Genomic DNA, 54,897 nt, shown 5'->3' with positions numbered 1-54,897 from the left:
GGATATGGCCGCTCGACCAGCACCAGGCTGTCGCCCCGCGCCAGGCCGCCCTCTTCCAGCACCCGGTAGTACCAGCCCGTGCGCAGGCTTTGCTGGACCGCGCGCGCCATGCCGGCGTGCCCGAACCGATGGTTCAGCTTCCAGCATGGCTGGCGTGCCTGCGACACCTCGACCAAGGCCCCGCCCAGGCGAAAACGATCGCCAATGCAGACATCGGCCTCGGTCAGGCCAGCGGTGCTCACGTTCTCGCCAAACGCGCCGGGCCGTGCCAGTACCTCGGCCGCCTGCGTGGATAGCGGCGAGAGTTCCTCGCGCCAAGCCGGATAGTGATCGAAGGCGTAGTGGTGAATGGCCTTTTCCGGGCCGCCATGGTGCCTGGGGTCTCCCTGCCCGTCCCCGGCCAAACCCAGCACGGTGACGCGCACCGCCCCGTCCACCGCCTGCTTGTCGATGCCGCTAGGCACACCCTTGGGCCCAAACGGGCGCACGGTGCCCAGCAACACGCAGCCAATGGGAATGGACACCTCGGTCATCGTCATCGTCATCGCCTGCTGGCCGGTTGCAGCACCAGCGTGTCGAAGGCCTCATTGCCCGGCGCGCGGCGGCCCGGCGCCATGGTGATGTACTGCACCGCGGCCCACTTGTCGGTCCAGTCGCGGTAATGGGTCGACGTCACGTTGCCCGATTGCCCGGTCGAATCCATGAAGCGCGACTCGGCCAGGTCTGACAGGTCGTAGATGGCACGCAGGCTGGCCGCGTGCACGCTCTCGAACGGCGCCGCCTCGTCGCGCAGGTTGTGGCGCCCTACGTTGACCGTATAGGTGTCGCCGCCACTGGGTACCTTGACGTTGAACAAACCCGCCAGGTAAGGCTGCTTGCCGAACGGCTTGTGCTCGGAGCGGGCCGCATGCGCCTGGCCCCAGCGCCAGCGCTCAGGCTTGTCGCCGTAGCGCCGGTCCAGGTCGGCAATGGCGAGGCGCCAGGCTTTGGCAACGGCATCGTCGCAGCTCTCCGGCGCCGGGGTCGTGCTGTCGTCGCACCAGAACGCGCCTTGCCCCCGCGGATTGCGCAATACGTTGAGCATGGGCTGCTGCACGTTACGCTGCTCCCACAGGCGGTTGAACAGCGTATCTCCGACCTTGTCCTCGAACAGCACGCGCGACAGCTCGCGCAGCCATGCGGTTGCGACCAGCGGCTCGGACAGACTGGGCTGCATATCGCCATCCCATTTGCGCAGCGATGCGATCAGCGCGCGCTCGCGCTCCGGTAGCGCCGGGTCGCTGGCGATGGGAGATGCCAGCAGCAGCGGCAAGGCATCGCGCACGGCGAGCGAGAGCGTGTCTTTCTGGATCGCGCCAAAACTGTCCATGGTGTGCCGCTCGGTGGCGTCGATCAGCGTGCGGATGCGCTGGTAGCGATACGGCACGGTCCATTCGCTGGTCAGGAAATACGGATAGTCGTCCTCGACGATCTTCTGGTTGGCGGTGGCGATCACGCCCTCGGGCGGATTGAAGCTGCGCGGCAATTGCTCGAAGGGGATGAAGCCGCTCCAGTCGTAGCGCGCGTCCCAGCCGGGGGCCGGCGCCAACCCCTTCAGGTCATTGTCGGCGCGGCGCAGCGGCACGCGGCCCGGCGCGATAAAGCCGATGTTGCCATCGACATCGGCGTAGACGATGTTCTGCTGCGGCGAATGGAAATCGCGCAGCGCCGCCAGGAAGCTGGCCCAGTCGGTGGCGCGGTTCAGCGCCAGCCCGGCCTGCACGGTCCGGTCATCGGCACGCAGCGCGGTCCACTGGAAAGCCACCACGTACTGCGCCCCGAGCGGGGCCGCAGCGGTCGCCACCGGCTCGGCCGCATCCGAGATCACCGGGCCGTGGCGCGTCTCGCGCACGATCAGCGTCACGTCGGACGCGCCCTTGACGTGGATGGTCTCGGTGCGCGTGACGAACTCAGCCCAGCCGTCCGGCGTCTGGTAACGCTGCGTGCTGCCAGGCTGCAAGCGCTCGATATAGAGATCCTGCACGTCCGGCGCGGTATTGGTGAAGCCCCAGGCGATGCGCTGGTTATGCCCGAGCACCACCGCCGGCATGCCGGGCAGCGTGGCGCCCGTGACATCCAGCCCGGGAGCCTGCATCTGGGCGAAGTACCACAGCGCCGGCGCCTGCAGCCCGAGGTGCGGATCATTGGCCAGCAGCGGCTTGCCCGAACGGGTATGGGCGCCCGACACCACCCAGTTGTTCGAGCCCATGCCCTCCACATAGCCTGCCGGCGCCTGCTGCTCGACACGCGCCATGGCCGTGGCCAGCGGCGCCAGGTGCCGGTAGAGATTACCGTAGTCCATGGTGCGCAGCGGCCGTTCGCCAGGATAAGGCGCCAGCAGCTCGTTGATGCGCGACACGGGCAGCACCTGCGCGAGCCGCATGCGCAACGTCTCCTGGGTCCAGTTGCCGCCCAGGTCCCACGCCATCATGGTCTGCCAGGCCAGCGTATCGGCCGGCTCCCAGCGCTCGGGCTGGGTACGCAAGATCAGGAACTCCGGCGGCAACGGCCCCTTTCGGCCATCGATATAGGCATTCACGCCATCGGCATAGGCCTGCAACATGGCCCGGGTCTCGGCGGAGGATTGGGCCAGGATGGCTTCGGCATTGCGCCACACGCCCAGGGTACGCAGGAAACGGTCGGTATCCAGCGCGCTCGGCCCCAGGATTTCCGCCAGCCGGCCGGACACGATGCGCTTGCTCATCTGCAACTGCCACAGCCGATCCTGCGCATGGACGAAGCCGAGCGCAAAGTAGGCATCCTGTGCATTGGCCGCCTTGATATGCGGCACGGCATGGCGGTCCCGGACGATCGATACGCTCTCGCGCAAGCCGGGCAACTTCAGCGTGCCCGCGGTCTGCGGCTGCGATGCCTGCCGATACCAGACATAAGCGCCAAACGCGCAGACCAGCAGCAGCACCGCCAGCGTCAATACCAGCCAGGTCAGCCGTTTCAACCAACGCATCGATCCCTCTCCCCGCGTGGCGTGTCGCGCCCGCGCTTTTATTTATGTTTTTGGTCCCATGCCTCTTGCCCCGTCCGCAGGTCCGCGTTCAGTCCCGCGTTCAGTCCAGCTTGCCAGCCAATGGCACTCGGCATTATCGCCGAATCATGCCTGCAGCCAACGTGAATCGAGCCAGCAAACCCACCCATGAAAAATGCCCGGACCAGCCGGGCATTTTTCCTCGCGAGCCGCCGGCCTCAGGCAGCCGGCTTCTTCATCTGCAGCGACTTGTACTCGAGGAATTCCTCAAGCCCGTACTTGCCGGCCTCGCGCCCGTTGCCGGACTGCTTGTAGCCGCCAAACGGCGCCTGCATGTTGAACGGGCCGCCGTTGATGTCGACCTGGCCGGTGCGGATCCGGCGCGCCACGCGGATGGCGCGCGCCTCGTCGCCCGACCACACGCCGCCGCCCAGCCCGTAGATGCTGTCGTTGGCGATGCGCACGGCATCTTCCTCGGTGTCATAGCAGATGATCGACAGCACCGGGCCGAAGATCTCTTCCTGCGCCACCGTGGCCTTGGGATCGACATTGCCCAGCACCGTCGGCTTGACGAAGAAGCCCTTGTCCAGCCCTTCGGGCGCCTCGGGGCCGCCTGCAACCAGCTCGGCGCCCTCGTTGATGCCGCGCTGGATATAGCCGGTCACGCGGTCCTTCTGCGCGGCTGAAATCAGCGGGCCAAGGCGGCTGGTTTCCAGCAACGGGTCGCCCACGGTATAGCCCTCGACCACCTTCCTGGCAATGGCCTTGACCTCGTCGTAGCGCGCGCGCGGCACCAGCATGCGGGTATGCGCCGAGCAGGTCTGCCCGGAGTTGAGGAAACAGGCGCCCACGGTACCCTTGACCGCGGCAGCCAGGTCCGCGTCGTCCAGAATCACCGAAGCGGACTTGCCGCCCAGCTCCAGCGCCACGCGCTTGACGCTCTGCGCGCCGAGTTCGGACACCCGCTTGCCGGCGCGCGTGGAACCCGTGAACGACACCATGTCGACTTCCGGGTGGCTGGCCAGTACCTCGCCCACCACCGGACCGTAGCCGGTGACCAGATTGAATACGCCCGGCGGCAGCCCGGCGGCTTCGATCACCTCTGCCAGCACGAAGGCATTGAGCGGCGCCACTTCCGACGGCTTAAGCACCACCGTGCAGCCCGCGGCCAGCGCCGGCGCCACTTTCAGCGTGATCTGGTTGAGCGGGTAGTTCCACGGCGTAATGGCCGCGACCACGCCCACCGGCTCCCGAACCACCAGGGAATTGCCGACTTCTTCCTCGAACGCGAAGGTCTCGAGCAGCTTGGCGGCCTGTGCCCAGTTGTAGACCGGGCCGCCCACCTGAATCGCGCGCGCCATCTTGATCGGCATGCCGACTTCGCCGGCGATCAGTTGCGCCAGTTCTTCGCTGCGCGCCTTCAGGCCCTCCGCAATCTTGCGGATATAGTCCGCGCGCACGCTGGGCGGCGTGGCCGACCAGCTGTCGAAGGCGGCTCGCGCTGCCTGGATAGCCTCCTCGGCGTCGCGTGCGTGGCCTTCGGGGATACGGCCCATGACGGCTTCGGTCGTGGAGTGGATGACGTTGATCAGGCCGGTACCGTGCGGGGCAACCCACTTACCGTTGATAAAGAGTTTGTCTCGTTGTTGCATGGCCACAGTTTTCAGTTGGGTGAATAGGCGGGTGCAAATTTTGTTACTTTTATGGTGCATCACATTGTAGTGCGCTTTGGCGACTCGTTTTTTTGCAGCGCGCCAGCAGCCCAAACAACGTGGCGATAATCGGCCGGCGAGCCGCATGACGCAAAGTGCGGTATACCACACTGTGCTGCTCGGCCTATAACAATGGAGCGAGACATGTCCGACCCGGTTTTTCATAAGACCGAGCAAGGCCAGGATGAAATCCGCACGCGCGCGCGCAAACTGGACCATAAGCTGCGCGCCTTGCTGCTGATCGTCAATGGCGAGCGCCGGCGCAGCGCGCTGCTGGCACAGACCGGCGGCATGGGCGTGGGGCCGGAGAGCATTGACGCCCTGCTGGCTGCCGGTCTGATCCGCGCGGAGAATGCGCCACAGCCTGCGGCGGCTACCAGCCCCGCAAACCCGCCCGCCAGCGGGGATCGCCATGGCGACGCCAAGGCCGACAGCCTGCTCTCCATGCACAGCATGCGTGGTGCCAATGTGCCGTCATGGGACGACGCCTTGCCTGCGCCTGCTTCCCCGCAACCCACGGGCGGCACTTACCAGCAGCTTTATCACTTCTATACGGATGTCATCGGCCATCACCTGGGCCTGCGCGGCTACCTGCTGCAAGTCAAGGTGGAAAAGGCCGGCAGCCCGGCGGAACTGGCGGCGCTGCGCGGCCCGCTATACAGCGCCCTGCACAAGGCCAAAGGGGAGATTACGGCCAGCGCCATCATCGACCAGCTCGACAAGATGGTGCGCGACGACGGGCATGCATCGGCCTGAGTGGCCGCAATGGATCCCGGCCACAAAAACAAGAAGGGCCGCACATGGCGGCCCTTCTTGTTGGCTCGGCTGACGCTTGCTGCTTAGCCGTCGATACCCTGCGACTCCAGGTACTCGTCATACGTACCCAGGTAGTCGGTTAGCGTGCCGTCGTTGCGCACTTCGATCACGCGCGTGGCCAGGCCGCTGACGAACACGCGGTCGTGCGAGACGAAGACCAGCGTGCCGGTGAATTTGTCCAGCGCGATCTGCAGCGATTCGATGGATTCCATGTCCATGTGGTTGGTCGGCTCGTCGAGCGCCAGCACATTGTGGCGGCCCAGCATCAGCTTGCCCCAGATCATGCGGCCCTTCTCGCCGCCGGACAGCACCTTGACCGACTTCTTGATGTCGTCGGCCGAGAACAGCAGGCGGCCCATGGTGCCACGCAGCGACTGGTCGTCGTCGCCGGCCTGGGTCCACTGGCTCATCCAGTCGATCAGGTCGCGGTCGACCGGGAATTCCTCGAAGGTGTCCTGCGGCATATAGCCGACATTGGCGTTCTCGGCCCACTTGATGGTGCCGCGATCGACTTCCACGCCGCCCTTGACGGTGCTGCCCAGCAGGCTGCGCAGCAAGGTGGTCTTGCCGGCGCCGTTTTCGCCAATGATGGCCACGCGCTCGCCGGCCTGGATCGCGATCGACAGGTTGTTGATGACCTTGCGATCGTAGGTCTTGGTCACGCCCTCGGCTTCCACGGCCAGGTTGTGCAGCTTCTTGTCGAACTCGAAGCGGATGAACGGGTTCTGGCGCGACGACGGCTTGATGTCCTCTACCTTGATCTTGTCGATCTGCTTCAGGCGCGAGGTAGCCTGGCGGGCCTTGGACTTGTTGGCCGAAAAGCGGCGCACGAAGTCCTGCAACTCGCCAATGCGCTCCTTGGCGCGCGTATTGGCCGCCAGCTGGCGCTCACGCGCCTGCATGGAGGCTTCCATGTAGTCGTCGTAGTTGCCCGGGTAGACCTTGAGCGTGCCGTAGTCCATGTCGGCCATGTGCGTGCACACGGAGTTCAGGAAGTGGCGATCGTGGGAGATGATGATCATGGTGGAATTGCGCTCGTTGAGCACTTCTTCCAGCCAGCGGATCGTATTGATGTCGAGGTTATTGGTCGGCTCGTCGAGCAGCAGCACGTCCGGGTTCGAGAACAGGGCCTGTGCCAGCAGCACGCGCAGCTTCCAGCCCGGCGCCACGTTGCTCATGGTGCCCTGGTGCTGGTCGGTGGGGATGCCCACGCCCAGCAGCAATTCGCCGGCGCGCGCCTCGGCCGTGTAGCCGTCGTACTCGGCATACTTGGCCTCCAGCTCGGCCGCCTTCATGTAGTCTTCGTCGGTGGCTTCGGGGTTGGCATAGATGGCGTCGCGCTCGGCGGCGGCGGCCCACATCTCGGTGTGGCCCATCATGACCACGTCCAGCACGCGCATGTCTTCATAGGCGAACTGGTCCTGGCGCAGCTTGCCCAGGCGCACGCCCGGCTCCAGCATGACGGTGCCGGCGGACTGCTCGAGATCCCCGCCGAGGATCTTCATGAAGGTGGACTTGCCGCAACCGTTCGCGCCGATCAAGCCGTAGCGGTTGCCCTCGCCGAACTTGACCGAGATATTCTCGAACAACGGCTTGGGGCCGAACTGCATGGTGATGTTTGCGGTAGAAAGCACGTCTGGGACCTTGTATGGATGATGAGGCGCGGGACTTGCCGCGCTTGCCTCGGGCTGCCGCCCTGCTGATGGCTATGCAAATGGCTAATCGCTTGATTTGCTTAGCTGCGTGGACGGCGCAAAGCCAGGCATGGCAACCTGGTGGCGCGTTGGCGCGAGGCCCGGGCAGGGAATTCGGGAAACAACCCGCGATTTTACCACTGGCGGGCAAAGGAACGAAGCGATAAGCCTCAGATGTGGGCGCAAGGCGCCGCTTTCAACACCGGGTAACCCGACAGCGACAGCGAAAATCCATCCGCACGTGCACTCAACTGCGCCTGCCCGCCCACCGGCAGGGTCAACTTGCGCGGGCAGTGGCCGAACGGCAGGCCGGTGAGGACCGGCACCGACAGGCGCTCCTGCATGTACGCCACCACGGCAGGCAGGTCATAGCCGTTGTCGTAATCCGTCACGCGGTAATTGGAAAAGTCGCCCAGCAGGATCGCGCGCTGCGCGCCAAGCACGCCAGCCTGGTCCAGCTGCAGCAGCATGCGCTCGACCCGGTAAGGCGGCTCGTTGACGTCTTCCAGGAACAGGATGCCGCCCTGCACCGCCGGCATGAACGGCGTACCCAGCAAGCTGCACAGCATCGCCATGTTGCCGCCCCACAGCGTGCCCGACAACGCGCCCGTGAAAGGCTGACCGCCAGCTTGCGGCGCATCCACGTCGATGGTGTACGCCGGATCGCGCAGCACGCCGTTGAAGTGCTGCCACATGAACGGGTCGACCACGTCCGCGCCAAAATCCGCCAGCAGCATCGGGCCGGCAAAGGTGACGCCGCCGGTGGCCGCCAGGTACGCCAGCTGGAAGGCCGTGAAATCGCTGTGGCCGACGATGGGCGTCTGGCTCGCGCGCGCCTGCTCGGCGATGCGGGCAAAGTCCACCTGCTCCAGCAGCCGTGCAATACCGTAACCGCCGCGCACAGCCAGCGTCAGCTCGTGCGGCGCGCCGGTGCCGATGGCATGCAGGTCGGCCAGCCGTTCGGCATCGCTGCCGCCAAAGCGCAGGTAGCGGCGCGCCAGCACATCCGGGTTGCCAACATGAAAGCCCTGCCCCTTGAGCCAGGCGCAGCCGCGCGCGGCGATGGCGACGTCGTGCGGATAGCCGGAAGACGCGATCAGGCGGACTTCGGTGGCTGGCGTGGGCGTAGGCGTGGGCTGGCTCATGCGTCGGGGTTCTGGCTTGGGTCGGTGTCGGTGTCGGTGGAGGCAACAGGCGCGGCAGCGGCGCAATGCGCGCAGGCAGGCGCATCGCTTGCCCCCACAATCTGCGCCGCTTCTTGTGCGGCTTCTTGTGCGGCTTCTTGCGCCGCTTTCTGCGCGGCCTTCTGGGCCCGGCGCCTGCCGCCGAAGAAGTCCTTCAGCATGCGCGAGCACGCGTCGGCCATCACGCCGCCGGCAATGGTGGTCTGGTGATTGAGCTGCGCCTGCTCGAACAGGTTCAGCACACTGCCCGCGGCGCCGGTCTTGGGATCGGTGGCGCCAAACACCACGTGGCGAATCCGCGCATGCAGGATCGCGCCGCTGCACATCACGCAGGGTTCCAGCGTCACGTACAGCTCGCACTCCGGCATGCGGTAGTTGCCGATCACGCGGGCAGCGGCGCGCAGCGCCTGCATTTCAGCGTGCGCGGAAGGATCGACCGAGCGGATCGGCAGGTTGTGGCCGCGCGCGATGATGGTGTCGTTCCACACCACGACCGCGCCCACCGGGACTTCGCCGGCGGCTTCGGCCAGGCGCGCTTCGTCGAGCGCGGCCTGCATATAGCGGCGGTCGCGCGCAAGCGCCAGATCCATGGACAGATCCGGGCTCGCCAGGCTGGCCTCGGGCGGGAGGGTCGGCTCGGTCATCGCGGCTGCATCGTGCGGCGAGTCAGTCCTGCGCCGGCAGGCTGAAGGCAGCGCTGACCTCGGCCCAGCAGTTCGGGGTCTCGAACAGCACCAGGCGGGTGAGCTGCAACTGGTGCCCGAAGCAATCCTTGAACACCGGGGCAAGCATGTCGAAGGCGATCTGGGCCAGGTTCTCCACGGTCGGGATGGCATCGAGCACCACCGTCTTGTGCCCGTCCATGGTCTGCAGGAAGTTCAGCAGCGCGGTATCGCCGCGATGGATCAGGAAGGCGTGGTCCCACTTGGACACCAGGTGTTCCGTGGCCAGCGCCTTGATATCGCTGAAGTCCAGGATCATGCCCTCATCCGAGGCGCCGGCGCGATGCAGCACCTCGCCCGACAGCGTCAGGTCCAGGCGATAGCGGTGGCCATGGATGTTGCGGCACTGGCCGCCATGGTTGGGAATGCGGTGGCCGGAGTCGAACTCCAGCCGGCGGGTAATGGAAACTTGCTTGTTCATGTGGGCCAATGGGTGCCGAGGTGTGCCGGTGCGTACCGGCGCGATTTGCGCGATTTGCCTACCGGATGCCGAGCAGCTTGTGGGTCTGCAGCGAAAGGCGCCAGAGCGGACGGCGCTGGCAGAACTCCACCGCCAGCGCGGTATTTTGCCGTGCCAGCGGGCCATCCATGGCCTGCACCAGGAAATAGCGGAAATCAAGGTGCTCGTATGCGGCGAAATCCTGGCCATCCTGCGGGATCACCACCTTGAGTTCGTCGCCGCGCCTGACCACCAGTTCGGAACCCATCTTGGGACTCACGCAAACCCAGTCGATGCCCTCGGGCACCGGCAATGTGCCATTGGTCTCGATGGCGATCTCGAAGCCGCGCGCATGCAGCGCGTCGATCAGCGGCGCATCCAGCTGCAGCAGCGGCTCGCCGCCCGTGCAGACCACCAGCGGACGCCCGGCGGCGCTGCTATCCACGGCCTGCGGCCACTGGGCCGCCACCTTGTCGGCGAGCGCCTCGGCGGTGCGGTACTTGCCGCCCTCGGTGCCATCGGTGCCAACGAAGTCGGTGTCGCAGAACTGGCAGACCGCGCTGGCACGGTCTTCTTCGCGCCCGCTCCAGAGATTGCATCCGGAGAAGCGGCAGAACACGGCTGCGCGGCCCGCGTTGGCGCCTTCGCCCTGCAGTGTGTAGAAGATTTCCTTGACGGCGTAAGTCATGCTGGCTGGTAAAGCTCTGGTAGCTTTTATAGGTAGTGCTGTGGGTGGTGCAGTGAGGCAGTCGGTGCACGGCGCGCGGCGAATGCCGGGCGGGCAACTGGCGACGAGTGGCGACTATTGGCCAGGAAACTGCGGCGAACGCGCTATTTTCGCACAGGAGCGCAATCCGCTCCAGCCGCCTCCTCGATTTCCCCTATTGCCAAGGCCATGCTCAGGCGCTGTCCATGGCCCGCGCCGGCCTAAAGTTGCGCCCAAGCCGCCTCACGCAGCTTGCCACCGACAAAATCCAGGAAGCTGGCGATGCGCGCCGAAAGCTGGGTGTTGAGGTAGTAAACCGCGTTGATCGACTGACGCTCGTCAATGGTGTGCGCCATCAGCACCTGCACCAGGTCGCCGCGGCGCCGGTCCGCCTCGGTCATGAAGTCCGACAGGCAGACCAGGCCCTCGCCCGCCAGTGCCAGCTGGCGCAGGGTTTCGCCGCTCGATGCCGACAGATGCGGCGTGATCTGCACCTCTTCGCCCACGGCGCCGCGCAAGGGCCAGCGATTGAGCGATTCGGGCTGGTTGAAGCCAATCAGGCTGTGGCCGGCAAGGTCCGCCACGCTTTCCGGGCGGCCCCGCGCCTTGAGATAGGCTGGGCTGGCCAGCACGCGCACACGGCTGCTGGCCAACGCACGCGCATGCAGGGTGGAGTCGCGCAGCGTGCCGATACGGATCGCCACATCGGTACGATGTTCGAGCAGGTCGATGATCTGGTCGTTGGTATTGAGCTCCAGCTCGATTTCCGGATACGCCCGGCGGAATTCCCCGATCAGCGGCACGATCACGTGCAGCATGAACGGGGATGCCGCGTTGACCCGCAGCCGTCCCGCCGGCCGCTGGCGGCGCACGGCCATCTGTTCCTCCGCCAGGTCCACGGAAGCCAGGATCGCGCGCGCGTGGGCCAGCAGTGCCTCGCCCTCCTCGCTCAGCGCGAGCCGGCGCGTGGTCCGGTGCAGCAGCGTGGTGCCCACCTTGTCTTCCAGGCGGCTCAGCGCACGGCTGATGCCGGAGACGGTTTGCCCCAGTTGCTCGGCCGCAGCCGTGATGGAGCCGCTGTCCACGACGGTGGCAAAGGCCTGCAGTTCTTCGAGTGTGATCTTCATTGTTGAATACTAATCAAATATCTTATCCAGATCACCCACTTAATCAGCAAGAAAGACAGCGGCAAACTGCGTCCATCCTAATTCCGGACGCTCCTGGAGCCCACCATGCCCATTGCCCTGTTCGCGCTGACCATCAGCGCGTTTGCCATCGGGACCACCGAATTCGTCATCGTCGGCCTGATCCCCACCATCGCCGCCGATCTGCACATCACCCTGCCATCGGCCGGCCTGCTGGTCAGCCTCTATGCGCTCGGCGTGGCCATCGGCGCCCCGGTGCTGACCGCCCTCACCGGCCGCCTGCCGCGCAAGGCGCTGCTGCTGTCGCTGATGGCCCTGTTCACGCTGGGCAACCTGCTGGCGTGGAAGGCGCCCGGCTACGAATCGCTGATCCTGGCGCGTATCCTGACCGGCCTGGCCCACGGGGTGTTCTTCTCGATCGGCTCCACCATCGCCACCAGCCTGGTGCCGAAGGAAAAGGCCGCGAGCGCCATCGCCATCATGTTCACCGGCCTGACCGTGGCGCTCGTCACCGGCGTGCCGCTGGGCACCTTTATCGGCCAGCATTTCGGCTGGCGCGAGACCTTTCTCGCGGTGTCGGCGCTCGGCCTGGTCGCCTTTGTCGGCAGCCTGATGTTTGTCCCGGCCAACATCCGCCATGGCGCCCCCGCCTCGCTGCTGCAACAGGCCAAGGTGCTGGCCGAACCGCGCCTGCTGCTGGTCTACGCCAAGACCGCAATCGGCTATGGCGGCTCGTTCATCCCATTCACCTTCCTCGCCCCCATCCTGCAGGACGTATCGGGCTTCAGCGCCGGCGCGGTCGGGCTGGTGATGCTGGTGTACGGCGTATCGGTCGCCGCGGGCAACATCTGGGGCGGCCGCCTGGCCGACCGCCACGGCCCCATTGCCGCGCTCAAGATCGTGTTCCTGCTGCTGTCCATCGTGCTGTTTTCGCTGACCTTCACCGCGCCGCACCGCTGGCTGGTGGTGGTGACCGTGCTGGCCTGGGGCGCCGTCGCCTTCGGCAATGTGCCTGCGCTGCAGGTCTATGTGGTCAAGCAGGCGGAGCGCTATGCGCCGGGTGCCGTCGATGTGGCATCGGGCCTCAATATCGCCGCGTTCAACCTGGGCATTGCCGGCGCGGCCTGGGCGGGCGGACTGATCGTGACCCATATGGGCCTGATGCATACGCCGTGGATTGGCGCGCTGGTGGTACTGGCGGCGCTTGGCCTGACCGTGTTGAGCGGGCGGCTGGACCAATTGGACCGGCTGGAGCAACACCCCAAGAGCGAGCGCAAGCTGGCCGCCACCAGGGCCTGACCCCGGCGCATCACGCCTGTTCCAGCATGGAGGCGCGGCAGGGGCGGCCGGCAAAGGCCGCCCTCGCGATCAGGACAGGCCGAGGTAGTCGCGCTTGCCCACCGGCACGCCCTTGTGGCGCAGGATGTCGTAAGCCGTGGTCACGTGAAAATAAAAGTTCGGCAGCACAAAGCCCAGCAAGTAGGACTTGCCATCGAACGTGACGGGCTCGGGGCGCAGCTTGAGCTCGATGGTGCGCGTTTCGCTGCCCTCGAACTGGGCGGGCTGGATGGTGTTCAGGAAGGCCACCGTTCTGGCGATGCGCTCCTGCAGTTCCGGAAAGGTGGTTTCGGTGTCCGCAAAGGACGGCATCTCGATGCCAGCCAGCCGCGCCGCGCAACCCTTTGCGCTGTCGCTGGCGCGCTGCACCTGTGCCGGCAGCGGGTCCATGTCCGCTACCAGGCGGGTCTGGATCAGGTCGGCCGGGTCCATGCCCTGCGCCTGCGCGAATGCGGCGCCCTTGTCCAGGATGGCCGACAAGCTGCCGAAAGCCCGGATAAAGGCCGGGATCGATACTTCATACATCGAGAGCGACATGGGGGTGTCCTTGGATGGTGATTGCCAGACGCGGCATCCCGCCGGCGCGCGAATTGCGCCGCGGCAGGTTGCGCGACACGGCGAGGATAAACCTTCCGGCGGTTTCTCGCCGGCCGGCCGGTTCTATCCCGGCAAGGGCCAGCGCCCAGCGGGACTCTTGATTTAAGATATCCCCTCCCCTCCGGATGAAGCGCACATCGCCTCGACGACATGAACGTCCCCTTTCCGATTCGCAAGGAGTGTCCGCCAGGCGCCTGCACATGCGGTCGCGAAGCGCTGCTGGACGACCCGCAATCCGACATGCGGATCCTGAGGCTGACCCGGGAAGAGGAAAAGCGACTGATCGCCCGCCTGGAGAGCCTGTCGAGCCTCGCCGAGCTCAAGGACATGGAAAAGCGCATGCATGCGCAACTGGGCATCGTGCTGACGATCACACCCAGCATCCACGAAGTGCGCACGGTGCGCGGCATCAGCATCCAGGTGGAAGAGCAGACCGGGTTGTGCCGCAAGACCAAGCAGGCGATTCCCACAGCGATACGCCGTTGCCTCGAGACAAAGCCGGATATAGCGTACGCGATCCTGAATGCGCACGACTTGCTGGGCGGCGCCTGAGGCCTCTTCCCCACCTGTCATTCCGCCACGATCTTCCTGTCGCTGGCGATGTGCTTCCACTGCGCAAGATCTTGCCTCATGCGCGCGCCGAATTCGGACGGGCTCATTGCCTTGGGCGCCGAGCCGTCCGGTTCAAGCACGACGCGTACATCCGGCGACGCAGCAATCTCATTGATCTCGCGGTTCAGCCTCTGGACCAGCGGCGCAGGCGTGCCGGCAGGTGCGAGGACGCCGACCCAGATCTCGATCCCGTAGCCTGGCACCGATGCCGCCAGTGACGGCAATTCGGGAAACGCCGGGTTCGGCCGCTGCGAGGTCACCGCCAGCGCCCGTACCTTGCCGGACTTCAACTGCGTCACCAGCGAGCTGTAGTTGGACATCATGACGTCGATCTGCCCCGCGGCCAGATCGATCATCGCGTTGGAAGCCCCTTTGTACGGGACATGCATCATCTGGACTTTCGAGATGTCGCACAGCAACTCCGTCGCCAGCTGCGCCAGCGAACCGATCCCCGCCGAGCCGTAGGTCAGCGCGCCGGGCTTCGCGCGCGCTGCCGCGATCAGCTCGGCCGGCGACCTGATCTGGGTCGAGGACGAGACCGCCAGCAACAGCGGCCCCTCGGCGACCATGGACACCGGCGCGAACGCGGCAAGCGGATCGTAGGGCGAGCGAGGCTGGGTGGCGGCAGCAGTCAGGAAGGTCGATGACGTCAGAAGCAGCACGGACCCGTCCCGTGGCGCCTTGGCAACCGAGTCGGCACCAACGACGCCTGCCGCACCCGGCTTGTTTTCCACGATGACCGTAGTCCCCAGGCGCTTTGCCAGCCCCGGCGCGATCGCACGCGCGATCACGTCGTTGCTCGCGCCCGCCGAAAACGGCACGACAATTCTTATCAAAGGCGGCACCTTGGCATCGGTCTGGGCCGCCGCCATGGTTACCGCGGACATCGCGGCAAGCAACAGCGCAATGTGGGCTAACGTCTTTCGCATTCGGCGCTCCTGTCTCAATGGGTAGCAATGGGTAGCAATCGGTAGCAATGGGGAGAGCAGCATGGATGCCAGGATCCGGGAGCCGGGTGTCCACCCGGAGTCCCATGGAATCCGGCGACGTCCTGCCTAGACGGGGATATCAAGGTCCAGCAGCGGCGCGTACTGCTGGGCGCCAAAGATGTCGCCATCGCCAGCGCTGCCGCTGGGCCGGGTGCGATAGATCGTGAACTTGATGGCGTACGCGGGATCGTATTCGACGAAATCGGAGATCCGTTCGACCGGGATCCCATATAGCGCGGCCATGCTTTCCCGGCTCAGCACGCGCGAGCGCTTGACGCGTTCGTACTCGTCCGCCTCGCGAAAGATGATGTCGAAGGTGATCTTGTTGACCCCCGCGTTCTTGCTGCGGATGGTCTTGGCGAGTTGATGCAGTTTTTGCGTTGCCATCGTAGTCGTCATAGTCTTCGTTGTCATATGCGGCACCAGGCTCACACGCCAACTTCAATGAGGTGGGTGGGGAACAGCGCCATGGGGTCTTGCACCTCCACCGTGTGGTTCAGCGTCCAACGGTAGGCCGCGCTGGCGTGCAGGACTTCATCCAGCGGGAACGACACCGAACCGGCCGTGCCTTTGACGTCAGGCAGCCGCGCGTAGAACATCTGGCGCAAGCCGATCATCGTCACCTCCTCGGCCATCTCGCGGGTCGGGGCAACCCCCTGCACCAGCACGCAGAGCTCATGCCCCGGCCGGTCGCGCAGCGGCTCCAGCTCGCCCATCACGCCATCGCGGCCGTACACGTTGTAGTGCAGTTGATAGCCGCTGTCGCCAAAACGCGCGCGCACCTGCTCGCGCGCCCACGCGATCACCCGGTCCACGTTGGCGATGGTGTAGGGGTCGCGGATGCCACACAGGCCGACGAAGCGCTCGCCCACCTTCCCCGCGCCTTCCAGCTTGACCCGGACCGTTTCCGCCTCGATAAAGCGCGAGCCCGTGATGCGCGTGGTGCGATCGTCCACCTGCGCGTAGCGGCAATGCGTCATGTCCAGCCTGCCCCCGGCGACGAACTCCTCGTACGGATTGGAGCGCTCGTACATCGCATGGCCGGATACGGAGGCGACGGTGCAGCGCTGCTCGGGATGCATCGCCGTGACCTGGACGTCCTCGCGGGAGATGACGCCCATCACGGTCTCCTTGCCGCCATAGGGCTCGGCACAGAACGATGCGCACTCGAGCACCTTGCCCAGGTAATAGGCATGATCGGCGGAAAAGCCGTGGTGTAGCGCCGGCGCGGCAAAGACCGCGGCATCCGAGCTGCGCCCGCCGATAATCACGTCGGCGCCCTGGCGCAGCAGCGCCACATAGGGATGGACACCGGCCATGGCGACGATACGGTCGGTTGCATCGAGTTCGCTTTCGGTGAGGTCTGCAAAGCCATCGAGCCCGCTCACCGTCTTTCCGCGCCGCATTGACTCGCGAAGAAACGCCTTGTCCACCTCGGAATAGAAGTAGCCGACCCGGAACGTCTTCAGGCCATGCTTGGCGGCCAGTTCGCCGATGATCCGCACGTACAGGTCCACGCGGCTGTTCGACCCCGTATCGCCGGCCGAGCCGATGATCATCGGCACGCCGAGACGGCGCGACGCCAGCAGCATTTGCTCCAGATCGTGGCGTTGCCAAGCTTCGGGACTCGTCGAGGTGTCCGAGCCCAGCGGCACCGGGCCCACGTCGTCGCTTCCCGAATCGGCCGCGATGTAGTCAGGGCCCGCCTCCACCCCCAACCCAAAGCTCTCGGTGCGCAACGGCGCGAAGCCGAGGTGGCCATTAGGGCAAATGATCTTCAGGGACTGCATGCAATGTTCTCCAGATGGTGTCTTCCCCAAGCCGGGCTTGACGATTCATCTAGAGCAGATTGCGTGCCACAGGGCGAATCATGAAAATATCCTTATATTTCATAGATTTAGCGCTACGCCCCCGCCTTTCGCGTGATTTTCACGCAAAAAAATGCCGCAATTGCGTGAAACTCACGCATCCTCCTCGTCGCTTCCGGCAGTCGGAGCCAGCAGTTCCAGCTTCATCATCTGATGCCGCAAAGCGTGCCGGCTCAACCCCAGCTTCTCGGCCGCCGCACTGTGGTTCTGCCGGCACGACACCAGCGTCTGCTCAATCAGCGCACGCTGGAAGCGAGCCGTGGCCTCGTGATAGTCCTGCCCCTGCTCGGACGCAGCATGCCCGTTCATTGCAGCCGGCTGCGCCACGGCATCGTCCGCCGCGCCCGCGGGCTGCGCCACGTCCCGCAGGATGCGCGCCGGCAAGTGACACGGCCGGATGCAATCGCCCTCCTCCAGCAGGCAGATGCGTTCCAGCAGGTTTTCGAGTTCACGCACATTTCCCGGCCACCGGTACGCGCGGAAAATGCGCGCCACTTCCGGATCCAGCCGCTGGAAGTGACTGCCGTACTGCGCGTTGTACTTCGCCAGCGCGTTGCTCGCGAGCAGGAAGATGTCGTCGCCGCGCTCGCGCAGCGGCGGGATATTGATGGCGATCACCTGCAGCCGGTAATACAGATCCTCGCGAAACTTGCCGGCCTTGACCTCGCTCAGCAGGATCTTGTTGGTCGCTGCGATAAAGCGGGCGTCCACGCTGATGGGACGCACCGCGCCGACCCGCCGGAACCGCCGCGTGTCCAGCAGCGTCAGGATCTTGGACTGCATCACAGGATCGAGCTCGCGGACTTCGTCCAGGAAGACCGTGCCGCCATTCGCCGCCTCGATCAGTCCCTCCTTCCGGCTGACCGCGCCGGTAAACGATCCACGCTCATGGCCAAACAACTCGGATTCGAGCAACTGGGCGGGAATCGCAGCGCAATTGATATCGATGAACTCGCGCCCGGCCCGATTGGACTGCGCGTGGAGCATGCGCGCCACCAGGCTCTTCCCCGTCCCGGTCTCGCCATAGATCAGCACGGTGCTAGCCTGGCTGCGCCCGACGCGGGCGACCAGTTCACGTAGAGCGGCGATGGAGGGATGCTCCCCAACGAGCTGCGGGCGAGAAGGTTCGTTCATCATGGGATACGAGAGCCGGCCGCCCGGGCGGAGGCAGCTCCGGCGGCCGGCATGGAATGACTATCGCGCAAACGCCGTGCGCGACTCAGAATGCCCTCAGACGACAGACAGCGGCGAAGGCGACAGATCGAGCATGATACGAAGTTCGACGTTGTCCGGATTGCGCGGCTGCCAAACGCGACCGATGACCACAAAGATGATTGGCTGTCCTGGGAACTGAATCAGGTCGCCGATCACGGGTGTTATCGCGCCGGTGTGGGGGGTCAGATCCAAGTCGATGTCTCTTGCTGCGGCTTGAGCGGCTGGGGTGAACTCAAGGGTGATCGTGAGTTTCATATGGACCCGTTCGTGGTTGAGAATATTGGATCATTGGATTCTTCCATTCTTCCACATTGCGCTGGCCCGTTCCTGCGCCACCGCGACCTGCTTGCGCGGCGCATGCGCTTTGCCGGCCTAGCTTTTCTGATTGATATGTTCGCCGTAGTAGAACATTGCCGAGCGGGCTGTGTGAGTTAGGAAGGATCGGCAGTCTTCGTTTCCGATGCAGATCTTGGAGCGCTCCGTCGCGGCGCCAAGCAATACCTCCTTCGCCGCGCTGTCGGCCCGATCAAGGGCGACGGCGCGTGCGCGCTGGTCGGTGAGATCGTCATCGACAAGGAAATAGCGCGTTGAGAGCAGATGCGAAAGCATGAAATCGCTCAGTGCCTCCTGTACGGATATCGACAAGCCAAACACTCTCTTCGGCATGTTTGCCGGATTAACGCCTCCCCAGTCATATGTCCCACCCTCTCGGTTTCGACGTGGGTTGACGGTGAATTTCGATGACATGGTACCGACCGCCATCACGTGAATACGATCTGTCGGCTGCCCCATGGACGACTGCGCTTCGTGGACCGCGAGCATGCCCGGCGCGTTGGCGTACAAACCGCCGTCAACATATTGATTGTTGTTGAACGTATATCGTGGAAAGTATGCGGGCGCCGCGCTAGTCGCCATGGCGACATCTACCAGCCGGCATTTATGATCTCGCTTGAAATCCGGATGATGCGGCGTCTTGAAGATCTGCGGCCTGCCCGTCGAGTAATTGATCACCGGTATGATGACCGGATGCCTGCATGCTCCGAGGACTTGATCGCCAAATATCTTCTTGTCACGAAGCAGCGACTGCAAAGGCGCGGAAGAAAATGGTGCGCGCCAGATTCCCGCCAGAGACCAGCGCCGCTTGAAGATCAATCCCCCATGACTGGCGAGAAGTTCAACAATGCGCTGCGCAGGGATTTCCATCGCAATGGCCAATGCCAGGATGCCACCGATCGATGTGCCCGTGACAAGCTCGAACCGAGTGGCGATTGGCGCGCCAATCTCATCTTCGAAGTCAGCTAGCAATTTGGCCGTATAAAGGCCTCGGAAGCCTCCGCCTGACAGCGCCAGGATCTGAAACCGTCCGGAGTCTGCATTTGTCATTCGGGACCTCCTCGCCGGAATTTCGATGACACGCCCCTATCCCGTTGCGTCACTGTGCAGCAAGAAGCATGATAATCATTTGTCGAAGCAGTTGTCAGCATTCAGAAATGCAGCCTGACGCTGGCGCCGCGCGTGCAGCCGGGATCGGCCGGACCGCTCTGGGCGATCTGGAGGCCGGACGCGATGTGCGCGTATCCACACTGGTAAAGGTGATGCGAGCGCTGAGCATGCTCGGCAGCCTGGACGCAGCCTTCCCGGATACATTGCCATCAAGCGAAGCGCTGTCTGCGCGAGGCGAAGTCCGCAAGCGCGCCTACAAGCCCAAGGAGCGATAGCTTGGTGACGCAAAGGAAGCCGCGCTCGCCGCGGCGCGCCCGTCCGGTACAAGGCGTTCCCGCGAGCGACCATGTCCTCATGCGCGGTCAGACCGTTGGCGCCGTACAAGAGTGCCAGCGCGCCAGTAGCCGGGGACTCACGTGCCAGCGGCTTCAAGCTCGCGGCCACGGGTTTCCGGCAGCGTCAGCGCGGCAATGATGAGCACGCCATAGGCCGCCGCGGCGAAGATGCCGATGCTGGCGCCGAGTCCATATTGCTTGGACAGCGCGCCGATCAGGAAGGGAAAGAGTGCGCCGACAGCCCGGCCGAAGTTGTAGCAAAAGCCTTGGCCGGAGCCACGCACCCGCGTCGGGAACAGTTCGGTCAGGAACGCGCCCATGCCGCTGAAAATGCCCGAAGCAAAGAAGCCGAGCGGGAAACCGAGCCAGAACATCGCGCCGTTGCTCAGCGGCAGCATCGTGTAGCCGAAGGCAACCGTCATCGAACCCACCGCGAAGAGAATGAAGTTCGGCTTGCGGCCAAGCTTGTCGGTCAGATAGGAACTGACGAGGTAGCCGATCCACGAGCCGAAGATGATCATGGCCAGGTATCCCCCCGTCCCCATCACCGTCAGGTGACGCTCGGTCTTCAGGTACGTCGGCAGCCAGGTCGTGATCGCGTAGTACCCGCCTTGTGCGCCGGTCGCCAGCAGCGCCGCGCGCACCGTCGTCGACAGCAGCTTCGGGCTGAAGATCTCGGTGAAGCGGGGACGATCGCTCGCGTTGCCTTGCGCCGCCTTCTCTTTTTCGTAGACGTCCGGCTCCTTCACATAGCGGCGGATGACCACCACCAGCAGCGCCGGAAGCAAGCCGATGAGGAACAGCGCGCGCCACGCCAGTTCGGCCGGCAAGACCGAGAACAGCACGGAGTACAGGATGGCCGTCAGCCCCCAGCCAATCGCCCAGCCCGACTGCACCAGGCCGACGGCCTTGCCGCGATCCTTGGCGCGGATCACCTCCCCGATCAGCACGGCGCCGGCGGTCCATTCGCCGCCGAAGCCGAAGCCCATCAGTGCGCGCGCGGCCAGCAGTTGCTCGTAGTTCTGCGCCAGCCCGCACAGGCCGGTAAAGACCGCGAACCACACCACCGTCAATTGCAGCGTCCGCACCCGGCCGATGCGGTCCGACAGGATGCCGGCGGCCCAGCCGCCCAGTGCCGAAGCCAGCAAGGTGAGCGTACCGATGAAGCCGGCGTCGGCCAGGCTGATACCCCAGGTAGCGACCAGCGTCGGAATGACGAAGGAGAGCATCTGCGTATCCATGCCGTCGAGCATGTAGCCGACCTTGCAGCTCCAGAAAGCGCGCTTCTGGCGGGGCGATGCCTCGCCGTACCAGGAGAACAGGTTGCCGCCGCCGTCGACAGACGCCGTTGGTGCAAGGGAGGAAGCCATTGCGGAATTGGCGGCGGCCGCCGCCGCGGGGGTCTTGTTGTCCATGAAACGCTCCTGGGCGCGTGGGTTGAACGGTCTTTCGCGCGGCTACCGGGGCCAGCCCATCGCCCATCGATGGATGAACGCAGCCCTCGGACTCGCGCGGATCTTTCGTTGGCTGCCGGTGGACTAGAACACGGCAAGCGAGGCGTTCTTGATATCGGTCACCAACATGTGGCCGGGCTTGTGCGCGATGGCCAGCGGCAACCTCGCAGCCATGATCGCGGTCTGGGGCGTGACGCCGCAGGCCCAGTAGACCGGCAGCTCTCCCGGCTTGATCGTGACGGGATCGCCGAACTCAGGCTTGGCCAGGTCTTCGATCCCCAACTCGGCCGGGTCGCCGATGTGGATTGGCGCACCATGCACGGCAGGGAAACGGCTGGTGATCTGCACGGCGCGAATCGCCTCGGCGCCGCGCATGGGCCGCATCGACACCACCAGCTCGCCACCGAAAACGCCCGCGCGCCGGTTCGCAATCCTGGTGCGGTACATCGGCACGTTGCGGCCTTGCTCGACATGCCGCAAGGGGATGCCTTCCTGCGCCAGCATGTGCTCGAACGAGAACGAGCAGCCGATGGCGAACACCACGAAGTCGTGCTGCCACAGGTCGGCCAGCGATTCGCTCTCTTCGGCCAGCCGCCCGTCGCGATAGACGTTGTAAGCCGGCACATCGTTGCGGATATCCACCTCGCGCCCGAGTACCGGCACATGCCATTGTCCCGGCTCACCGACGCCCAGCAACGGACACGGCTTCGGATTAGCCTGGCAGAAGCGCAGGAAATCGCCAGCGTGCGCCGACGGCAGGATGGCCAGGTTGGCCTGCGCGTAGTCGCCGCAATAGCCTGCTGTGGGGCCACGGAACTGTCCGCTGCGCACGGCCCGGCGAAAGTCGAAAGGCATCAGGTCTTCGGGCATCTGCGTTCTCATGGCGTTATGACGTTGTCGTGGTTGCCTTGAACGATAGAGAGTAAAATTTTTTATCGCCAACGACTTTTTGTTGGCACCTCCGTATAGATTTTCTTAACAACTTTACGGGTTTCCCCCTACCCGCACCGCGCTGGTGCCAAACCGGAATTGACGCCAACTGTCGGGATGTCCCAAGCAATTTGGCGCCTTCTTCACCGATCCGCTCCACAGCCTGATGAATACGCGATTCCTCGAAACCTTCGTCACGCTGGCCAAATTGCACAGCTTTCGTGCAACGGCAGCCGCCCTGCATGCGACGCCAGCTGCCATTTCCCAACGGATAAAGGCACTGGAAGATGAGCTGCAAACCGCGCTGGTCGATCGGGAGAGTCGCGAATTTCGATTGACACCCAATGGCGAGTACCTGCTCGGATACGCAAAGGGAGTGGTAGAGGCCGCGCGGCGGCTGCAGGCCGCGGCCTCGGGCGACAGCAAGATCCGCGGGCGCCTGCGCCTGGGCGTGATCGAGACCGTGGTGCACAGCTGGCTGCCGAACTACATGCGGCGGCTCGCCGCGGACTACCCGCAGCTGGAAGTCGAACTGACCGCCGACGTGAGCGTGGTGCTCCAGCGCAGGCTGATTGCCGATGAGCTCGATCTCATCATTCGCGTCGAAGGCAGTGACGAAAGCAACGTGGTGTGCAATGCGCTCGCCAACTACCCCGTGCACTGGGTGGCGCGCGCAGGCTTGCTGTCGCACACGCGCGGCTCGCTTGCCAGGCAGGTGCTGCAACATCCCATCCTGACGTTCGGCCGGGGGACCGCGCCGCATCGCGCGCTGGAGGACATCGTGGCCAAACTCGCGGGAGCCCACGGCGTGCCGCTTTCGGAAACCCGCATTACCGGGTCGCCGTCGATTGCCGTGATCGTGCAGCTAGTGCGCGATGGTTTCGGCGTGGCCGCGATTCCGCGCCTGTTCGTCGACAAGCTGATCGAAAGCGGCGAAGTCGTGGAGTTGCCGCTGCAGCCCGCGCCTCCGTCCATCGTGGTGTCGATGTCGCGGCGTGCCGACGCGCCGCTATTCGTGCACGGCGCAGCCAACTCGGCGCGGGCCGCCTGCGCGGAATACTGCCGCAACAGCAACAGGCGGCTGGTTGAGCCGCTGTGACGGCGCGCTGGCCAGCGCCCAGAGGCAGCCGACAGCCTTGCGGCTGGCGGCCTTCCCCGGTGCTTTCGCGCCCCAATACGGCTCAGGGCTTCTTTGGCCGTACTGCGTCCGACGTACCCTGGATGAAAGCCTGAATCTTCACCACGTCCTGCGCGGTCAGCTTGCCGGTGAAATCCGGCATGCCCTGCTGTACGAAGGGACCGTTGAACACGATCTTGCCCAGGTTCTCGATCAGGCCGGACCCGACGTAAGCCAGATTGGGGATATTGCCGCCCTTGTCCACCCCCGGCACGCCATGGCAGAACACGCAGTTGTTGACGTACAGCTTCTGCCCTTCCTGCACATGGGCGGGGTTGTACTTGACGCCGGACAACAACTCGGCCATCGGATACGCTGCCGCTTCGGCGGCCTTGGCCTTGCCGCCCACGGCAAACGTGTAGACCGTGCCGGGTGCCTTGCGGTCGGTGGCGCGTGCGCTCAGGCCGAACACGCCACCCCACCCTACCGCAATCGACACATACTGCTTGCCGTCGACCAGGTAGGTGACCGGCGGGGCCACAACCCCCGTACCGACCGGCGCCTCCCATAGCTTTTCGCCGTTAGCCGCGTGATAGGCGATGAAGCGGCCGTCCGCGGTGCCCTGGAACACCAGGTTGCCGGCCGTGGTCAGCGTGCCGCCGTTCCACGGCCCCGTATAGTCCTGGTGCCAGACCGCCTTCTGCGCGATCGGGTCCCATGCGATCAGCCTGCCGAACGGCTTGCTCGTCGGTGGCTCGGCATTGACCAGCATGCCGAGGTTCCATCCCACCCCGCTGTGCGCCTCCTGGGAGTCCTTCTGGTTGCGCGCCCAAGCCTTGTCGTCCGCCAGGGTCAGGGGCACGTGCTGCGCCGGAATATACGCCAGGCCGGTGCGCGGGTTGAACGACATGGCATGCCAGTTGTGCGCGCCGAACGGGCCGGGCACCATATCGACCGGCTTGAGGCTGGTATTGGCAAGTGGATTCTCGACCGGCCGCCCATCCTTGTCGTAGCCCGTGGCCCAGTTCACGTCGACGAAGTTCTTCGCCGAGATGAACTTGCCGTTGGTGCGGTCGATCACGAAGAAGAAGCCGTTCTTTGGCGCGTGCAGGATTACCTTGCGCGGCTGGCCGTCGATCTTGAGGTCGGCCAGGATGATGTCCTGCGTCGAGGTGTAGTCGGAATTGTCGCCCGGCGTTTCCTGGTAGTGCCAGACGTATTCGCCGGTATCGGGATTGAGCGCCACCACCGAGGCCAGGTAGAGATTGTCGCCGCCGCCGGGGCTGCGCAGCTTGCGGCTCCAGGGCGCTCCGTTGCCGGTGCCGATATACATCAGGTTCAGCTCGGGGTCGAAGGCCATGGTGTTCCACACGGTGCCGCCGCCGCCATTGAGCCAGTATTTTCCGCTCGGGTCCCAGGTGCCGGCCGCGCGGGCCATGGCCTCGTTCTCGAACGGCTTGGCGGGGTCTCCCGGCACCGTGAACCAGCGCCACCGCTGCGCGCCGGTCTCGGCGTCGTAGGCGGTGATGTAGCCGCGCGCGCCGTACTCCGCCCCACCGTTGCCGATGATGACCTTGCCCTTGTACACGCGCGGCGCGCCGGTGATGGTGTAGGAGAACTTGTGATCCACCACGGTGTCCTGCTCCCACGCCTTCTTGCCGGTCGCGGCGTCGATGGCCACCAGCCGGCCGTCGAAGGCGCCGACGAAGACCTTGCCCTTGTAGACCGCCACGCCGCGGTTCACCACGTCGCAGCAACCCTTGTAGCCGAGATTGCGCGGCACCTTGGGATCGTAGGTCCAGAGCCGCTTGCCAGTGCGCGCGTCGATGGCATGGACCACGCTCCACGGCGCGGTCACATACATCACGCCGTCGACCACCAGCGGCGTGGCCTCGACCCCGCGCGTCGATTCCAGGTCATAGGACCAGGCCAGGCCCAGTTTCGCGGCGTTGCCGGTGTTGACCTGATCCAGCTGGCTGAAACGCGTTTCCGCGTAGTCCAGCCCGTAGGAAGGCCAGTTGGGGGTGCCGCGCTCATTGGCGCGGATCGCCGCGCCGTCGATACCCGCGGTGATTGCACGCACCTTTTGCACAGTGAGTGCCCTGGCGGGCGCGGCGTCGGCGCCGAGCGCCGCGCCCGCCGGCGATGCCAGCGCAATCGCCGCGGCCGTTCCCAGCCACAGCGCGGCTGCCCTGTCCTGCTTGCTCCTGCTTCTTCTCATCATGGTCTGCTTTCCTTGTCAGGTCCGGTCAAAATACTTTGAGCACGCGAAGATTGAAACGGCTGCCTTCCATCGGCCCGTTGCGCACTGAGATGTCCTGCCCATAGGTGCCCAGCACCTGCACGGTCGGCGTCGGGAACCACGCCATCCCCAGTGAAAACTTGGAACTATTGGTGTTGTCGTTGCGCGAGACGCCGTTCACCTTGCTTTCACCGCCGGCCGTGTAGGACAGCCCGCCGCGGATATCGAAGGTATCGGTGACGTTGTAGCGCAGCCAGCCCTGGCCCTGGAACAAGGGGGCCTGCTTCAGGGTGGCCGAGGCCGCGCCAAACTTGTTGTTGTCGCCATAGAAGGTCACGTCGGCGATCAGGTCGAGGGTGAACTTGCCGACCAGGGGCGTGATGTAGCCCGCCTGCAAGGCAAACTTCCAGCGGTTCTCGCCAAGGTTGAGTGCCCGTTCCTTGTCGTAGCTGCCAACCGGCACGTAGAGGAACGGCGTCATGCCGAAGTACCGCTTCTGCTGCGGCTGGTTGACCAGCCATACGGTCGCGGCCAGGATCGGATCGCCCATGCCGCCACTGCTGCCGAGCCCGCTCAGCTGGTCGCGCCCGCGCAGGTTGCCGAACGGCAGCAGGATCTGCGGGTCGACGGTGAAACCAGCAATGTCCATGAAATGCACATAGCGCGCGATGCCGATATCCGAGTTCAGGTTGCCGCCGGCCACCTGCCTGCCGCTGGCGTAGACCTTGTCGCGCTCCGCGTGCTGGTAGTAAAGCATGCCCAGGTTGGTGCCCGCCGGCAGCGCGGTATAGTCGCCGGCGTCCACGTCGATGGCGTGCGCAGGCGCAGCCGCCAGCAGCAGGGCCGCGATGGCGCCGCCATGGCGCAGGGACGAACGCATCCTCCGGCGCATGGCCGGTCCTTGTTGTTGCATGTCTCCTCCATTTTTTGTTGTGTGCCCATGCCGCGGCACAGCCAGAGGGCCGTGCCGGGTCTGACGGGCGGGATGCCTCAGGCGCTCAGGCTGCCTGCTGGCGCGCGATATTGATCACGCTCAGTTGCGCATATTCGGCCAGGCCCTCGGCGGCGAACTCCACGCCCACGCCGGACTCCTTGGCGCCCACCAGGGGGATGTGCGGGCCGAAATGCAGGTGATGGTTGACCCACGCAGTGCCCACGTCGAGCCGCTGCGCCACGGCATAGGCACGCGCCTGGTCAGACGACCAGACCGAGCCGCCCAGGCCGTAGGGCGAGCCGTTCACGCGCGCCACGGCATCGTCCAGGTCTTCGTACCTGAGCACCGGCAGGATCGGCGCGAACTGTTCCTCGGCAACCAGCGCATTGGTGTCGGGCAGGTCGCGCACGATGGTGGGCGCGATAAAGTAGCCATCGCCCTTGAGCGCGGCGCCACCGGCCAGCACCTTGCCGTCGCGCCGGGCCGCGGCCAGGAAGCGGCCGGCCTTGTCGAACTGCATGGCGTTCTGCAGCGGCCCGAGGGTCACGCCGGACTCGGCGCCGTTGCCAACCACGGCCTGCCTGGCCAGTTCGGCCAGCGCATCGCAAAGCGCGTCATGGATGGAGGCATGCACGTACAGGCGCTTGAGCGCCAGGCATACCTGCCCGCAGTTGTAGAAGGCGCTGCCGAAGATCCTGGGCGCGATTTGCGCCACGTCGGCGTCGTCGAGCACGATGGCACCATCGTTGCCGCCAAGCTCCAGCGTGATGCGCTTGAGTCTGGGCCCGGCGCTTTCCATCACTTTCTTGCCCGTCGCGGTGGAGCCGGTAAACGAGACCTTGGCCACGTCGGGATGCGACGTCAGCAGGCCGCCCAGATCGTTGAGATCGGTGATCACGTTGAGCACGCCTGCCGGGAAGATGCCGTTGGCGATGGCGCCGAGCTGCAGCGAAGCCAGCGGCGTGGTCGGCGCGGGCTTGAGCACCACGGTATTGCCCATCAGCAGCGCGGGCGCGATCTTGTAGGCGGCGATCAGCACCGGGAAATTCCACGCGGCAATGGCGGCGACCACGCCCAGCGGCTTGTGATGGACTTCGATGCGATGGGTGGCATCGTCCTGCACCACCGCTACCGGCAACTCCATGCCGGCGATATGCCGCACGAACGCCAGCGCGAACTGCAGCTCCTGGCGTGCCTCGGCCAGCGGCTTGCCCTGCTCCAGCACCAGCGACGCGGCAAGGTCTTCCGCGTTGGCCGCCATTTCGTCGGCCAAGCGCAGCAGCAAGGCGCGGCGCGCTGGCAGCCCGAGCGCCGCCCAGCCCGGCTGGGCCGCCTTGGCCGCCGCCACCGCCGCGTGCGCATCGCGCTCGGTAGCGCGGGATACCGTATTGAACACCTTGCCCGTGGCGGGATTGATCACGTCCAGCAGGGCCCCGCCCTCGACCAGCTTGCCGCCGATCACCAGTGCTGCATTGCTTGGCATATTCTCTGTCTCCTTTGTCTGTGCAGGTAGCGCTCATGCGCTCGTACTGCTAATTGCAAAGGCCGTGCCCAGCACACCGTGTGTGCGCTCGCCTGCCGCCGAATCCACGCCATCCCGCGCGTTGCGGCCGTTCCCCAAGCCGGATGGATACAGGTGTGCGTGCAAGCGGCGCCGTAATGCTGTCTCAAACTGCGCCGGTGTCTCGACACAACTGAGACATGCAGGGAAAAGAAAAAGCCCCCGATAACCGCGCACGCGATCGTCGGGGGCCCTGAGGGCGCCAGTCCACCTGCGATCAGCCGGGGTTGTGGCGCGCCAGCTTGCGATACAGGGTGGCGCGCGAGATGCCCAGCGCGCGCGCAGCTTGCGAGCGATTGCCACTGAGCTGAGCCAGGGTCCTGTGGATCAGCTCGTTCTGCACATCCGCCATGACGGTGGAGTGGCCAAGGGCTGGCCGCGCTTCCAGCACCGGTGTGCAGGTCGCCGCCGCCACCCAGCAGTCGTCGAAATGCTCGCACCGCACGATTTCGCTATCGCCGGACAACGCAATGGCTGCGCGCAGCACCTGGTGGAGTTCGCGTACATTGCCGGGCCAGTGGTGCGACATGACCAGGGCCATGGCATCGGCGTCGAGCCGCTTGGACCGCCCGCGCGCGAGCGACTGCAGCACGGACGCCACCAGCTCGGGCATGTCCGTGCGCTCGCGCAGGGCAGGCATGCGCACCGACATGCCGTTCAGTCGGTAAAACAAGTCCTCCCGGAAGGTGCCCTGGCGCACCAGGTCGGGAAGATGGCGGTGGGTCGCGCAGATCACGGAGATATCGACCGGCACCGGCTTGCTGCTGCCGATCCGGGTCAGGCTGCGCTCCTGCAGCACGCTCAGCAGCCGGGTCTGCAGCGCCAGCGGCATATCGCCGATCTCATCCAGGAAGAGCGTGCCATGATTGGCCTGTTCTATCTTGCCCGCGCTGCCGCCCTTGCGGCTGCCGGTAAATGCACCGTCGGCATAGCCGAACAGCTCGGCTTCGGCCAGGCTTTCGGGAATCGCCGAGCAGTTGAGCGAGACGAAGGCTTCGCCCGGCCGGCTGGCCTCGTGCAGGGCGCGCGCCAGCATGCTCTTGCCGGTACCGGTCTCGCCCAGCACGATCACCGGCACCTGCTCGCGGATCACGGTCACGGCCTTCTCGACGGAGCGGGACAGCGCCGCATCGGCAATCACGCATGACCCGTTGTCGGCCGGCTTGGCACCATCGCTGCCATCGCTGCCATGCTGCCGGCGCACGCGCATCGGCGCCGTGGTCTGGTCGAGCGAAACAAAGAAACGCTCGCCGCCAAGCGCCTTCAGCGAGCCATGGCGAGATGCCGCCGTGCCATGCAGACCGCTGGCGAAGACATGGCGCAACTCGGTACCGGCACCGCCAGCACCGCGCAGTTTCAGCATCTGCCGCGCGGCACGGTTGGCGGCCACAATCACGTCATCGCCCGAGATCGCGACAATGCCCTCGGCCGGCGTATGCAGCATGCGATGGTCATGATGCAGATGCAGGATGCGGCAGCCATGCAACCTGGCGTACAGCCGGTTCTCGATCGACATGGCGGCCGACTGCACGAGGCTGAGCGCGTAGCTGGGCAGGTCCACGCCGAAACCGGTGATATCGATCACGCCGATCAGCTGGTCGTGGCAGTCGTAGATCGGCGCCGCCGCGCATACCACGTCGACAAGCTCATTGAGATAATGCTCGCCGCGCCGTATCTCCACCGCCCCGCCGCCTTCGATCAGCACGCAGGCCGGCGCGTTGGTGCCGAGCGAACTCTCGCATACACGCTTGCCGCCCCGGAGCACGGCCGCGGCAGCCGGGCCGATACCGGCGCGGGCACTTGCGTTGGAGCTGACGATCATGCCGTCGGCGTTGGTGCAGAACACGAGCCAGTGCTGGGCGGGAAACGCGCGCGCCAGAATCTCCATGTCCTCGCCGGAGGCCTCGATCAGCACCCGATGTTCATCCTCGATCCATTGCAGCTGCGTGCGCGAGACAGCAGTGCTGAACAGCGCCTGATCCTCGGGCCGCATGCCGGCGTTAGAGGCGCGTTGCCAGCTCCTGGCAATCAGCTCGGATACGGTCCCGGGAGGAATGCGCTTCCCTTCGAAAAAATTCCGTCTCGCAAGCTGCACGTCTGTTGCCGGGCCAATCGATGCATGCCTCATTCAGTCGTCTCCGTACGGTCTTGTTCTGATGGCGGCGGGGGGCGCGCGCTGGAGAGGAACTGTAAGTGAGGCACCCCCCGTTTTCAAGCGCATGACGGTGCGGAACATGGTTTTCACCTAGCGCGCAAGCACAAGGCCGGCTCCCCGCCCACGAAACGCGCGGCACACCGTCTCAATTTGAGACAGTGCCGGCCAATGCCGCCAGGAACGCTACAGGCACGGTCGGCACCACTAGACGCGCTTTGCGCCCGCCGTTGCGCCAGGTAGTCTCCATTTTTGACGTGGCCTCCTGGTTGGCCACGCAGGCCGGATCCACTTCAGGCAGCAAAAATGCAGCCCAGCGCCTAGTCTTTCCTTGTGGCAGCAGCCAGGAGAGCGCAATGAACGAAGAAACCTTCAACCTCAGCATCCGCAAGTTCCTCAAAGTCGTCGGCGTGAGCTCGCAGCGGGAAATCGAGCTGGCGGTGTCCAAGGCGATCGCCGCCGGCACCATCACCGGAACCGAACGCTTCCCGGTCGTGGTCACGCTGGAACTGGCCGCCTTGCAGGTCAAGGTCCAGTTCGACGGCGAGATTCAGCTCGAGTGAAGTCGCTTGCCGATGCACTGGCGCCGCCATCAGTTGGATGAACCCGCTCGACGGGCGAAGCCCATGCGTTGATGTCGATGGCCGTTGAGTGAACGAACTCGGATCCACCACGTAGATCGCGCTCAATGCCGATACTACGGCTGGAGAGCCTTACGGCGTTTGCAGCGACACCCCGTACTGCGCGAAGATCTGCTGCAGCTCGCCGCTGCGGCGGATCGCGTCCAGCGCGTTCTGCAGTGACTCGGCGAGTTCGCTCTCGTCCGCCTTGACCGCCATGCCGATTGCCCAGCCGCGCGCCGGCAGCAGCGGCGAGGCAACGTCCACGGCGGCGAAACGCGCGGCGGACTGGCCGGCCGCCTTGAGCGCGCTTTCGTATTGCGAGCGCGTGACCATTGCCGCGGCAATCTCGCCGGAGAACAGCGCGCGCAGCGTTTCGTCTGGCCCGGCATAGATCTTCACCTTGTCGCGCAGCGCGCCCTGCGCCCCGGACAACAGGGCATTGGCACCGGCGGAGCCCGCTTCCGCGCCGGTAGGCTGCCCGGCCAGGTCCCCTAGCTGCCGGACCTCGGAGACGCGCTCGCGGTCGTGTACCAGCACGAACATCTCGCGGTGATAGGGCGCAAAGATCAGCGCCTTGTCGTTCGCGCGCATGAACGCACGGTCCACCGGCACATGCAGCATCACATCCGCCGGGCCATAGCCCAGGTAATGGCCACGCCAGACCATGTTGCGCAGGTCATCGGACATGTTCTCGTCAGCATCGAACGGCAGCAGCGACACCGCCAGCCCCATCTGCTTGCTCAGGGCCTTCGCCAGCGCCACGTCGATGCCCGGCAACGGGTTGCCCGCTGCCGTGGAGAATGGCGGCAAGCTCTTGTAGACGGCCACCTTCAAGGTCCCGTTCTGGCGGATCTTGGCCATATCGGCCAGCGACGGCTGGGCGCAGGCGAGCGCGGCCACCGCCAGCAATGCGCCGGCCAGGCGACGGGGGCCAACCGGGACTGGCATTGAGGGAGCGAGGCCGCGGAAAGAGCTGGCGCGCATGGGAGGTCTCCTGCTTTTTTGATCTTTGTGGTTGTGAATCCGGGGGTACGGGAATCCGGGGAAGCGCGGGCAGCCCCCTCCTCCCCTTACTCGTGGCGCGATTCGAGGTAAGTCTTGATGGACCAGACGGCTTCCTGGCTCAGCACGCCGTCGAACGGCGGCATGTAGACCCGGCCGTCGCGCGTACGCCCCTTGCGCACGGTGGCGGTGAAGTATTGCGAGACCTCGCCCATGCATTCCTGCTTCTTCTTCGCGTTGGCCAGCGCCGTGCAATCGCCATCGAGCTTGCGCAGATCCGGCGCGATGCCGCCGGACACCGCTTCCAGCCCATGGCAGCGCGCGCAGTTCTGGTTGTAGGCCGAAGAGCCGATGCGCAGTGCTTCCTGCTGCGCATCGCCGGCCCTGTATGGATTATCCGGACGCCATTCTTCGCCGAGTTGCGGTAGCGTCTTGGTGTCCACGGCTTGCGGCGTGACGTCGCCATGAGCCGATGCGGCTTGGGGTAGCGCTGTGGCCAGGAGCGTGCAGATGGCAATCAGGGCAAGAGTGCGGCGTGGTGTTTTCATCAGTGTCACCTCCAGTTGTTGAACGCGTTTTGAAGGTGACTTCCGCAAAAGCCATACCAAGCGCAAAGTGGGCCATAAACCGGGCTGGCCCCCGGCAAATGGTTGGCATGTGACACAGCCGGCCAATGCCAGTGCCCTGGAATGCAACACCCTGGCAAGCGTTTTGCTTCATGACGCAACACTTCCGGGCCCTGTCGATCACGCCAGGACTCGGAGCGACCCGCGCACAGATCGCGGGCGACTTCCACAGGAGACAGAAAAATGACATTCCAAGCGGCCGCTGGCCCGCATGTGCCCGGCGTCTCGCCGGCGGTAACGGGCAACCCGGCGGAGGGCGACCGGCCTGGCCTGATCGCCCAGGCCCACCAGCGTTCCGAATCCTATGGCTTGCGGCCCTATGAATCGCCGGACTTCTGCCCGGTGCTGCAAAACGAGCTGAAAACCCAGATAGAGCGCAGCCAGTCGCTGTTCACCTACGCGCTGCCGGTCATGGAGACACTCTATGACCAGATCGTCAACACGCAGAGCATGGTGATCCTGACGGACGCTGCCGGCCTGATCCTGCACTCCCTGGGCGATGACGATTTCCTGGCCAAGGCCACCAAGGTGGCCTTGCAGCCGGGCGCGCTGTGGTCCGAGGAAAGCCGGGGCACCAACGCCATCGGCACCGCGCTGGCCGAGAACAAGGCCACGCTGGTCCACGGTGCGGAGCATTTCCTGGAGGCCAACCGCTTCCTCACGTGCTCGTGCATGCCCATCCTCGATGCCTACGGCAAGACGGTTGGCGCGCTCGACGTGACGGGTGACCAGCGCGGGTTCCACAAGCACACCATGGCGCTGGTGCGGATGTCGGCGCAAATGATCGAGAACCAGCTGTTCGCCAATGCCTTCCAGGACATGGTGTGTGTCCGGTTCCACTCGCGCGCGGAGTTTATCGGCACCCTGGTCGAGGGCATCGCCTCCTTTACGCCGGGCGGACGCTTCCTGTCGGCCAACCGCAGCGCGCAGTTCCAGCTTGGGATGTCGGTCGGCGCCTTGCACGCGCACACCTTCTCCTCGCTGTTCGGCCTGTCGCTATCGCAGTTGTTCGATGCCGAACGCAAGGCCCCGGGCGGCGTCGTGCACCTGCCACTGCCAAGCGGCGTCAAGGTCAGCGCACGCATCGAGTGGAAAGCGCCCGCCGCTTCGGTTCCGGCGGTGGCCATCGACCGTGGCAGCGCGCAGGCCCAAGGCAGGCCCGAAGCCACCTCCCTGCCCCACCGCGCGGCCACGCAGCCGGCCCAGCCCGGGCTGGACGACCTGGACACCGGCGACGCCCAGATCAAAGGTGTCATCACCAAGCTGCGCAAGGTGATCGGCAAGGATATTCCCGTCATGGTGCTGGGGGAAACCGGCACCGGCAAGGAACTGCTGGCCCGCGCCATCCACGCCGACAGCCCGCGCCATGCGGGGCCCTTCATCGCGGTCAACTGCGCCTCGATACCGGAGACGCTGATCGAATCCGAGCTGTTCGGCTACGAGGAAGGCGCCTTTACCGGCGCCCGCAAGAAGGGCGGCATCGGCAAGATGCTGCTGGCCAACGGCGGCACCCTCTTCCTCGATGAAATCGGCGATATGCCGTTGCACCTGCAGGCGCGCATGCTGCGGGCGCTGCAGGAGCGCGCGGTCACGCCGCTGGGCAGCAGCAAGGTGATCCATGTCGACGTGTCCGTGATCTGCGCCACCAATCGCAATATGCGGGAACAGGTGGCCAATGGCTTGTTCCGGGAAGACCTTTACTACCGCCTGAACGGCCTCGTGGTGCGGCTGCCGGCATTGCGCGAGCGCAGCGACCTCGATGTGGTGGCCAACAAGCTGTTGCGCGAGGGCCAGGCAAGCGGGGGACCGCGCATCAAGGATTCGGTCATGGCAATGTTCCGCAGCTATCACTGGCCGGGCAATATCCGCCAGCTCGGCAACCTGCTGCGCACCGCGCGGTTGATGGCCGAAGGCGAGCCGGAGATCACCGAGGAGCACCTGCCCGACGATTTCCTGGAAGACCGGCTGGCGCGCCAGGCCACCCACCCCGCGCACGGCGCCACGGTGGCGGCAGACGCCGCGCCAGACAGCGAGCGCGCCGCGGGGGCAGCGCCCCGCGCCCAGCCCACCCGCCTTGCCGACGTCGAGGCACTGGCCATCGTCGCCGCGGTCAAGGCGCACCACGGCAATATTTCCGCGGCGGCCAAGGCGCTCGGCATCTCGCGCAATACGGTCTACCGGAAGCTGGACGAGGCCAACGCGCTGCCGCAGCAAGATGGCTGAGACGGCAGCCGTGCGCGCCGGCTGGCGCTCAGGCCAGCGGCTCCCCGTTCATCCACAGGTCTTCCAGTTCGCGCCAGGCGTGCTGCACATTCAAGGGATGGCGCGAAGCGAAATAGCGCCAATGGCGGTACGGTTCGGCGGCGGCCGGGCTGAGCACGCGCGCCGCATCGCCCCCTGCTTCCAGTGCGGCGGCAACACCGCCGGCCAACGCGTCCAGGTAAGCCAGCGTGGGCGCCAGCGTTTGCGCCGGCGTGCCCGGCGCGGTGCCCACCACGATATCGGCGGGTAGCGCAGACACGGCGCGCAGCGCGCGCCGCCAGCCTTGCACGGAAGCCTCCTGCAACTCCGGAACGCGGTCGCGGTAGGCCAGGCTGCCCACGCATAATAGCCGCCGCCGCGGCGCATACAGCACAGTATCCGCAGCGCTATGCGCCCCCGCGTGGACCTGCACCTCCCAAGCGGTGGCGCCGGTCTGCAGGCGATCGCCATGGCGCAGGCCGGGTTCAGGCAACACGATCCGCGTGCCGCGCATCGCGGCTGGCCCCAGTTGCGCGGCCAGCCGGGCCAGGCACGCCTCGCAGCGCTGCCGCATCAGGCCAGCGGTGGCGGCAGAGGCCAGGAACGCGGGGCGCGGCCACAAGCGTGCGAACGCCGCGTTGGCCAGCACGTTCTCGGGATGCGCATGGGTATTGACCACCCAGCGCACCGGCTCGGGCGTCACGGCCCGGATCGCCGCCAGCAGCCCGTTTCCCCAGGCCAGATGCGGCCCCGGGTCGACCACCAGCACCCCGGCTCCGGTCACATGGACCAGCGTCGGCACCACCTCCCCGGCATTGGCCCGCGCCACCTCGGCATTGGCTGCGCTGGCCACATACACACCAGGCTGCCACCTCGCCAGTACCACGCGGCCCAATGCGGCGGCCGGTCCGGCGCCGCCGAGGGCCATCGCCAGCAGGGCGCCCATGAATCCGCGCCGGGTGGGATCCATCACCGCTGCCAGTCCGCCGCGCGGATGGCGGCACGCAGGGCCTCGGCCATGGCACCGGCAGGCGCGTGTCCGCCAGGCACCCAGACCAGCCGCGCCTGGGGCATGACCGCCTGCAAACGCAGGGCATTGGCCGGCCGGCAGACCGCATCGGCACGGCCATGCAGCAACGTCACCGGCACGTCCCGCGCGCCGATCTGCGCCGCTGCCTTCAGCAGCACCGGCTTGCCCAGCCCGGCGCGGCGGCGCAGGTAATGCGCCTGGACCCGGTATTTGTCCACCGTCGCCATGCGCTCGCGCCACGGCTGGCGCACCGGCTGCGTCCGGCCAAGACCCAGCATCCGCCGTTCGGCGCGCTGCCACTGTCCGGCAGTGTCCAGTTTTTGAACAGTCGTACCACTTTGCAACACTTGCGACACAGTGAGCAAGCGGGCCCGGGCATCGGACGACCGCTCGCCCCTTGCCATGACGCGCCGCAACATCGCGCCGCCGCGCGGAGAAAAAAGCCGATGGATATCATCCCGGCCAGTCAGGAAAGCGCCCCGCAGGACCAGGGCCGCCACCGCGTCGGGATAGCGCGCGGCATAGGCCAGCGCCAGCGCTGCCCCCCAGGATCCGCCCACCACGCCCCAGCGCTGGACGCCAAGCGCCTGGCGCAGCTGCTCCAGGTCTGCCAGCAGCGCGCCCGCCGTATTCCGGCGCAGCGTCCCGGCGGGCCGCGAACGGCCCGCGCCACGCTGGTCAGGCATCACCACGCGGTGCCGCAACGGATCGAACCACGCCACCATCGACGGGCTGCAGCCGCTGCCCGGCCCGCCGTGAAGCACCAGCCAAGGATCGCCTGTGGCCGGCCCCGCCTGCCGCACGTGCATGCGGTGGCCATCCTGCGTACGGAGAAAAAAACAATGGGATGGCATTGGCGCTGCGGGCATGGATGTTGCCTCGGAAAGAACGCGGCGATGTCCGCCGCAAGACCACACGATGCATTCACTAACTATGCCACCCCCGAGGAGGAGACATGAACTGGACCACCCCCGCCTACAAAGAACTACGCCTGGGTTTCGAGATCACGATGTACATCGCCAACCGCTGAGCCTCTTTGCCTGAACGCGCCAACCTGGCAAGGCCCGCTCCCCGCGGGCCTTTTTTCTCGCTGGCGGGCTTTTTGCTCTTCGACTCTGTCACGAACCCTATCGATACGCGCCATGACAATACTCCGGGTCCTGGGATCGGCCGCAGGCGGTGGCTTTCCCCAGTGGAACTGCAACTGCCGCCATTGCGATGGCGTACGCAACGGCACGCTGCGCGCCACGCCGCGCACGCAGTCGTCGATCGCCTTGAGCGACGCTGGACAGGACTGGGTGCTGGTCAACGCCTCCCCCGACATCCTCGAGCAGCTGCGCCAGGCGCCAGCGCTGCAGCCGGCGCGCCAGCCGCGCGACACTGGCATTGCCGGGGTGGTGCTGATGGATGCGCAGATCGATCACGTGACCGGCCTCTTGATGTTGCGCGAGCATCGGCAAGCGCTGCCGGTCTACGCCACCGCGGCGGTACTGCAGGATCTCGCCACAGCGTTCCCGCTGACGCGCATGCTATCGCACTACTGCGGGCTGGACACGCACACGCTGGCCCTGGACGACGCGCCCTTCACGGTGCCACCGCTCCATAGCGTGATGCTGACGGCGGTGCCGCTGCAGAGCAAGGCGCCGCCCTATTCCCCCAACCGCAACGCGCCGCAGCGTGGCGACAATATCGGGCTGCGCATTGTCGATGCCGCCACCGGCCGGCGCGCCTTCTATGCCCCCGGGCTGGGCCGCATCGAGCCGCGCGTGCTCGACGAACTGCAGCGCGCCGACGTGGTGCTGGTGGACGGCACCTGCTGGCGCGACGATGAGATGCAGCAGCTCGGCTTCTCCGCCAAGACCGCCGCGGACATGGGGCATCTCGCGCTGTCCGGCCCAGGCGGCATGATCGAGACGCTCGACCGCCTGCCCACGGCACGCAAGATCCTGATCCACATCAACAACACCAACCCGATCCTGGTGGACGACTCGCCGCAGCGCGGCCTGCTCGCGGACCACGGCATCGAGGTGGCCTACGACGGCATGGAAATCACGCTATGACACAAGCCACGGCCTGGAGCCCCGCCGAGTTCGAAGCGCGCCTGCGCGCGAAAGAGGCGGGCTATCACATCCACCACCCGTTCAACCTGCACATGGCGGCCGGGCAATGCACGCCGGCGCAGATTCGCGCGTGGGTGGCCAACCGCTTCTACTACCAGACCAGCATCCCGCTCAAGGACGCTGCCGTGCTCTCCAACTGCCCCGACCGCGCCACGCGCCGCGAGTGGGTCGTGCGCATCCTGGACCATGACGGCACAGACACCCAGGAAGGCGGCATCGAAGCCTGGCTGCGGCTGGGCCAGGCGGTGGGTCTCACGCGGGAAGCGCTGTGGTCGCACCGGCACGTGCTGCCCGGCGTGCGCTTCGCCGTCGACGCCTATGTGAACTTCGCGCGGCGCGCGCCCTGGCAGGAGGCCGTGTGCTCCTCGCTGACCGAGATGTTCGCCCCGGAAATCCACAAGGAGCGCCTGGCCGGCTGGCCCGGGCACTATCCGTGGATCGAAGCGCAAGGACTGGATTATTTCCGCTCGCGCATTCCGCTTGCGCAGCGCGACGTCGATCACGGCCTGCGCGTGACGCTTGGCTACTTCCGCACGCCGGAGCAGCAGCAGCGCGCGCTGGACATCCTGCAATTCAAGCTCGACATCCTGTGGTCGATGCTCGACGCCATCCAACTCGCCCACCCATGACCCCGACCGAAGCCGACCTGACCAAGCCGACGCTGCACCGGACCTTTCGCCTGCAGTGGGAAGACGCCCAGCAGAGCTGGATCCTGCTGTATCCGGAGGGCATGGTCACGCTCAACGACAGCGCGGCTGCCATCCTGCAGCGCTGCGACGGCAGCCACACCCTCGACATGCTGATCGACGACCTGCAGTCCGCCTTCGGCGTGCAGGGCATCGCACCGGAGGTACACGCCTTTGTCAAACATGCCATCGAACGCGGCTGGCTGGTCTGAGCCGCCAGCAGCCACAGCGCCGCCCGGGCCGCCGCTATGGCTGCTGGCGGAACTGACCTACCGCTGCCCGCTCCATTGCGCCTTCTGCTCGAACCCGGTGGACTATGCCCGGCATGATGCCGAGCTCGACACCGCCCAGTGGCGCGACGTCTTCACCCAAGCGCGCGCACTGGGCGCCGTGCAACTGGGCCTGTCGGGCGGCGAACCCCTGCTGCGCAAAGACCTGGAAACACTGGTCGGACATGCCCACGGGCTGGGCTTCTACACCAACCTCATCACCTCCGGCATCGGCCTCACGGATGCGCGGCTGGCCGCCTTGCGCGTTGCCGGGCTCGATCATATCCAGCTATCGTTCCAGGACTCCACGCGCGAACTCAACGATTTTCTCTCCAGTACCCGCACCTTCAACCTGAAGCAGCGCGTGGCCCGCCTGATCAAGGCGCACGGTTATCCGATGGTGATGAACTGCGTGCTGCACCGGCATAACCTGCCCCATGTCGGCGCCATCATCGAGATGGCGCTGGAGATGGGCGCCGAATACCTGGAACTGGCCAACACCCAATACTACGGATGGGCCTGGGAGAACCGGCAGGCGCTGATGCCCACGCATGAGCAACTGCGCGAAGCCGAAGCGGTCGTGAATGCATACCGCGCACGCATCGGCAACCGGTGCAAGATCCTGTTCGTGGTGCCCGATTACTTCGAGCAACGGCCCAAGAAATGCATGAACGGTTGGGGCACCACCTTCCTTGGCGTGGCGCCCGACGGCGTCGCGCTGCCCTGCCATGCGGCTCGCATGCTGCCCGGGCTCGACCTGCCGAACGTCACCACGCAATCGCTGCGTGACATATGGCGCGACAGCGACGCCTTCCAGCGTTTTCGCGGCACGCACTGGCTGCCGGAGCCTTGCCGCTCCTGCGACTCGCAGGCGCAAGACCATGGCGGGTGCCGCTGTCAGGCGTTCCTGCTGACCGGCGATGCCGCCGCCACGGATCCGGTGTGCGATCGGTCGGGAGATCATCGGAAGGTCATGGAGATCGTGCTACAGGGCAGGCTGGCCGAGGCGCAGGCGCGCGCACGGGAGCACGGGATGGTCTTCCGCAGCGATGGGAATTCACTCAGGCTAAGCAGCGAAGCGGACTGCGCTGGTAGTGAAAGAGGTAAATAGAAAATCGAGAACAGAAAAATCAAAGACGTTTCACACCGTGCCTGGGCAGCCATGCGGGCCGATGTGAAACGTCTTTGCGAATCCTTCCTCCGTATCCGGTTGTTATCCGACCGCCAGGTCTGACACCGGTCTATTCCAAGGCTCACCCGATACTCATCCGATACTCAGAACCCACTCTGCCAGCTTCCTGGCATCCGTCTCGCTGAGATTGTCGTGCGGCGGCATGGGAATCCGTCCCCAAACGCCTTTCCCGCCCTCACGGATCTTTTTCGCGAGCCGCTCGGGTGCTTCCCCGTCGCCCTTGTATTTGCCCGCCACCTCGGCAAAGCCTGGCCCGACTACCTTGGTCTTCATGCCGTGACAAGAAAAGCAGCCGCTCTTGTCGGCCAGCGCCTGCATATCGGGCGCCGCTTCGACCCGGGTGGCACACAGCACCATCGCCACCATTGCGACCGTGGCCGTGGCCGTGGCCTTCAATGGCAGGAATCCTTTCGCCTTCTGCATATCTACGTCCCAATGCTCTGATCATCGACCCGCCCTTGCGCGTGCCGGCGCCGGTGTGCGATGCCGGCACGCGCAGGGCAGCTACGCTACATGGTGTCCGGCAACATTCAGCTCTTGTGCAGCTTGAACACCCACACCGATCCGCCCTGCTCCAGGAAATTCACGCGCTTGGCAACTTCCCCGCCCCACAGCGGCACGGCGCCGCCCCAGCCCGACACCACCGCCACATACTGCTCGCCGCCCTCCTCCCAGGTAACCGGAGGCGCCACCACGCCGCTGCCCGTCTGGAACTTCCACAGTTCCTTGCCGGTCTTGGCATCCGCGGCCTTCAGGTAGCCCTCCGGCGTGCCCCAGAACACCAGCCCGCCGGCAGTGGTCATCACCCCGCCCCACAGCGGCGCGTAGTTCTTGACTTCCCACTCGATCTTGCCGGTCTTGGGGTTGATCGCGCGCAGCGAGCCGATGTAGTCCTCGTTGAGCGGATGGATGGTGAAGCCGGCGCCGAGGAAGGCGGCGCCCTTCTTGTAGCCCACGGGTTCGTTCCAGATATCCATGCCCCATTCATTGGCTGGCACATAGAACAGGCCGGTCTGCGGGCTGTAGGCCATTGGCTGCTGGTTCTTGCCCCCGAGGAAGCCCGGCGCGGCGAACACGGACTGGCCCTTCTTCGGATCGCTGCCCGCCGCCGGGTCACCCGGCCGGCTTTCCGCGATCATGTTGGGTCGTCCGGTCTTAAGGTCGATGCTGCTGGCCCAGGTGATCTTCTTGACGAAGGGAAAGGCGTTCACCAGCTTGCCGCTGGTGGCGTCGTTGACGTAGAAGAAGCCGTTGCGGTCGGCCTTGCCGCCCAGGCGCTTGCCGTCCTGGTCGAAGGTCACGAACTCGTTGACGCCGTCAAAGTCCCAGCCATCGTTCGGGGTGTTCTGGTAGTGCCAGACAATCTTGCCGGTGGCGGGGTCGAGCGCAACGGTCGAGGCCGAATACAGGTTGTCGCCCTTGCGCATGTGGCTGTTCCACGGCCCCGGGTTGCCGGTGCCGAAGTAGGCAAGGCCGGTCTGCGGATCGTAGGTGCCGCCAAGCCAGGTGGCCGCGCCGCCGGTCTTCCAGGTCTCGCCGGGCCAGCTGGCGTTCTGGGTGCCGGTCACACCGTTCTCGGTCTTGTTGCCGTCCTTGTCATACTTGTAGCCCATATGGCCTTCCACCACTGGCCTGGACCACACCATCTGCCCGGTCTTGGCGTCGCGTGCCTCGACCCGTCCCACCACGCCGAACTCGCCGCCCGAGACACCGGTCAGCACCATGCCTTTGACGATCAGGGGGGCCGCCGTGTAGGAGTATCCGGCGGCATAGTCTTCGATCTTCTCCTTCCACACCACCTTGCCGGTCTTCTGGTCCAGCGCCACCAGTTGCGCATCGAGCGTGCCGAAGATCACCAGGTTGTCGTACAGGGCCGCGCCACGGTTGACCACGTCGCAGCAGGGCATGATGCCCTCGGGCAGGCGGTGCTCATATTTCCACAGCTTGGCGCCTGTCTTCAGGTCGAGCGCGTAGATGCGGGAATAGGAGGCGGTCACGAACATCTTGCCGTCGTGGATCAACGGCTGCGCTTCCTGCCCGCGCTGCTTCTCGCCGCCGAAGGAGAACGACCACGCCGGCACCAGCTGGCTGATGTTCTTGGTGTTGATGCGGTTCAGCGTGGAAAAGCGCTGGCCTTGCGGGCCCATCCCCCACGACAGCACGTCGCCCGGCGACTTCGCGTCGTTCTCGATCATGGCATCGGTCACCGCGGCCTGCGCCACCAGGCTCGCGGTAGTCGCCGCGAGCACCATCATCACGCGTAACGTCCTCATTGTCTGCTCCTCTCTCTTGTTGTCGATCTTCGCCGGTGTGCCACGCACACCAGACAGACTCTTGGCAATTCCCATGCCAATGGAAAACACCCGCATCCGGGCCCGCGGCAGCCTGCCAATGCCTGGATGGCGTACCAGCGCGGAACACTCCGCTGCCGTTGTTGCGGAATTGAACAGCACACCTGCCCTGACTCAGCGTCCCAACGCGGCGTCCTCATACGCCGGGTAGAGGTGCGTCACATTGCGTACGTACTCCGCCGGCATGGCGCCCCAGCGTGCATATGCGTGCGGCACCGGCATGGCGATCACCTCGGCCAGGTCGCGCCCCTGGGCTGCCGCCTGGGTCATGCGGGCGTCCAGCCACTGCAGGTAGCCGCGTGTCTGCGCGACGGCATCCGCGCTGCCGAGCGCCGGTCCGTGGCTGGGGATCAGCAACCGCGCGCCGCTGTCGCGCAGCAGCGCCTGCAATTGGTCCAGGCTGGCCAGCCAGCGCTTGAGATCCGCGTGGGGTGTGGTCGGCACGCGCTCGCGAAACGCCACGCCGCCCGCGAACACAATGCCGGCGCTGCGGTCCACGATCACGAGGTCGTCGGCGGTGTGGCCGTCCATCCGGATCAGATCGAAGGTGTGCCTGCCGATCGTGCGCCGGCCCGGGGTCAGCACGTGAAGCGGCGGTGCCGGTTCGGTGTCGCGCATCCAGTTGCCGCACAGGCGATAGAGGTTGTCGGCATAAGCAGGCCCTTCGCGCCGGGCGCCGTCGATGGTGCCGGCCAGCGCGCTGCCGCCCACGTCGGCATAGGCCTGGTTGCCGAAGAAGTAGTCCGGATGCTGGTTGAGGTTGAGCACCAGCCGTACCGGCGCCGCCGTGACCGAAGCAATGGCACGGCGCTGCTGCTCGCCATATTGGCGCGACGGCCCGGTATTGATCACCACCACGCCATCACCCGTGTCGATAAAGGCCGTGTTGATGATGTTGCAGCCGTTGTCCGGCGCGAAATCCGCATTCGCCCCTTCCAGCAGCCACACGTCGGCGGCGACCTGGCGTGGCGCCAGGTGATAGTCCCCTGCCTGCGCCAGCGCCGCCTGCGCTGCCAGCCATAGCAGGATGCCGAGCACGCGCTTCATGGCGTCACCTGCGCCGCGAACCGGTTGCCGTTGTTATCGCGCCCGGTCGCCGTCATGCCGCGCTCGCTGGCCCCGCGCAGGTCGAAGGAGAAGATCGGGTTTTCAGCGACCGGTTCGTATAGCGTCAGCCGCAGCATCGCTTCCCGCGTGGCGTCGAGCAGGTTTAGCGACTCCACATGGAAGGCGGGGATACCGGCCACCAGCCCGGTGTCCATCGGGTGCATCACGCGCAGGCGCACCCGGCCACCGGCGCCGCCGAGGCCGGGAAACACGCGCGATTCGACCCGGTTCAGCGTGGTGCTCCATGAGCCATCGCGGCGGGTCGCGCCCGGCACCGTGCAGCCGCCGCCGCTGGCATCCACCATCACCCCGCCCACATGCCACACGCCGTCCGGCGTGCGGGCCGCCACGCGCACCGGCGAGGCCTGCTCCAGCTTGAAGCGGAACGACAGCGAGGGGCGCACCTTGAGCGGCTCGAACTCCAGCACCTTGCGGATCGGGTTGCGGTCCACCACCACCACGATGCGATCCACCTCGCCGAGCGCCGATGCATCGAAGGCGATCGGCACCCGCATCGGATCTTCGGCAAAGGCCGGCCCGGTGACCTTGACGCGGCTGTCGAACACGAACGGCGCCTGCTGCAGCGCCTCCTTGCGCACCAGCGGCCATTGCGGCGACTGCAACGGATCCCGGCTCTCCAATGCCCACGCGCCCGCTGCGGCCAACGCCAGGCAAGCTGCCAGCGGCACGGCGTGCCTCATGCCGCCCCTCCGGCCTGGCGCACGCGGCGCGCCATTCCGCGCTGCGGGTCGTAGCCGAGCAGCGCCAAGGCGAAAAACACCGCCGTGCAACCGGCCACCACCGCGAGGCTGACTGGCGCGGCCTGCCCGTACAGGGCGAAGCGGATCGCTTCCACGGCATGGGTGAAGGGGTTGAAGCGCGCGAGCTGGTAGACCACGGTGGCGCCGGACTCCTCCAGCTTCCAGAGCGGATACAGCGCCGAGCTGATGAAGAACATCGGGAAGATCACGAAATTCATGGTGCCGGCGAAGTTCTCCAGCTGCCGCACATGCACCGACAGCAGCAAGCCCAACGCCCCCAGCATCAGCGCGGCCAGTACCATCACGGCCAGCGCGCCGGGCAGGCATGCCGGCGAGAACGTCACGTCGAAGGCCATGGCGACAAGCAGGAAGGCGATCATCTGCAGCAAGGAAAGCAAGGTGCCGGAGGCCAGCTTGCAGGCGAGCAGCCAGGCCCTGGGCAGGGGCGCGGTCAGCAGCAAGCGCATCACGCCCATCTCGCGGTCGTACACCATCGCCAGCGAGGACTGCATGCCGTTGAACAGCGCGATCATGCCGAGCAGGCCGGGCGTGACAAAAACCTTGTATTCGACGTAGGTGTCATAGGGCGGCACGATGGCAACGCCGAGCGCGTTCTGGAAGCCGGCCGCGAAAACCAGCAGCCACAGCAGCGGCCGCACCAGCGACGAGAACAACCGCCCGGGCTGCCGGAAGAACTTGTGCAGTTCGCGCCCGGCCACCGCGCGCAAGGCGCGCCAGGCGTGGATCAGGGTGGTAGTCATGGCTCGGGCGTCGCCTCCTTAGTTGCCTGGCCGGCACGCGGTGTCGGCGGCGTCGGCGCCCAGCGTGTCGAGATTGTTCTTCGGATGCAGCACGCCCTCCACCGGGGCCACGCCGACCACGCCGTCGGGATGCGCCAGCAGGACCGGCTGGCGCAGCTGGCGGTCCCAGCGCCGGAAGGACAGCGGCGGCCCCTTGAAGCCATCCACCACGACCGCTTCGGTGACCAGGGCCTCGGCCTGCCCGGCAAATCCGCCCTTGGGCTGCCGCGCCACGCTTTCTGCAATCGCCTTCACCGCTACCCACGCGGCCCAGTCGTAGCCGGTCATGGGGCGGCCCGCTGCCTTGATAAAACGCCGGTTCAGCTGCGGCCCGCCATTGCGCTCCCAGGCCCAGTGCCAGGCCTGGGCGCTCAGCCCGCTGGCACCCACCACCGGGCGCGGCAACTGGGTGGCATAGGGCACGCCGCGCGCGAACTCGCCGTCGGCATCGGCCACCACCACCACGTCGTAGTCCACGCCGGTGGTCAGCAGGCCGAGATTGCCCAGCTCGCGCTCGCGCGGATCGTTCGACAGCTTGAACGCGCGCTGCGCCGACCACGCAATGCCGAAGCGGCGGGCGGCCTGCGTGAGCACGGCGCGCTGCGCCGCATCTTCCGGCGACGGCCCGCTCAGCAACAGTGCACGGCGCCATTTGCGCAGCGCCAGGTATTGCATCAGCGCATCCGCCTGCATGCGCTGGCTGGGCAGCGTGTGGAGCAGGTGCGCAGCGCAGCCGGCGCCGCGCAATTCATCGTCGGCGGCGGAAACGTTGAACAGCAGCGCTTCGCCGGGCTTGACCGCGCGCGCCGCCAGCCTGACCGCCGGAGCCGGCAGGTCGAGCAGGATAAAGCGCGTGCCCTGGCGCACCAGCGCGGCCACCATGGGGCCCACCTCGGCTTCGCTGCTGGCTTCCTGCGCATCGAGCCGCAGGACCTGCCCGGCGGCTTCCAGCGCAAAGCGCGATTCCGCCGCTGCCACGCGTGCGCCGTCCACGGGACGGCCTTGCGGCTGGCCGGGATAACGTTGCTCCATCCGCCTGGGCGCATAGCGCGCATCCCCGGCCATGGAAACCACGGCCACCCGCACGTCAGCCGCGTGCGCGGTGGCCGCCAGCCACGCGAACCCGGCCAGCCAGCGCAGCCCGGTCGCCGGACTAGTCATCGATCGCCACCGAATGCGGCACCCTGCCCGCCTTGAGCGTGGTCACGGCCTTGCGGCTTGCGGTGTCGACCACGCTGACGTCATCCGACAGCCCGTTGGCCACGTAGAGCAAGGCGTTATCGCGTGTCAGCGCCAGGCCCCAGGCGCGGCGGCCCACCAGCACGTAGTCCAGCACCCGGCGCGAAGCCACATCGACCACGGCCACGTGATTGGCGCGGCCCAGCCCGACATAGGCGCGCTTGCCATCGCTGCTGGCGACCAGCCCGACCGGGGTCACGTCCTCCGCACGGAAGCCCTTTGGCGTGAAGGCGATGGTCTGCACCACTTCCAGCGTATCGGTGCGGATCACGCTCACGCTGGCGGCCAGTTCATTGGTCACCCACAGCTCCTTGCCGTCCATGGCGAGCAGCAGGCGGCGCGGGCGGTTGCCGACCTGGATATTCTTGACCAGCTTGCGCGAAGCCACGTCGATCACATGGACCAGATTGGCCACTTCCGAGGTGACGTACACCCGCTTGCCGTCCGGGCTGGCCTTCACGCCCTCGGGCTCTTCGCCCACCTTGATGGCAAACACCTTCTTGCCGGACGCGATGTCGTAGGCCGACAGCAGTCCGTCCTCCTCGTTGGAGACGTAGAGCGTGCGGCCGTCGGGACTGAGGTCGAACAGTTCCGGGTCGTCGCCGACCGGCAGCGAGGCCACGGTCTTGCGGCTCGCCACGTCGACCACGTCCACCCGGTTATCGTCGCTGCAGGCCACGTAAAGGCGCCGCCGGTCCGGCGACAGCTGCAGGTGGCGCGGGCGCTTGCATTGCCGCCAGACGGCGATCAGTTGCCTGCTGGCGGCGCTATAGGCGGCCACGGCATCGTCCTTTTCGCTGGAGACGAAGACCTGCCCGGTGGCATTGCGGCTTTCGGCGGCACCGGCCACGCCGGCGGCAACCAGCAGCAGCATGGCGGCCACGGTGGCGCAGGCGATAAAGCCAAGGGTGGGCGGCTTGTTCATGCGGGGACGCGCTCGGTGGCTCGCGCGGTGGCACGGATCGGCGACGCGGGGAAGGTAGTCAGGGCCAGGAAGGCCTGCTCCAGGCTGTCACGCTCGGCTGCGCCGCGCAGCGCGGCCGGGGTGCCATCGAAGCGCACCGCGCCGCGATGCAGCACGATCACGCGATCCGCCTGCTCCACCTCCTGCACCAGGTGCGTGGCCCACAGCACGCCGGCCTGCGCCTGCGCGGCAAGCCGGCGCGCATCGGCAACGAGCTGCGCGCGCGAGGCCGGATCGAGCCCCACAGTGGGCTCGTCCATCAGCAGCACGGCAGGCTCGTGCAACAGCGCGCGCGCCAGCTCCACCTTGCGCCGGTTGCCGCCCGAGAGCTCGCGCACGGCCGCTCCGGCCCGCTCGGCCAGGCCGAAATCCTCCAGCAGCCGGGCAATCCGCCCGGCGGCAACGCGGCGCGGCAGCCCGTGCAGGCCGGCATGGAAATGCAGGTTGGACAAGACCGACAAGTCCAGGTCGATGGCGGGCTGCTGGAACACGATGCCGAGCCGGGCCAGCGCGCGCACCGGGTGGCGCCGCATATCCATGCCCATGACCGTGACCCGCCCCGCGTCGGCCACGAACAAGCCGCTGAGGATCTGGAACAGCGTGGTCTTGCCTGCGCCGTTGGGGCCCAGCAGCGCAACGAATTCGCCGCGCCGCACGTCGAGCGAAACGCCGTCCAGCGCATGCTGGTTGCCAAAGCGCTTGCGCACGGCCTCACAGCGCAGCGCCAGTTGGGATTCCGGGGCCATCACAGGTGCTCCTTCGGCAGCGCCGTGCCCACCCGCTCGGCGAAGCGCCGCTCCACGTCCCAGGCGCGCTGCAGGTAGGCTTCGTACCGGGCGGTGTTCAGGTAGGTCAGTTCCTGGTCGTATTTGGCCAGCTCGGCCACGTGGCGGGGCTGTTGCATGGCGATGCGGAACGCGTCGTGCAGGCGGCTGACGATCAGCGGGTCGGTGCCGCGCGGCACGCCGATGCCATAGGGCGAGTTGTGGATCGCGTGGTCGAAACCCAGCTCGCTGACGGTCGGCACCTCGGGCCAGCGCGCCGAGCGCTGTGCGCTGAACACAGCCAGCAGGCGCATCCGAGCGCTGTCCACGAAGGGCGCGAAGCCGGTCGAATTCACGCCCGCCATCAGCGAGCCATTGGCCACCGCCAGCATCTGGTCCGCGGTGCCGCGGTAAGGCACGTGCACGTAGCGCACGCCGCTGCGCCCCAGCACATCCTCCATGGCGAGGTGCGCGGTGGTGCCGATGCCGGTGGAACCCACCGTCAGCGCCCCGGGATGGGCGCGGCCCCAGGCAATCAGGTCATCCAGCGTGTGCAAGGGGCTGTCCGCGGGCACCACGATGCCGAAGGTGTAGCCGGAGATCATCAGCACCGGCTGGATGTCGCGCAGCGGCTGCCACGCGGTTTTCTGCTGATGCGGGAAACGATAGACCGTCAGCGGCAACTGGCCGATGGTGTAGCCATCCGGCCGCGCGGCGGCAAGCGCGCCGCCCACCAGCGTGCCGCCAGCGCCTGGCTTGTTCTCCACCACGATGGGCTGGCCGAGCTCGCGCCCGGCCAGCTCCGCCAGCACACGCATCGAGATATCGGTGGCACCGCCCGCCGGCCATGGCACGATCAACGTGATCGGGCGAACCGGAAAGCGCTGCGCGTCCTCCGCCGGCGCAGCCAGCGCATTGGCCAGCCCATGGGACAGCCCAAGGCAGAGCAGCAGCGCGAAAGCAAGGCGACGAAGCATGGCGTGGCAGGCGGTGGAAGTGTTCATGCCGGTTAGAGGAGCAAGGCCGATACCATCTGCGGTGCAGCATGCGCTGCTGTGCGCCGCCAGGCCTTCTCCCGCATCGTCCTGGAGGGCGCCTGCCAATCAAGCAGGGACGCGCGTTGTGCAGTGCGCTGGCGAGCGTTGTACCGCCACGGAACACGGCTTGCGCGCGCGGGGCAGCGCTGTCCCGTTTTGACACAGAGGCTCAGCCGAAGCCGTGCTCCACCGCATAGCGATGCATTTCGACCCGGTTGGCCAGGCCCATCTTCTTGCGGATCAGCGTCTGGTAGTTCGCCACCGTCTTGGTGCTGAGGTAGAGCTGCGCGGCCACTTCCTCGATCGCCGTGCCGCGCGCAAACAGGCGGAACAGGTCGAACTCGCGCGGCGACAAGGCCAGGTGGGGCGGCAGCTGGCTGCCGGCATCGACCAGGCCCGCGACATCGTCGGACAGCGCCTGCCGCCCGTCGGCCACCTTGCGCACCGCATCCACCAAGGCCTCCGGCGCGCTGCTCTTGGTCAGGTAGCCGGCGGCGCCGGCCCGCATGGCCTGGCTAACGATGGCGGCGCTGTCGTGCATGCTGAACACCAGGATCCGCAATGCGGGCACCCGCGCGCCCAGCCGCTGCAGCACTTCCATGCCGCCGCGCCCGGGCATCGACAAGTCCAGGATCAGCACGTCGGCGGGATGCTGCGTCAGCCAGGCGTAGGCGGCATCGCTATCGCCGAACTCGGCCACGACGCGCACCCCTTCCTCGAGTTCGAGCAAGCGCCGGTATCCGGTGCGCACTACCGCGTGATCATCGGCAAGGACGACGTCGATCGTTTTCATTCGCTCTGGCTCCCATGCGGTTGAACCGGTTGAACCGGCTTGGCGAAGGCCTGCGGCACCAGCGGAAAGCTCGCGCTCAGGCGGCAGCCGGGCGCGGCGCGGGCCGCAGCGCAGGCAGGTTCGATGTGCAGCGTGCCGAGATGGGCCCATGCACGCTCCTGCATGCCCCGCAGGCCATGACTGCGCTGCAGGGCCGCGGCGACGTCGGCAATGCCCTGGCCGTCGTCCTCCACGCTCCAGCGCACCGCTTCCCCGGCGGCCGTGGCAGCAATGCGGATCGCCACGCGGCGTGCGCCGGCATGGCGCATCACGTTGGTCAGCGCTTCCTGCGTCATGCGGTACAGCGTCAGGATCAGGTCCGGGCCCGGCGCCACGCCGCCAAGCGCCACCGCATAGTCCACCTGCACCTGCTGGCCCGGCTGGTCGCGCCAGGCCTGCACCAGATCCTGCAGCAGGCGCTCCACCGAAGCCAGCCGGCCGTCGGGCTGCACGCCGTGCGGCCGCAGCCGGTGCAGCAGATGGCGTACCTCGTGCTGGATCCTGGCGCAATGCCCGGCCAGGTCGTTGGCCACGAGTTGCAGCACGGGCTCATGGACGCTCTTGCGCACCAGGTAGGCGGCATCGGCGCGCATCGCGGTGAGCACCTGGCCGAACTCGTCGTGCAGTTCCCGCGCCAGGCGCGCGCGCTCGCTTTCCTGGGCAGTCAGCAGCTTGCGGCTCAGGGCGCGGCGCTCTGCCTGGGTTTCGTCCAGCGTACCGGCCAGGTGGTTGAGCGCACGGCGGAGCTGGTCCATCTCGCGCGTGCGCATGGGCGGCAGGCGGGCACTGTAGTCCTTGTCTTCGTAGCCCCGGATAGCCGCCAGGATCTGTTGCAGGGGGGCGAGGGCCTGTCCCAGGGCCCAGTGGATGCCAAGCAGTAGCAGCGCGCCATAGACCGCCAGCACAGCAAGGTTGGCGGCCATGTCGCCGCTGGCTTCCCGGATTTCGCTCTCCGGATTCCAGCGCAAGGCGGCGCGGTAGGTGGCACCGTCGCGGGTGTGGATCTSCCAGCKGCTTTCCAGCCGCGCCGCATCGGCACCCAAACCCGGAAGGGCAAGCAGGCCGCCCAAAGGGGAGCTATCCCGTGGCTGCGGCTCGCTCACCAGCACCTGGCCCGTTGCATCCTCCAGATGCAGCCACACATGGCGCATTTGCGCCGATGCGTTGATGGTGCGCAGGGCGGCAAGATGCGCCTCGCGTTCGGCCGGCGCCGCCGTCTGCAAGGCCGACAGGCGCGGAATCAGCTGCGCCATGGCGTGCGCACCACGCCGCTCGTCGCCGATGGCGCGCGCCGCGAGCCATAGCGCGACCACCAGCGCGCAGCACAGGCAGGCCGCGCAGATCCAGATGGCACGGCTTAACAGATAGCGAGACATCGTCATGGCAATGACGCCCCCGGGAGGTTGCAGTGGACGGTAGGGATGGCCTGCGGATCGGGAGGTTTTCCCGAAGCCCGAGGTACGGAACCTGCTCCCCGTCCCTCAAGTTGTTTCCCCCAAGCCGGCACCCAACGCAGGTGCCCCGGCCAATCATTCCGAGGAGATGCAAGATGCCAGCCAACCTACCACCAACCCGGCGCAGGGCCCCACCGGGACGCGCAGCCCTGCGCCGCGGCGCGCCACGGCGCAGCGCGGCCACCGCCATCGCACTGGCCGTGGCATTGCTCGCCGCCCTGCCCGCTGTTGCACAACAGGACAGTGGTGTGCAATCCGGGGACAGTGCCACGCTGCCCGAAGTCATGGTGGTAGCCACCGCACCGCTGCCGGGCATTGGCGTGGACCGCGATCTGGTGCCGTACACGGTGCAGACAGTCAGTGGCGACGACCTGAACGGCACGCGCACCGGCACCCTCGCCGAATACCTGGCGCGTAACTTCACCGGCGTCAACGTCAACGACATCCAGGGCAGCCCCTTCCAGTCCGACGTCACCTACCGCGGCTTTCGCGCCTCGTCGATCCCGGGTGTGCCGCAAGGGCTGTCGATCTACCTGGACGGGATCCGCGTCAACGAGCCCTTCGGCGATGTGGTGAGCTGGGACATGATTCCCGAGGCCGCGCTGGAGAGCGTCTCACTGGTCTCCAGCGCCAACCCTGCCTACGGCCTCAACACGCTCGGCGGCGCGCTGGCCATGACCACCCGCTCTGGCCTGACTTCCCCCGGCTTCACCGCCGATCTCTCCTATGGCAGCGGCAACCGCAAGCGCGCCGACCTGTCGGGCGGCATCCGCAGCGACAGCGGCTGGCACGCCTTCGCCGCCGGCACCCTGTTCCAGGAACACGGCTGGCGCGATCACTCCGAAGGCCGGCTCGGCAACCTGTTCCTCAAGGCCGGGCATGCCAGCGACACCACCAGCTGGGACGTCTCCCTGCTGCACGGGCGCAGCACCCTGATCGGCAACGGCCTGGTGCCGAGCTACCGCGCGAGCGGCAATGCCATGCTGCCCGGGCTCTACGAGAGCAATCGCGGCGCCGTCTATACCTATCCCGACAAAACCGAGAACATGGTCACCCAGGCCGCCTTCAATGGCCGCCACTGGTTCGACGACAAGACCAGCGCCGCGATGCTCGCCTACGTTCGCACCAGCCGCCGTGACACCACCAACGGGGACGTGAACCCGGACTACGACGCCTACACGGAAGACTGCGAAGATGGCTTCAAGGCCGACGGCAGCCCGCGCAAGTCCCGCTGCGGCTTCACCCGGGCCGAAGGCGCGGCGCTGGATCCGGCGGTGCTGAACACCACGCACATGTGGCAGCAGTCCGTCGGGATGGCGTTCAGTTTCGCCAAGGAGACGGAAAAGCACCTGCTCAACGCCGGGCTGACATTCGACCGCAGCCGCCTGACTTACTCGCAGTATGCGCAGCTAGGGACCTTTACCGATGACCGCGGCGTGATCGCGGACCCGAATGCACCGAACGAGCTGTTCTCCGGCGTCAGCGGCACCTCGCGCGCGATTGGCGTGTACCTGTCGGACACCTGGGCCGTGACGCCCAGCACCTTCGTGACGGGTTCGGCCCGCTGGAACCACGTGGCCGTGAACAATACGCTGCGCAACAGCGACGGCAGCGAGCAGCCGAGCGAGAGCTTCACCTATCGCCGGCTCAACCCCGCGCTTGGCATCACGCAGAAGCTGGGCGGTGGCGTCTCGGTATTTGGCGGCTATGCCCAGAACAACCGCGTGCCGACGGTACTGGAGCTGGGTTGCGCCGATCCCGCCCAGCCCTGCCGCCTGCCCGCCGGCCTGCAGGCCGACCCTTACCTCAAGCAGGTCGTCTCGCACTCCTATGAAGTGGGCGCGCGCTGGCGGCCCTCGAAGGACACGGAAGTATCCGGCTCGTTCTACCGCATTGATAACCACGATGACATCCTCTTCTTGCGCGCCCCCAACACGCAGCAGGGCTACTTCGCCAACTTCGACCGGACCCGCAACCAAGGCTTCGACCTGTCCGCCCGGCAGCGCCTAGGCAATGTCACGCTGCGCCTCGGCTACAGCTATCTCGAAGCCACCTATCAGGCCACCGGGCAGCTCGCGGTGGGCGAACGGACCATCGACGTCAAGCCGGGCATGCGCATGGCCGGCCTGCCGCGCCACACCATCAAGCTGGGCGTGGACTGGCAGGCGCTGCCCGAACTGACCCTGGGCGCCGACCTGGTTGGCGTGTCAAGCAGCGTGACCAGCGGCAACGAAGACGGCCTGCGCGCCGACCCGCAGCCCGGCAAGGCGCCCAAGTACGCGGACTGGAGCACGCCCGGATACGCCACGGTGAACCTGCGGGCGTCCTACCGCGTCAACAAGCATTTCGAGATCTATGCGCGCGTGGCCAACCTGTTCGACCGCCGTTACGAAACCTATGGCCAGATCTCTAACGACCTGTTTCCCAACGGCAACCTGCTGCGCCCGCACGTGACGCCGGAAGACAATGCCAGCGCGCGGTTCGTCGCGCCCGGCGCGCCGCGCAGCGCCTGGGTCGGTGTGGTTTACCGCATGTAATCCGACAATGGGAGCGCTCCTGGCTACGGTCAATGGGCCATGCCGGCACCGGGCCTTTGGCGGTTAGCGGGGGTGTCTGCGCGCAGACTTCGACCGCATGGAGGCTGGCCGTGACGCCCGCCCGGCATGCCCAAATCCATGTACCCTGCAAGGGTGGCATGCGTCAGCCTCTGCGTGACGCACATACCCCTTCCCGGAGATTGCGACATGGCCATCCAGCTCAACCACACCATCGTCTTTTCTCATGACAAGAAGGTGTCCGCTGACTTCCTCTGCGAGATCCTCGGACGTCCCGCAGCCGTGCCGTTCGGGCCGTTTCTTGCCGTACGGCTGGATAACGAAGTCACCCTGGACTTCATGGACGCGAAAGACGATGTTGCCCTGCAGCACTACGCCTTTCTGATCAGCGACGTCGAATTCGAGCAAAGCCTCGCCCGAATCCGTGCGCGCAACCTGATGTACTGGTCGGACCCATACCGCCGCCACCCCGGCGAGGTCTGCACGGACGATGGCTGCCGCCGGATCTATTTCGAGGATCCGAGCAAGCATCTTCTGGAGATCTTCACGAAGGGATAAGGTCAGCGCCGTGCTGAAAAACGTCGCGCCGAACGCAACGCCCGACCACTGAATCACGCCCGACTGCGATGCGACGCCAAGCTGCCGCCGCCTGGCGGGCAGCCTGGTTCGTTTTTGCGGATTGCCAATCTCTGCGCCCAAGGCGGCTTATCGGCTGTCCTGTGCACCGGAGGCTGAAGGGGGATTCGACTGCTTGCGGATTTCGGTGGTCGTCAGGCCCCCGAAACCCCAGTTGTCGGTATCCACTTCCTCGATTGCGATGTGCGTCCATTCGGGCGGCTTGTGCAGCACGCGCTCCAGGGTCTCAGTCACTTCCTTGATGACCTGGGCTTTCTGCTCGGCGGTGGTTCCCTCGCGGGTAATGCGAATGCTGACGAAAGGCATGGCGGCCTCCTGCATGGATTGACGTTTCGAGATGAGCGCGATGGATTCCGGGCCGCGGCAGGACACACGCCCAGC

The 54,897-nt window shown here is 66.2% G+C and carries 52 protein-coding genes (1 of these 52 only partly in view); 14 read left to right on the top strand and 38 right to left on the bottom strand.

Annotation, left to right across the window (positions count from 1 at the left end):
- The 3 genes from AC1DQR_RS23760 to AC1DQR_RS23750 all read right to left on the bottom strand — a co-directional run.
- Nucleotides 1–539, bottom strand: partial view of an MOSC domain-containing protein gene (locus tag AC1DQR_RS23760; protein WP_416048705.1) — the 5' portion only. 175 nt of this gene lie to the left of the window's left edge; 539 of the gene's 714 nt are visible here — the first part of the coding sequence; the start codon lies at nt 537–539; the stop codon falls past the left edge of the window.
- A gap of 2 nt (nt 540–541) precedes the next feature.
- Complete coding sequence (locus AC1DQR_RS23755) at nt 542–3,004, bottom strand: penicillin acylase family protein (protein WP_416048706.1); 2,463 nt, start codon at nt 3,002–3,004, stop codon at nt 542–544.
- A 236-nt stretch (nt 3,005–3,240) separates the two neighbouring features.
- On the bottom strand, nt 3,241–4,674 hold the full coding sequence (locus tag AC1DQR_RS23750) for an aldehyde dehydrogenase family protein (RefSeq protein ID WP_416048707.1): 1,434 nt from the start codon (nt 4,672–4,674) through the stop codon (nt 3,241–3,243).
- A 204-nt stretch (nt 4,675–4,878) separates the two neighbouring features.
- Here AC1DQR_RS23750 and AC1DQR_RS23745 point away from each other — a divergent pair, with 204 nt between their 5' ends.
- Complete coding sequence (locus AC1DQR_RS23745; RefSeq protein WP_416048708.1) at nt 4,879–5,490, top strand: hypothetical protein; 612 nt, start codon at nt 4,879–4,881, stop codon at nt 5,488–5,490.
- Nucleotides 5,491–5,573: 83 nt separating this feature from the next.
- Here AC1DQR_RS23745 and AC1DQR_RS23740 read toward each other — a convergent pair whose 3' ends face one another.
- The 6 genes from AC1DQR_RS23740 to AC1DQR_RS23715 all read right to left on the bottom strand — a co-directional run bounded on the left by AC1DQR_RS23740 (nt 5,574) and on the right by AC1DQR_RS23715 (nt 11,422).
- A complete protein-coding gene (locus AC1DQR_RS23740; RefSeq protein ID WP_043346757.1) occupies nt 5,574–7,184 on the bottom strand; it encodes an ABC-F family ATPase in 1,611 nt (536 codons plus the stop codon).
- A 230-nt stretch (nt 7,185–7,414) separates the two neighbouring features.
- A complete protein-coding gene (gene ldcA, locus AC1DQR_RS23735; protein WP_416048709.1) occupies nt 7,415–8,389 on the bottom strand; it encodes a muramoyltetrapeptide carboxypeptidase in 975 nt (324 codons plus the stop codon).
- Complete coding sequence (tadA, locus tag AC1DQR_RS23730) at nt 8,386–9,072, bottom strand: tRNA adenosine(34) deaminase TadA (RefSeq protein ID WP_477133894.1); 687 nt, start codon at nt 9,070–9,072, stop codon at nt 8,386–8,388. Before tadA ends, ldcA begins: the two co-directional genes overlap by 4 nt.
- Nucleotides 9,073–9,094: 22 nt before the next feature.
- Nucleotides 9,095–9,571 (bottom strand): 6-carboxytetrahydropterin synthase QueD, encoded by a 477-nt coding sequence (gene queD, locus AC1DQR_RS23725; RefSeq protein WP_006159634.1) that lies wholly within the window; start codon nt 9,569–9,571, stop codon nt 9,095–9,097.
- 58 nt (nt 9,572–9,629) lie between these two features.
- Nucleotides 9,630–10,277 carry a 7-carboxy-7-deazaguanine synthase gene (gene queE, locus AC1DQR_RS23720; RefSeq protein ID WP_416048711.1) on the bottom strand — a complete coding sequence of 216 codons (648 nt, stop codon included), beginning with the start codon at nt 10,275–10,277 and terminating at the stop codon, nt 9,630–9,632.
- 239 nt (nt 10,278–10,516) lie between these two features.
- A complete protein-coding gene (locus AC1DQR_RS23715; RefSeq protein WP_477133893.1) occupies nt 10,517–11,422 on the bottom strand; it encodes a LysR substrate-binding domain-containing protein in 906 nt (301 codons plus the stop codon).
- Nucleotides 11,423–11,527: 105 nt separating this feature from the next.
- Here AC1DQR_RS23715 and AC1DQR_RS23710 point away from each other — a divergent pair, with 105 nt between their 5' ends.
- Complete coding sequence (locus AC1DQR_RS23710) at nt 11,528–12,739, top strand: MFS transporter (RefSeq protein ID WP_416048713.1); 1,212 nt, start codon at nt 11,528–11,530, stop codon at nt 12,737–12,739.
- A gap of 69 nt (nt 12,740–12,808) precedes the next feature.
- Here the strand turns inward: AC1DQR_RS23710 and AC1DQR_RS23705 are convergent, their stop codons facing one another.
- On the bottom strand, nt 12,809–13,315 hold the full coding sequence (locus AC1DQR_RS23705) for a DUF1993 domain-containing protein (RefSeq protein ID WP_416048714.1): 507 nt from the start codon (nt 13,313–13,315) through the stop codon (nt 12,809–12,811).
- 210 nt (nt 13,316–13,525) lie between these two features.
- Between AC1DQR_RS23705 and AC1DQR_RS23700 the strand changes: the two genes are divergently transcribed.
- Entirely contained in the window at nt 13,526–13,927 is a 402-nt protein-coding gene (locus tag AC1DQR_RS23700; RefSeq protein WP_477133892.1) for a hypothetical protein, read from the top strand.
- Between the two features lie 17 nt (nt 13,928–13,944).
- Here the strand turns inward: AC1DQR_RS23700 and AC1DQR_RS23695 are convergent, their stop codons facing one another.
- From AC1DQR_RS23695 to AC1DQR_RS23670, 6 genes are all read right to left on the bottom strand, one after another.
- Nucleotides 13,945–14,916 (bottom strand): tripartite tricarboxylate transporter substrate binding protein, encoded by a 972-nt coding sequence (locus AC1DQR_RS23695; protein WP_416048716.1) that lies wholly within the window; start codon nt 14,914–14,916, stop codon nt 13,945–13,947.
- 126 nt (nt 14,917–15,042) lie between these two features.
- Nucleotides 15,043–15,363, bottom strand: a complete 321-nt coding sequence (locus tag AC1DQR_RS23690) for a DUF4387 domain-containing protein (protein WP_416050493.1) — start codon at nt 15,361–15,363, stop codon at nt 15,043–15,045.
- Between the two features lie 41 nt (nt 15,364–15,404).
- Nucleotides 15,405–16,766, bottom strand: coding sequence for an acyclic terpene utilization AtuA family protein (locus AC1DQR_RS23685; RefSeq protein ID WP_416048717.1), 1,362 nt, complete (start codon nt 16,764–16,766; stop codon nt 15,405–15,407).
- A gap of 171 nt (nt 16,767–16,937) precedes the next feature.
- Complete coding sequence (locus tag AC1DQR_RS23680) at nt 16,938–17,981, bottom strand: sigma-54 interaction domain-containing protein (RefSeq protein WP_416048718.1); 1,044 nt, start codon at nt 17,979–17,981, stop codon at nt 16,938–16,940.
- Nucleotides 17,982–18,074: 93 nt separating this feature from the next.
- The gene (locus AC1DQR_RS23675) at nt 18,075–18,314 is read right to left on the bottom strand and encodes a hypothetical protein (protein ID WP_043346781.1); all 240 of its coding nucleotides are present in this window, start codon (nt 18,312–18,314) and stop codon (nt 18,075–18,077) included.
- Between the two features lie 117 nt (nt 18,315–18,431).
- Nucleotides 18,432–19,442 carry a CBASS cGAMP-activated phospholipase gene (locus AC1DQR_RS23670; RefSeq protein ID WP_477133891.1) on the bottom strand — a complete coding sequence of 337 codons (1,011 nt, stop codon included), beginning with the start codon at nt 19,440–19,442 and terminating at the stop codon, nt 18,432–18,434.
- Nucleotides 19,443–19,549: 107 nt separating this feature from the next.
- Here AC1DQR_RS23670 and AC1DQR_RS23665 point away from each other — a divergent pair, with 107 nt between their 5' ends.
- Nucleotides 19,550–19,777 (top strand): helix-turn-helix domain-containing protein, encoded by a 228-nt coding sequence (locus AC1DQR_RS23665; protein ID WP_477133890.1) that lies wholly within the window; start codon nt 19,550–19,552, stop codon nt 19,775–19,777.
- Nucleotides 19,778–19,914: 137 nt separating this feature from the next.
- Here the strand turns inward: AC1DQR_RS23665 and AC1DQR_RS23660 are convergent, their stop codons facing one another.
- Nucleotides 19,915–21,207, bottom strand: a complete 1,293-nt coding sequence (locus tag AC1DQR_RS23660) for an MFS transporter (RefSeq protein WP_416050494.1) — start codon at nt 21,205–21,207, stop codon at nt 19,915–19,917.
- Nucleotides 21,208–21,375: 168 nt separating this feature from the next.
- Entirely contained in the window at nt 21,376–22,149 is a 774-nt protein-coding gene (locus AC1DQR_RS23655; RefSeq protein WP_416050495.1) for a putative hydro-lyase, read from the bottom strand.
- A 238-nt stretch (nt 22,150–22,387) separates the two neighbouring features.
- On the opposite strand from AC1DQR_RS23655, the gene AC1DQR_RS23650 reads away from it, so the two are divergent.
- The gene (locus AC1DQR_RS23650; RefSeq protein ID WP_416048722.1) at nt 22,388–23,320 is read left to right on the top strand and encodes a LysR family transcriptional regulator; all 933 of its coding nucleotides are present in this window, start codon (nt 22,388–22,390) and stop codon (nt 23,318–23,320) included.
- 82 nt (nt 23,321–23,402) lie between these two features.
- Here the strand turns inward: AC1DQR_RS23650 and AC1DQR_RS23645 are convergent, their stop codons facing one another.
- From AC1DQR_RS23645 to AC1DQR_RS23630, 4 genes are all read right to left on the bottom strand, one after another.
- Nucleotides 23,403–25,562, bottom strand: a complete 2,160-nt coding sequence (locus AC1DQR_RS23645; protein WP_416048723.1) for a PQQ-dependent dehydrogenase, methanol/ethanol family — start codon at nt 25,560–25,562, stop codon at nt 23,403–23,405.
- Between the two features lie 25 nt (nt 25,563–25,587).
- Nucleotides 25,588–26,472, bottom strand: a complete 885-nt coding sequence (locus AC1DQR_RS23640) for a transporter (protein ID WP_416050496.1) — start codon at nt 26,470–26,472, stop codon at nt 25,588–25,590.
- Nucleotides 26,473–26,578: 106 nt separating this feature from the next.
- A complete protein-coding gene (locus AC1DQR_RS23635; RefSeq protein WP_416048724.1) occupies nt 26,579–27,997 on the bottom strand; it encodes an aldehyde dehydrogenase family protein in 1,419 nt (472 codons plus the stop codon).
- Between the two features lie 295 nt (nt 27,998–28,292).
- The gene (locus AC1DQR_RS23630; protein ID WP_416048725.1) at nt 28,293–30,203 is read right to left on the bottom strand and encodes a sigma-54-dependent Fis family transcriptional regulator; all 1,911 of its coding nucleotides are present in this window, start codon (nt 30,201–30,203) and stop codon (nt 28,293–28,295) included.
- A 380-nt stretch (nt 30,204–30,583) separates the two neighbouring features.
- Here AC1DQR_RS23630 and AC1DQR_RS23625 point away from each other — a divergent pair, with 380 nt between their 5' ends.
- The gene (locus tag AC1DQR_RS23625; protein ID WP_416048726.1) at nt 30,584–30,790 is read left to right on the top strand and encodes a DUF6494 family protein; all 207 of its coding nucleotides are present in this window, start codon (nt 30,584–30,586) and stop codon (nt 30,788–30,790) included.
- A 150-nt stretch (nt 30,791–30,940) separates the two neighbouring features.
- On the opposite strand, the gene AC1DQR_RS23620 is transcribed toward AC1DQR_RS23625, so the two are convergent.
- Together AC1DQR_RS23620 and pedF are read right to left on the bottom strand one after the other, a co-directional pair.
- The gene (locus tag AC1DQR_RS23620) at nt 30,941–31,834 is read right to left on the bottom strand and encodes a substrate-binding periplasmic protein (protein ID WP_477133889.1); all 894 of its coding nucleotides are present in this window, start codon (nt 31,832–31,834) and stop codon (nt 30,941–30,943) included.
- Nucleotides 31,835–31,920: 86 nt separating this feature from the next.
- Nucleotides 31,921–32,400, bottom strand: a complete 480-nt coding sequence (gene pedF / locus AC1DQR_RS23615) for a cytochrome c-550 PedF (RefSeq protein ID WP_416048728.1) — start codon at nt 32,398–32,400, stop codon at nt 31,921–31,923.
- Nucleotides 32,401–32,661: 261 nt separating this feature from the next.
- Here pedF and AC1DQR_RS23610 point away from each other — a divergent pair, with 261 nt between their 5' ends.
- On the top strand, nt 32,662–34,701 hold the full coding sequence (locus AC1DQR_RS23610) for a sigma-54-dependent Fis family transcriptional regulator (RefSeq protein ID WP_416048729.1): 2,040 nt from the start codon (nt 32,662–32,664) through the stop codon (nt 34,699–34,701).
- Between the two features lie 28 nt (nt 34,702–34,729).
- Here the strand turns inward: AC1DQR_RS23610 and AC1DQR_RS23605 are convergent, their stop codons facing one another.
- Together AC1DQR_RS23605 and AC1DQR_RS23600 are read right to left on the bottom strand one after the other, a co-directional pair.
- Entirely contained in the window at nt 34,730–35,689 is a 960-nt protein-coding gene (locus tag AC1DQR_RS23605) for an MBL fold metallo-hydrolase (protein ID WP_477133888.1), read from the bottom strand.
- Nucleotides 35,689–36,618, bottom strand: a complete 930-nt coding sequence (locus AC1DQR_RS23600; RefSeq protein ID WP_416048731.1) for an alpha/beta fold hydrolase — start codon at nt 36,616–36,618, stop codon at nt 35,689–35,691. The genes AC1DQR_RS23605 and AC1DQR_RS23600 overlap by 1 nt, the downstream gene beginning before the upstream one ends.
- Nucleotides 36,619–36,704: 86 nt before the next feature.
- Between AC1DQR_RS23600 and pqqA the strand changes: the two genes are divergently transcribed.
- From pqqA to pqqE, 5 genes are all read left to right on the top strand, one after another.
- Entirely contained in the window at nt 36,705–36,779 is a 75-nt protein-coding gene (gene pqqA / locus AC1DQR_RS23595) for a pyrroloquinoline quinone precursor peptide PqqA (protein ID WP_006161450.1), read from the top strand.
- A 112-nt stretch (nt 36,780–36,891) separates the two neighbouring features.
- Complete coding sequence (gene pqqB / locus AC1DQR_RS23590; protein ID WP_416048732.1) at nt 36,892–37,809, top strand: pyrroloquinoline quinone biosynthesis protein PqqB; 918 nt, start codon at nt 36,892–36,894, stop codon at nt 37,807–37,809.
- Entirely contained in the window at nt 37,806–38,498 is a 693-nt protein-coding gene (gene pqqC / locus AC1DQR_RS23585) for a pyrroloquinoline-quinone synthase PqqC (RefSeq protein ID WP_416048733.1), read from the top strand. Before pqqB ends, pqqC begins: the two co-directional genes overlap by 4 nt.
- Nucleotides 38,495–38,767: a pyrroloquinoline quinone biosynthesis peptide chaperone PqqD gene (gene pqqD / locus AC1DQR_RS23580; protein WP_035862268.1), complete on the top strand. Its 273-nt coding sequence runs from the start codon at nt 38,495–38,497 to the stop codon at nt 38,765–38,767. The genes pqqC and pqqD overlap by 4 nt, the downstream gene beginning before the upstream one ends.
- Nucleotides 38,739–39,935 (top strand): pyrroloquinoline quinone biosynthesis protein PqqE, encoded by a 1,197-nt coding sequence (gene pqqE, locus AC1DQR_RS23575; protein WP_477133887.1) that lies wholly within the window; start codon nt 38,739–38,741, stop codon nt 39,933–39,935. The genes pqqD and pqqE overlap by 29 nt, the downstream gene beginning before the upstream one ends.
- A 153-nt stretch (nt 39,936–40,088) precedes the next feature.
- Here the strand turns inward: pqqE and AC1DQR_RS23570 are convergent, their stop codons facing one another.
- From AC1DQR_RS23570 to AC1DQR_RS23520, 11 genes are all read right to left on the bottom strand, one after another.
- Nucleotides 40,089–40,382, bottom strand: a complete 294-nt coding sequence (locus tag AC1DQR_RS23570; protein ID WP_416050497.1) for a c-type cytochrome — start codon at nt 40,380–40,382, stop codon at nt 40,089–40,091.
- 164 nt (nt 40,383–40,546) lie between these two features.
- Nucleotides 40,547–42,289: a PQQ-dependent methanol/ethanol family dehydrogenase gene (locus AC1DQR_RS23565; protein ID WP_416048735.1), complete on the bottom strand. Its 1,743-nt coding sequence runs from the start codon at nt 42,287–42,289 to the stop codon at nt 40,547–40,549.
- Between the two features lie 192 nt (nt 42,290–42,481).
- Nucleotides 42,482–43,414: a quinoprotein relay system zinc metallohydrolase 1 gene (locus AC1DQR_RS23560; RefSeq protein ID WP_416048736.1), complete on the bottom strand. Its 933-nt coding sequence runs from the start codon at nt 43,412–43,414 to the stop codon at nt 42,482–42,484.
- Entirely contained in the window at nt 43,411–44,175 is a 765-nt protein-coding gene (locus tag AC1DQR_RS23555; protein ID WP_477133886.1) for a quinoprotein dehydrogenase-associated SoxYZ-like carrier, read from the bottom strand. The genes AC1DQR_RS23560 and AC1DQR_RS23555 overlap by 4 nt, the downstream gene beginning before the upstream one ends.
- The gene (locus tag AC1DQR_RS23550) at nt 44,172–44,996 is read right to left on the bottom strand and encodes an ABC transporter permease (protein WP_416048738.1); all 825 of its coding nucleotides are present in this window, start codon (nt 44,994–44,996) and stop codon (nt 44,172–44,174) included. The genes AC1DQR_RS23555 and AC1DQR_RS23550 overlap by 4 nt, the downstream gene beginning before the upstream one ends.
- 18 nt (nt 44,997–45,014) lie before the next feature.
- Nucleotides 45,015–46,196 carry an ABC transporter substrate-binding protein gene (locus AC1DQR_RS23545; protein ID WP_416048739.1) on the bottom strand — a complete coding sequence of 394 codons (1,182 nt, stop codon included), beginning with the start codon at nt 46,194–46,196 and terminating at the stop codon, nt 45,015–45,017.
- Nucleotides 46,189–47,199: a PQQ-dependent catabolism-associated beta-propeller protein gene (locus AC1DQR_RS23540; protein ID WP_416048740.1), complete on the bottom strand. Its 1,011-nt coding sequence runs from the start codon at nt 47,197–47,199 to the stop codon at nt 46,189–46,191. Before AC1DQR_RS23540 ends, AC1DQR_RS23545 begins: the two co-directional genes overlap by 8 nt.
- Entirely contained in the window at nt 47,196–47,984 is a 789-nt protein-coding gene (locus tag AC1DQR_RS23535) for an ABC transporter ATP-binding protein (protein ID WP_416048741.1), read from the bottom strand. The genes AC1DQR_RS23540 and AC1DQR_RS23535 overlap by 4 nt, the downstream gene beginning before the upstream one ends.
- Entirely contained in the window at nt 47,984–48,979 is a 996-nt protein-coding gene (locus tag AC1DQR_RS23530; protein WP_477133900.1) for a tripartite tricarboxylate transporter substrate binding protein, read from the bottom strand. Before AC1DQR_RS23530 ends, AC1DQR_RS23535 begins: the two co-directional genes overlap by 1 nt.
- Nucleotides 48,980–49,208: 229 nt before the next feature.
- On the bottom strand, nt 49,209–49,832 hold the full coding sequence (locus AC1DQR_RS23525) for a response regulator (RefSeq protein WP_416048742.1): 624 nt from the start codon (nt 49,830–49,832) through the stop codon (nt 49,209–49,211).
- Nucleotides 49,829–51,253: a histidine kinase gene (locus AC1DQR_RS23520; protein WP_477133885.1), complete on the bottom strand. Its 1,425-nt coding sequence runs from the start codon at nt 51,251–51,253 to the stop codon at nt 49,829–49,831. The genes AC1DQR_RS23525 and AC1DQR_RS23520 overlap by 4 nt, the downstream gene beginning before the upstream one ends.
- A gap of 167 nt (nt 51,254–51,420) precedes the next feature.
- Here AC1DQR_RS23520 and AC1DQR_RS23515 point away from each other — a divergent pair, with 167 nt between their 5' ends.
- Nucleotides 51,421–53,862, top strand: a complete 2,442-nt coding sequence (locus AC1DQR_RS23515; protein WP_416048745.1) for a TonB-dependent receptor — start codon at nt 51,421–51,423, stop codon at nt 53,860–53,862.
- Between the two features lie 207 nt (nt 53,863–54,069).
- Nucleotides 54,070–54,438, top strand: coding sequence for a VOC family protein (locus AC1DQR_RS23510; protein WP_416048746.1), 369 nt, complete (start codon nt 54,070–54,072; stop codon nt 54,436–54,438).
- A gap of 147 nt (nt 54,439–54,585) precedes the next feature.
- On the opposite strand, the gene AC1DQR_RS23505 is transcribed toward AC1DQR_RS23510, so the two are convergent.
- The gene (locus AC1DQR_RS23505) at nt 54,586–54,822 is read right to left on the bottom strand and encodes a tautomerase family protein (protein WP_416048747.1); all 237 of its coding nucleotides are present in this window, start codon (nt 54,820–54,822) and stop codon (nt 54,586–54,588) included.
- Nucleotides 54,823–54,897 lie beyond the last annotated feature (75 nt).

Source organism: Cupriavidus sp. 05L411 (genome assembly GCF_056398045.1).
Note: the sequence above shows the minus strand (reverse complement) of the source record. Positions and strands in the feature narration are given on the sequence as shown.

What these genes read in the sequence shown, in the direction of transcription:
- AC1DQR_RS23600 (WP_416048731.1), bottom strand. Translation starts at nt 36,618, where the DNA reads ATGCCCGCAGCGCCAATGCCATCCCATTGTTTTTTTCTCCGTACGCAG.
- queD (WP_006159634.1), bottom strand. Translation starts at nt 9,571, where the DNA reads ATGAACAAGCAAGTTTCCATTACCCGCCGGCTGGAGTTCGACTCCGGC.
- AC1DQR_RS23670 (WP_477133891.1), bottom strand. Translation starts at nt 19,442, where the DNA reads ATGACAAATGCAGACTCCGGACGGTTTCAGATCCTGGCGCTGTCAGGC.
- AC1DQR_RS23715 (WP_477133893.1), bottom strand. Translation starts at nt 11,422, where the DNA reads ATGAAGATCACACTCGAAGAACTGCAGGCCTTTGCCACCGTCGTGGAC.
- AC1DQR_RS23755 (WP_416048706.1), bottom strand. Translation starts at nt 3,004, where the DNA reads ATGCGTTGGTTGAAACGGCTGACCTGGCTGGTATTGACGCTGGCGGTG.
- AC1DQR_RS23690 (WP_416050493.1), bottom strand. Translation starts at nt 15,363, where the DNA reads ATGGCAACGCAAAAACTGCATCAACTCGCCAAGACCATCCGCAGCAAG.
- AC1DQR_RS23630 (WP_416048725.1), bottom strand. Translation starts at nt 30,203, where the DNA reads ATGAGGCATGCATCGATTGGCCCGGCAACAGACGTGCAGCTTGCGAGA.
- AC1DQR_RS23695 (WP_416048716.1), bottom strand. Translation starts at nt 14,916, where the DNA reads ATGCGAAAGACGTTAGCCCACATTGCGCTGTTGCTTGCCGCGATGTCC.
- AC1DQR_RS23645 (WP_416048723.1), bottom strand. Translation starts at nt 25,562, where the DNA reads ATGATGAGAAGAAGCAGGAGCAAGCAGGACAGGGCAGCCGCGCTGTGG.
- ldcA (WP_416048709.1), bottom strand. Translation starts at nt 8,389, where the DNA reads ATGAGCCAGCCCACGCCTACGCCCACGCCAGCCACCGAAGTCCGCCTG.
- AC1DQR_RS23525 (WP_416048742.1), bottom strand. Translation starts at nt 49,832, where the DNA reads ATGAAAACGATCGACGTCGTCCTTGCCGATGATCACGCGGTAGTGCGC.
- tadA (WP_477133894.1), bottom strand. Translation starts at nt 9,072, where the DNA reads ATGACCGAGCCGACCCTCCCGCCCGAGGCCAGCCTGGCGAGCCCGGAT.
- AC1DQR_RS23625 (WP_416048726.1), top strand. Translation starts at nt 30,584, where the DNA reads ATGAACGAAGAAACCTTCAACCTCAGCATCCGCAAGTTCCTCAAAGTC.
- AC1DQR_RS23705 (WP_416048714.1), bottom strand. Translation starts at nt 13,315, where the DNA reads ATGTCGCTCTCGATGTATGAAGTATCGATCCCGGCCTTTATCCGGGCT.
- AC1DQR_RS23750 (WP_416048707.1), bottom strand. Translation starts at nt 4,674, where the DNA reads ATGCAACAACGAGACAAACTCTTTATCAACGGTAAGTGGGTTGCCCCG.
- AC1DQR_RS23550 (WP_416048738.1), bottom strand. Translation starts at nt 44,996, where the DNA reads ATGACTACCACCCTGATCCACGCCTGGCGCGCCTTGCGCGCGGTGGCC.
- pqqD (WP_035862268.1), top strand. Translation starts at nt 38,495, where the DNA reads ATGACCCCGACCGAAGCCGACCTGACCAAGCCGACGCTGCACCGGACC.
- AC1DQR_RS23555 (WP_477133886.1), bottom strand. Translation starts at nt 44,175, where the DNA reads ATGAGGCACGCCGTGCCGCTGGCAGCTTGCCTGGCGTTGGCCGCAGCG.
- pedF (WP_416048728.1), bottom strand. Translation starts at nt 32,400, where the DNA reads ATGAAAACACCACGCCGCACTCTTGCCCTGATTGCCATCTGCACGCTC.
- AC1DQR_RS23660 (WP_416050494.1), bottom strand. Translation starts at nt 21,207, where the DNA reads ATGGCTTCCTCCCTTGCACCAACGGCGTCTGTCGACGGCGGCGGCAAC.
- pqqB (WP_416048732.1), top strand. Translation starts at nt 36,892, where the DNA reads ATGACAATACTCCGGGTCCTGGGATCGGCCGCAGGCGGTGGCTTTCCC.
- pqqC (WP_416048733.1), top strand. Translation starts at nt 37,806, where the DNA reads ATGACACAAGCCACGGCCTGGAGCCCCGCCGAGTTCGAAGCGCGCCTG.
- AC1DQR_RS23675 (WP_043346781.1), bottom strand. Translation starts at nt 18,314, where the DNA reads ATGAAACTCACGATCACCCTTGAGTTCACCCCAGCCGCTCAAGCCGCA.
- queE (WP_416048711.1), bottom strand. Translation starts at nt 10,277, where the DNA reads ATGACTTACGCCGTCAAGGAAATCTTCTACACACTGCAGGGCGAAGGC.
- AC1DQR_RS23510 (WP_416048746.1), top strand. Translation starts at nt 54,070, where the DNA reads ATGGCCATCCAGCTCAACCACACCATCGTCTTTTCTCATGACAAGAAG.
- AC1DQR_RS23665 (WP_477133890.1), top strand. Translation starts at nt 19,550, where the DNA reads ATGCAGCCTGACGCTGGCGCCGCGCGTGCAGCCGGGATCGGCCGGACC.
- AC1DQR_RS23565 (WP_416048735.1), bottom strand. Translation starts at nt 42,289, where the DNA reads ATGAGGACGTTACGCGTGATGATGGTGCTCGCGGCGACTACCGCGAGC.
- AC1DQR_RS23640 (WP_416050496.1), bottom strand. Translation starts at nt 26,472, where the DNA reads ATGCGCCGGAGGATGCGTTCGTCCCTGCGCCATGGCGGCGCCATCGCG.
- AC1DQR_RS23540 (WP_416048740.1), bottom strand. Translation starts at nt 47,199, where the DNA reads ATGAACAAGCCGCCCACCCTTGGCTTTATCGCCTGCGCCACCGTGGCC.
- AC1DQR_RS23570 (WP_416050497.1), bottom strand. Translation starts at nt 40,382, where the DNA reads ATGGTGGCGATGGTGCTGTGTGCCACCCGGGTCGAAGCGGCGCCCGAT.
- AC1DQR_RS23680 (WP_416048718.1), bottom strand. Translation starts at nt 17,981, where the DNA reads ATGATGAACGAACCTTCTCGCCCGCAGCTCGTTGGGGAGCATCCCTCC.
- AC1DQR_RS23545 (WP_416048739.1), bottom strand. Translation starts at nt 46,196, where the DNA reads ATGACTAGTCCGGCGACCGGGCTGCGCTGGCTGGCCGGGTTCGCGTGG.
- AC1DQR_RS23605 (WP_477133888.1), bottom strand. Translation starts at nt 35,689, where the DNA reads ATGGATCCCACCCGGCGCGGATTCATGGGCGCCCTGCTGGCGATGGCC.
- AC1DQR_RS23610 (WP_416048729.1), top strand. Translation starts at nt 32,662, where the DNA reads ATGACATTCCAAGCGGCCGCTGGCCCGCATGTGCCCGGCGTCTCGCCG.
- AC1DQR_RS23620 (WP_477133889.1), bottom strand. Translation starts at nt 31,834, where the DNA reads ATGCGCGCCAGCTCTTTCCGCGGCCTCGCTCCCTCAATGCCAGTCCCG.
- AC1DQR_RS23745 (WP_416048708.1), top strand. Translation starts at nt 4,879, where the DNA reads ATGTCCGACCCGGTTTTTCATAAGACCGAGCAAGGCCAGGATGAAATC.
- AC1DQR_RS23560 (WP_416048736.1), bottom strand. Translation starts at nt 43,414, where the DNA reads ATGAAGCGCGTGCTCGGCATCCTGCTATGGCTGGCAGCGCAGGCGGCG.
- AC1DQR_RS23535 (WP_416048741.1), bottom strand. Translation starts at nt 47,984, where the DNA reads ATGGCCCCGGAATCCCAACTGGCGCTGCGCTGTGAGGCCGTGCGCAAG.
- AC1DQR_RS23530 (WP_477133900.1), bottom strand. Translation starts at nt 48,979, where the DNA reads ATGCTTCGTCGCCTTGCTTTCGCGCTGCTGCTCTGCCTTGGGCTGTCC.
- AC1DQR_RS23710 (WP_416048713.1), top strand. Translation starts at nt 11,528, where the DNA reads ATGCCCATTGCCCTGTTCGCGCTGACCATCAGCGCGTTTGCCATCGGG.
- AC1DQR_RS23700 (WP_477133892.1), top strand. Translation starts at nt 13,526, where the DNA reads ATGAACGTCCCCTTTCCGATTCGCAAGGAGTGTCCGCCAGGCGCCTGC.
- pqqE (WP_477133887.1), top strand. Translation starts at nt 38,739, where the DNA reads ATGCCATCGAACGCGGCTGGCTGGTCTGAGCCGCCAGCAGCCACAGCG.
- AC1DQR_RS23515 (WP_416048745.1), top strand. Translation starts at nt 51,421, where the DNA reads ATGCCAGCCAACCTACCACCAACCCGGCGCAGGGCCCCACCGGGACGC.
- AC1DQR_RS23685 (WP_416048717.1), bottom strand. Translation starts at nt 16,766, where the DNA reads ATGCAGTCCCTGAAGATCATTTGCCCTAATGGCCACCTCGGCTTCGCG.
- AC1DQR_RS23505 (WP_416048747.1), bottom strand. Translation starts at nt 54,822, where the DNA reads ATGCCTTTCGTCAGCATTCGCATTACCCGCGAGGGAACCACCGCCGAG.
- AC1DQR_RS23635 (WP_416048724.1), bottom strand. Translation starts at nt 27,997, where the DNA reads ATGCCAAGCAATGCAGCACTGGTGATCGGCGGCAAGCTGGTCGAGGGC.
- AC1DQR_RS23650 (WP_416048722.1), top strand. Translation starts at nt 22,388, where the DNA reads ATGAATACGCGATTCCTCGAAACCTTCGTCACGCTGGCCAAATTGCAC.